Annotated in this window: 47 protein-coding genes (1 of these 47 running past the window's edge); 45 read left to right on the top strand and 2 right to left on the bottom strand. The window is 50.8% G+C overall.

All coding sequences use genetic code 11. The features are described 5' to 3' along the window. The 20 genes from rsgA to KKH67_04510 all read left to right on the top strand — a co-directional run. Positions 1-890 carry the 3' portion of a ribosome small subunit-dependent GTPase A gene (gene rsgA / locus KKH67_04605; GenBank protein MBU1318460.1) on the top strand. 31 nt of this gene lie to the left of the window's left edge, so 890 of the gene's 921 nt are visible here — the last part of the coding sequence; the start codon falls outside the window, past its left edge; the stop codon is at positions 888-890. A gap of 162 nt (positions 891-1,052) precedes the next feature. Beyond that, complete coding sequence (locus KKH67_04600; protein MBU1318459.1) at positions 1,053-2,522, top strand: cation:proton antiporter; 1,470 nt, start codon at positions 1,053-1,055, stop codon at positions 2,520-2,522. Positions 2,523-3,444: 922 nt separating this feature from the next. Next, on the top strand, positions 3,445-10,809 hold the full coding sequence (locus tag KKH67_04595; protein ID MBU1318458.1) for a T9SS type A sorting domain-containing protein: 7,365 nt from the start codon (positions 3,445-3,447) through the stop codon (positions 10,807-10,809). 69 nt (positions 10,810-10,878) lie between these two features. After that, complete coding sequence (locus KKH67_04590) at positions 10,879-11,790, top strand: PorV/PorQ family protein (protein ID MBU1318457.1); 912 nt, start codon at positions 10,879-10,881, stop codon at positions 11,788-11,790. Positions 11,791-11,972: 182 nt separating this feature from the next. Next, positions 11,973-12,566, top strand: a complete 594-nt coding sequence (locus KKH67_04585) for a hypothetical protein (protein MBU1318456.1) — start codon at positions 11,973-11,975, stop codon at positions 12,564-12,566. 275 nt (positions 12,567-12,841) lie between these two features. Next, positions 12,842-13,258 carry an Rrf2 family transcriptional regulator gene (locus KKH67_04580; protein MBU1318455.1) on the top strand — a complete coding sequence of 139 codons (417 nt, stop codon included), beginning with the start codon at positions 12,842-12,844 and terminating at the stop codon, positions 13,256-13,258. 430 nt (positions 13,259-13,688) lie between these two features. Then, positions 13,689-15,065: a chromosomal replication initiator protein DnaA gene (gene dnaA / locus KKH67_04575; protein MBU1318454.1), complete on the top strand. Its 1,377-nt coding sequence runs from the start codon at positions 13,689-13,691 to the stop codon at positions 15,063-15,065. 242 nt (positions 15,066-15,307) lie between these two features. Next, positions 15,308-16,417, top strand: coding sequence for a DNA polymerase III subunit beta (dnaN, locus tag KKH67_04570; GenBank protein MBU1318453.1), 1,110 nt, complete (start codon positions 15,308-15,310; stop codon positions 16,415-16,417). Positions 16,418-16,650: 233 nt separating this feature from the next. Next, positions 16,651-17,757, top strand: a complete 1,107-nt coding sequence (gene recF / locus KKH67_04565) for a DNA replication and repair protein RecF (protein MBU1318452.1) — start codon at positions 16,651-16,653, stop codon at positions 17,755-17,757. 99 nt (positions 17,758-17,856) lie between these two features. After that, a complete protein-coding gene (locus tag KKH67_04560; protein MBU1318451.1) occupies positions 17,857-18,141 on the top strand; it encodes a DUF721 domain-containing protein in 285 nt (94 codons plus the stop codon). 47 nt (positions 18,142-18,188) lie between these two features. Next, positions 18,189-20,129 carry a DNA topoisomerase (ATP-hydrolyzing) subunit B gene (gyrB, locus tag KKH67_04555; GenBank protein ID MBU1318450.1) on the top strand — a complete coding sequence of 647 codons (1,941 nt, stop codon included), beginning with the start codon at positions 18,189-18,191 and terminating at the stop codon, positions 20,127-20,129. Positions 20,130-20,193: 64 nt separating this feature from the next. Beyond that, positions 20,194-20,490 (top strand): GIY-YIG nuclease family protein, encoded by a 297-nt coding sequence (locus KKH67_04550; GenBank protein ID MBU1318449.1) that lies wholly within the window; start codon positions 20,194-20,196, stop codon positions 20,488-20,490. A gap of 1 nt (position 20,491) precedes the next feature. Beyond that, a complete protein-coding gene (locus KKH67_04545; protein MBU1318448.1) occupies positions 20,492-21,286 on the top strand; it encodes an autotransporter adhesin family protein in 795 nt (264 codons plus the stop codon). Continuing rightward, positions 21,286-22,101 (top strand): hypothetical protein, encoded by an 816-nt coding sequence (locus KKH67_04540; GenBank protein ID MBU1318447.1) that lies wholly within the window; start codon positions 21,286-21,288, stop codon positions 22,099-22,101. Before KKH67_04545 ends, KKH67_04540 begins: the two co-directional genes overlap by 1 nt. Before the next feature lie 28 nt (positions 22,102-22,129). Next, positions 22,130-24,679 carry a DNA gyrase subunit A gene (gene gyrA / locus KKH67_04535; protein MBU1318446.1) on the top strand — a complete coding sequence of 850 codons (2,550 nt, stop codon included), beginning with the start codon at positions 22,130-22,132 and terminating at the stop codon, positions 24,677-24,679. Between the two features lie 409 nt (positions 24,680-25,088). Then, positions 25,089-26,042 (top strand): SDR family oxidoreductase, encoded by a 954-nt coding sequence (locus KKH67_04530; GenBank protein ID MBU1318445.1) that lies wholly within the window; start codon positions 25,089-25,091, stop codon positions 26,040-26,042. 7 nt (positions 26,043-26,049) lie between these two features. Continuing rightward, complete coding sequence (locus KKH67_04525) at positions 26,050-26,922, top strand: exosortase/archaeosortase family protein (protein MBU1318444.1); 873 nt, start codon at positions 26,050-26,052, stop codon at positions 26,920-26,922. Continuing rightward, complete coding sequence (locus tag KKH67_04520) at positions 26,892-27,539, top strand: EpsI family protein (GenBank protein ID MBU1318443.1); 648 nt, start codon at positions 26,892-26,894, stop codon at positions 27,537-27,539. The genes KKH67_04525 and KKH67_04520 overlap by 31 nt, the downstream gene beginning before the upstream one ends. An 18-nt stretch (positions 27,540-27,557) precedes the next feature. After that, positions 27,558-28,436, top strand: coding sequence for a decaprenyl-phosphate phosphoribosyltransferase (locus KKH67_04515; protein ID MBU1318442.1), 879 nt, complete (start codon positions 27,558-27,560; stop codon positions 28,434-28,436). Between the two features lie 140 nt (positions 28,437-28,576). Further along, positions 28,577-30,382: a M3 family oligoendopeptidase gene (locus KKH67_04510; protein ID MBU1318441.1), complete on the top strand. Its 1,806-nt coding sequence runs from the start codon at positions 28,577-28,579 to the stop codon at positions 30,380-30,382. 220 nt (positions 30,383-30,602) lie between these two features. Here KKH67_04510 and KKH67_04505 read toward each other — a convergent pair whose 3' ends face one another. Beyond that, positions 30,603-31,421 (bottom strand): phosphodiester glycosidase family protein, encoded by an 819-nt coding sequence (locus KKH67_04505; protein MBU1318440.1) that lies wholly within the window; start codon positions 31,419-31,421, stop codon positions 30,603-30,605. Positions 31,422-31,746: 325 nt separating this feature from the next. Between KKH67_04505 and pgsA the strand changes: the two genes are divergently transcribed. From pgsA to KKH67_04440, 13 genes are all read left to right on the top strand, one after another. After that, positions 31,747-32,334, top strand: a complete 588-nt coding sequence (pgsA, locus tag KKH67_04500; protein ID MBU1318439.1) for a CDP-diacylglycerol--glycerol-3-phosphate 3-phosphatidyltransferase — start codon at positions 31,747-31,749, stop codon at positions 32,332-32,334. Continuing rightward, positions 32,334-32,786, top strand: coding sequence for a phosphatidylglycerophosphatase A (locus tag KKH67_04495; GenBank protein MBU1318438.1), 453 nt, complete (start codon positions 32,334-32,336; stop codon positions 32,784-32,786). The genes pgsA and KKH67_04495 overlap by 1 nt, the downstream gene beginning before the upstream one ends. Further along, entirely contained in the window at positions 32,783-34,021 is a 1,239-nt protein-coding gene (locus tag KKH67_04490; protein ID MBU1318437.1) for a competence/damage-inducible protein A, read from the top strand. Before KKH67_04495 ends, KKH67_04490 begins: the two co-directional genes overlap by 4 nt. 1 nt (position 34,022) lies before the next feature. After that, positions 34,023-34,583 (top strand): RNA 2',3'-cyclic phosphodiesterase, encoded by a 561-nt coding sequence (gene thpR, locus KKH67_04485; protein ID MBU1318436.1) that lies wholly within the window; start codon positions 34,023-34,025, stop codon positions 34,581-34,583. Positions 34,584-34,614: 31 nt separating this feature from the next. Continuing rightward, positions 34,615-35,643, top strand: a complete 1,029-nt coding sequence (gene recA / locus KKH67_04480) for a recombinase RecA (GenBank protein MBU1318435.1) — start codon at positions 34,615-34,617, stop codon at positions 35,641-35,643. A gap of 3 nt (positions 35,644-35,646) precedes the next feature. Further along, positions 35,647-36,309 (top strand): recombination regulator RecX, encoded by a 663-nt coding sequence (locus tag KKH67_04475; GenBank protein ID MBU1318434.1) that lies wholly within the window; start codon positions 35,647-35,649, stop codon positions 36,307-36,309. Between the two features lie 63 nt (positions 36,310-36,372). Continuing rightward, positions 36,373-37,620, top strand: coding sequence for a site-specific DNA-methyltransferase (locus KKH67_04470; protein MBU1318433.1), 1,248 nt, complete (start codon positions 36,373-36,375; stop codon positions 37,618-37,620). Between the two features lie 16 nt (positions 37,621-37,636). Continuing rightward, positions 37,637-38,305: an MjaI family restriction endonuclease gene (locus KKH67_04465; protein MBU1318432.1), complete on the top strand. Its 669-nt coding sequence runs from the start codon at positions 37,637-37,639 to the stop codon at positions 38,303-38,305. A gap of 48 nt (positions 38,306-38,353) precedes the next feature. Continuing rightward, positions 38,354-40,921, top strand: coding sequence for an alanine--tRNA ligase (gene alaS / locus KKH67_04460; GenBank protein ID MBU1318431.1), 2,568 nt, complete (start codon positions 38,354-38,356; stop codon positions 40,919-40,921). 9 nt (positions 40,922-40,930) lie between these two features. Continuing rightward, complete coding sequence (locus tag KKH67_04455; GenBank protein MBU1318430.1) at positions 40,931-41,695, top strand: geranylgeranylglyceryl/heptaprenylglyceryl phosphate synthase; 765 nt, start codon at positions 40,931-40,933, stop codon at positions 41,693-41,695. Next, positions 41,692-42,285, top strand: a complete 594-nt coding sequence (locus KKH67_04450; protein ID MBU1318429.1) for an SIS domain-containing protein — start codon at positions 41,692-41,694, stop codon at positions 42,283-42,285. The genes KKH67_04455 and KKH67_04450 overlap by 4 nt, the downstream gene beginning before the upstream one ends. A gap of 33 nt (positions 42,286-42,318) precedes the next feature. Then, entirely contained in the window at positions 42,319-43,110 is a 792-nt protein-coding gene (locus KKH67_04445) for a GNAT family N-acetyltransferase (protein ID MBU1318428.1), read from the top strand. Then, complete coding sequence (locus tag KKH67_04440; protein ID MBU1318427.1) at positions 43,103-44,320, top strand: O-antigen ligase family protein; 1,218 nt, start codon at positions 43,103-43,105, stop codon at positions 44,318-44,320. Before KKH67_04445 ends, KKH67_04440 begins: the two co-directional genes overlap by 8 nt. Before the next feature lie 18 nt (positions 44,321-44,338). Here the strand turns inward: KKH67_04440 and KKH67_04435 are convergent, their stop codons facing one another. Next, on the bottom strand, positions 44,339-44,965 hold the full coding sequence (locus tag KKH67_04435; GenBank protein ID MBU1318426.1) for a TIGR04282 family arsenosugar biosynthesis glycosyltransferase: 627 nt from the start codon (positions 44,963-44,965) through the stop codon (positions 44,339-44,341). A 208-nt stretch (positions 44,966-45,173) separates the two neighbouring features. Here KKH67_04435 and KKH67_04430 point away from each other — a divergent pair, with 208 nt between their 5' ends. The 12 genes from KKH67_04430 to KKH67_04375 all read left to right on the top strand — a co-directional run bounded on the left by KKH67_04430 (position 45,174) and on the right by KKH67_04375 (position 57,346). After that, positions 45,174-47,165 carry a S9 family peptidase gene (locus KKH67_04430; protein ID MBU1318425.1) on the top strand — a complete coding sequence of 664 codons (1,992 nt, stop codon included), beginning with the start codon at positions 45,174-45,176 and terminating at the stop codon, positions 47,163-47,165. A gap of 220 nt (positions 47,166-47,385) precedes the next feature. Further along, positions 47,386-49,110 (top strand): Flp pilus assembly complex ATPase component TadA, encoded by a 1,725-nt coding sequence (gene tadA / locus KKH67_04425; protein ID MBU1318424.1) that lies wholly within the window; start codon positions 47,386-47,388, stop codon positions 49,108-49,110. Further along, a complete protein-coding gene (locus KKH67_04420; protein MBU1318423.1) occupies positions 49,088-50,305 on the top strand; it encodes a type II secretion system F family protein in 1,218 nt (405 codons plus the stop codon). The genes tadA and KKH67_04420 overlap by 23 nt, the downstream gene beginning before the upstream one ends. 69 nt (positions 50,306-50,374) lie before the next feature. After that, positions 50,375-50,803, top strand: a complete 429-nt coding sequence (locus KKH67_04415; GenBank protein MBU1318422.1) for a prepilin-type N-terminal cleavage/methylation domain-containing protein — start codon at positions 50,375-50,377, stop codon at positions 50,801-50,803. After that, positions 50,793-51,266 (top strand): prepilin-type N-terminal cleavage/methylation domain-containing protein, encoded by a 474-nt coding sequence (locus KKH67_04410; GenBank protein MBU1318421.1) that lies wholly within the window; start codon positions 50,793-50,795, stop codon positions 51,264-51,266. Before KKH67_04415 ends, KKH67_04410 begins: the two co-directional genes overlap by 11 nt. Before the next feature lie 12 nt (positions 51,267-51,278). Further along, positions 51,279-52,430: a prepilin-type N-terminal cleavage/methylation domain-containing protein gene (locus tag KKH67_04405; protein ID MBU1318420.1), complete on the top strand. Its 1,152-nt coding sequence runs from the start codon at positions 51,279-51,281 to the stop codon at positions 52,428-52,430. A gap of 1 nt (position 52,431) precedes the next feature. Further along, complete coding sequence (locus KKH67_04400) at positions 52,432-54,057, top strand: hypothetical protein (GenBank protein ID MBU1318419.1); 1,626 nt, start codon at positions 52,432-52,434, stop codon at positions 54,055-54,057. Between the two features lie 2 nt (positions 54,058-54,059). Beyond that, positions 54,060-54,629 carry a hypothetical protein gene (locus KKH67_04395; protein ID MBU1318418.1) on the top strand — a complete coding sequence of 190 codons (570 nt, stop codon included), beginning with the start codon at positions 54,060-54,062 and terminating at the stop codon, positions 54,627-54,629. Continuing rightward, complete coding sequence (locus KKH67_04390) at positions 54,626-55,081, top strand: hypothetical protein (GenBank protein MBU1318417.1); 456 nt, start codon at positions 54,626-54,628, stop codon at positions 55,079-55,081. Before KKH67_04395 ends, KKH67_04390 begins: the two co-directional genes overlap by 4 nt. 2 nt (positions 55,082-55,083) lie before the next feature. Further along, on the top strand, positions 55,084-56,364 hold the full coding sequence (locus tag KKH67_04385) for a hypothetical protein (GenBank protein MBU1318416.1): 1,281 nt from the start codon (positions 55,084-55,086) through the stop codon (positions 56,362-56,364). A gap of 162 nt (positions 56,365-56,526) precedes the next feature. Next, entirely contained in the window at positions 56,527-57,120 is a 594-nt protein-coding gene (locus KKH67_04380) for a sigma-70 family RNA polymerase sigma factor (protein MBU1318415.1), read from the top strand. Continuing rightward, a complete protein-coding gene (locus KKH67_04375) occupies positions 57,092-57,346 on the top strand; it encodes a zf-HC2 domain-containing protein (GenBank protein MBU1318414.1) in 255 nt (84 codons plus the stop codon). Before KKH67_04380 ends, KKH67_04375 begins: the two co-directional genes overlap by 29 nt. The last annotated feature ends 325 nt before the right edge of the window (positions 57,347-57,671 follow it).

Raw genomic sequence — 57,671 nt, 5'->3', positions numbered from 1 at the left:
TGACGTTTCACGTCAAGCTTCACGATGAAATCGTATTATGCAGTGTGAGGGGGTCAGTCAAGGAGAAGGCTGAGTACGAACTGTCGCCAGTTGTCGTTGGCGATGATGTCAAAGTGATCGTTGAAGAGTTGCCGCCGTCGGAATCTGAACTGCGCAGTGGTGTCATCACAGAGGTCCTTCCGAGGCGAACGCATTTCGCGAAGAAGAAAACTACTCTCAAGAAAGAGCGCGAGCAGATCATCGCGGCGAATATCGATCAGATGATAATTGTCGCATCGGTGAAGGACCCCCCTTTCAGGATGCGACTGATCGATAGATTCGTCATTACAGCGCATCAGGGGGGCATGACGCCTGTGGTTGTGATAAACAAGATCGATCTCAAGCACACGGTGGATATTGAGCGAGCCAAAGAGATCTATCGTTCGGTTGATATCCAATTGATTTTTACGAGTGCGCCGAGTTTGCACGGCATCGAGGAATTAAGAGCTGTACTGCATGATAAGGAGTCGGTTTTCGTCGGCCAGTCTGGCGCGGGCAAATCGAGTTTGCTCAATGCGATTCAGCCGGGACTGAAATTGAGGACCGGCAAGATATCGGACAAATCGGGTAAGGGTAAGCACACGACTACTGTTGTTGAGCTGTTTCCGCTCGAGTTCGGTGGATTCGTTGTAGACACGCCGGGACTGCGCGCGCTCGGACTCGCGCAGCTTGATAAATGGAGTGTTGATCAATTTTATAGCGAGATATTCGAGGCGTCACATGGTTGCCGATTTTCCGATTGTCGCCACAAGAATGAGCCCGATTGCGCGGTCAAGAAGGCTGTGAAGGAGGGTTCGATTTTTCCGGAACGTTACAATAGTTACATGAAAATATTCGATGACATCGATTGAAGGCGATGATAGTCGAAACTATTTCCTGCGCTCCGCGCAACTCTGGATGGTTTCGGCCTGCCCTATGTCAAAAAAAACTTGCGTTTGAAAGCATATTTGGTTGTTTAGGCGAATTCTGATTGCAATAACATTGACTGACATAATACTGCAGAAAGGTCTCAGATGAAGAGAGCAATCGTCATCACACTGGTAGCCGTGACCTGCATCTTCGCAGCTGGCTGGTCAGGCGTCCTTGGATACCCGCAACAGAATGATACTTTGCATGATTCCACCGGTCACATCGGAGACTCCGCGCAAACTGCTCCACACAGCATGCCAGTCTCTGAACATACGGAACCTGCACCCGAGAAGGCGGCTGCGCACGCTGAGACGACCGAACATGGTGGACATCCGCAGTCAGTTGCAATTCCGGTGTTGTTCGCTCTCATCGTTATCCTTATCACCGCAAAACTGGGCGGCGACGTGCTTGAGAGATTTCGACAGCCCGCGGTGCTTGGCGAGTTAGTGATCGGTGTTATAATAGGCAATCTGACACTGTTCAACTTCCATGGGCTTGATTTTCTCAAAACCAACGCATCTCTTGAGGTTCTGGCAGAAATCGGGGTGATTATACTCCTATTCGAGGTAGGCCTCGAGACAAAGATCAGAGATATGCTTTCAGTCGGTACGACAGCGTTTGCGGTGGCGAGTCTCGGCGTGATAGCGCCATTCTTTCTCGGTTGGGGTGTTGCCGTATACTTCCTTCCGGAGGAGTCTATTTATACTCACGTATTTGTCGGTGCTACTCTCTGTGCAACGTCGGTCGGTATCACAGCACGTGTATTGAGCGATATCGGCAAAGTCAAGAGCAAGGAGGGGCAGATAATACTCGGGGCGGCAGTGATTGATGATATCATGGGACTGGTGGTGCTCTCGGTGGTTACCGGACTAATCAGTGCGGCCGCGTCAGGCAACGACGGCGGTGTCGGATCCGGCACGATATTGCTGGTAGTCGGGAAGGCTGTGGCATTTATCCTCGGGGCATTATTCATAGGCTCGCTTCTGGTTCCGCACATATTCAGGTTCTCACTGAGAGTGAAAGGTAAGGGAGTCCTTCTTTCGCTGGCACTCGCGATCTGCTTCTTATTGGCGTGGCTCGCAGAGCAAATAGGGCTCGCGGCAATAGTCGGAGCTTTCGCAGCGGGTCTTCTGATGGACGAGGTACATTTCAAGGGATATTCTGACCGAGGCGAGCATCACCTTGAGGATTTGATCAAGCCAATCTCCCTCTTCCTGGTACCGATATTCTTTGTAAGAATGGGTTTACTGGTCGACCTCCGTACATTCTCAGATCCAAGCATACTCGGATTTGCTGGGGTCCTGACGATTGCGGCGATAATTGGCAAGCAGGCCTGTTCGCTTGGTGTGTGGAAGAAAGGAACAAACAAGCTGGCTATCGGTCTTGGCATGATCCCTCGTGGGGAGGTCGGTCTGATATTCGCGAAGATAGGCGCTGGTTTGACCCTCGCGGGTGTGGCCATAGTATCAGCCTCGACATATTCGGCTGTGGTCATTATGGTCATAGTGACAACGCTGGTGACTCCTCCCCTTCTCAAGATATCGCTTCTTCGCAAGAAGAAGGGCGAAGAATAGCACACAGTTCGGGTTCTGGAGAGGCAGAGTGGGAAGATCAGAGTCAGATAAGGATGAAATTCCGATATTGGGCCAGATCGCGTTGCAGATTGAAACTAAATAAATGAAACAGTATGCCGATAGACTAATTGACTTTGTCGTATTGAAATAGGTCGAGCAGTATGAGGGCATTTGAAACACACCGTTTCCGCAAGCGTTCAGTTGTAAAACAAGGGGGGCCTAGTTCTGGTATCAGGCCGGATCATGTGCGGCACAAGCAGTTGATAGTCTGAAGTGTGAAGAATGCTTTAACTATGTTGTGTAACTGAAAGGTTCGCAAATTATTACTTGACAAAAATTCAACAACTTGATAGTATGCCGACGATTTAGGGCGCAAATGTATGAAATGGTGATCCGCCTTTGGAAAAAAGAACTTGATTTTTGTACAGTGTTGTTCTTTATTTGCGCCGATAAATTTGTCGGATTGTTAAGAGGCATGTTTGACATGTCCGATAATATACAGGTTGTTAGGCTTTTTGGCTATACAGAGATAGGGACAACGACCAGCGAACTCAACGTACGGGGAGTGTGAGTTACACCACCTTGCCCGGTTGAGTTATTTGCGTCTGTAAGGGATTAGACCTATCGCTCAGGGAAGAGAACCTACTGGTTCCAGTTTAATTATTATCTTCCCAAACGCGCAATGCTTATGAAGGAAATATTGTCCTCTGGTTAGGTACAGATATTGATGCCGTGGCAGCACTGCGGAAAATTGACGTCAGTGCATTCACTTTTTGTAACGAGATTGTGAAATATAGAGAAGTAAGTGTATAGTGAACCAACAAAAACAAGTGGAAAGGAGGTAGGCCCTCAGCCTATGAACGAAAACCCAAACATGGAAACAAAAACAGTAACCTTCCAACCTACTGCAGGGGGTTGTCGAATGAAACACGTTCGCAACTTATTCTTACTCCTTGTGGCCGGGTTGATGCTTACAAGCACCGCCTGGGCGCAGGGGGACCTTTCGCTCGGAGGAGGAAATGGCGACGACCTGTCGGCTGGAATAGTAGTGACTACATTCTCCGGCTCGGCAAGTACGACGGTGCAACTGATGCACCCGTACCACGTCGACACGGATCTTGACTCCGCCTATACCGATGCTATTGTCTTGGACACAATCCACACGGTGTCGGCAAGGACCAACGGAGCCAGGGCTTTCAAGTTTCACATTGCAAACCTGGAAGCTTCTCAGGATACTCTCGAAGCCATTACGATTGCCTCGTTCAATGACGAGCCGTACATGTTCGAGAACATCTATCTTTATCGCGACGCCAATGTTACACACGCTGGCGCCACGAAGATAGCGGAAATCCTGAATATAGGCGCGTCTAGCTCCTTCTCAGAAAATACACTGCTGCAATTCACCGGTCTTCATGACACGATTCCAGCAGGCGACACCGTCTACTATTACTTCTCGGTGGACATTGACTCAGCAATGGTCGATGCGACCTGGAATGACGAGTATGCCGGTTTGAAGATCTTCCAGAATGGTATCACTCTGGCAAACGCCGGAGTCGCTCCGACTGGAGTGACCGACACGTTGAGATACAATTCTGGTGGAACCTGGCCGCACACCACCGAGACCAGTACCGGCTATGTCGGTGATGGCCGCGTGCTGGTTTTCGATACGAAGCCGCCAGAGTTGACGATCAATTTCGCACTCGCTGCTGACAATGACAGTTGCGGCGGTAACGGAATAGTGAACCTTGGTGACTCGATATTCATTACCGCATGGGATACGGTAGGCGAGTTCGAGACATACAAAGCCTACGCTTCCATACAGGTGTTTGGAGGCGGGTCGGCTCAGGTATTCACCGATACACTTGTATCCGGTTCTGACTCGGCCATGACTCTCGGATGGAAACTTCCGGAGGCGTCAATAACACCCGCTTTGGATGTTGCCGCCGGATTCTGGTACCTGGTTGTCAAAGTGGAAGACATGGCAGGCAACCAGTTAACGGATTCACTTCTGGTCCCATTCGCAATCGACAACCAGAAGCCGGTATTCGATGGCGACTCGGTATGGGTCAGTTTGGTCGGAGATGGGAATGGCGACGGCATCGCTGCTGTCGGAGACACCGTTCAAATCTACGCATACATGACCGGCAACGCATACGGCGAGGTTATTACGGTTCAGGCAGATCTCACGAATTGGGGTTATGCCGGCTGGACAACTCTCGATGACGCCTCGGGCGATCGTCGATTCACTGCCCAGAAGGTACTTACCGCCGGAGCGCTTGATCTTATAGCTGACTCTTCAGGATCACGTTTCTGGGTATGGGCATGGGATAATGCGTGTAACTGGAATGTAGATTCTAATGTGGCTCACTTCGCAATTGACAATCAGCCGCCTGCGGCTCCAGTGAGCTTCACATACACTCGTAATCTTGATCTCGACTCCAACAATGTTATCAATATCGGAGACGAAGTTAAGTTTACGCTTGATGCTTCAACCACCCCGGATCTGATTGCGACCTGTGAGGTCATGTTGGATCTGTTTATGTCCGGTCTTGGCGGAAGTCAGACGCAGTGCGTGGAGGACACTCTCGTAACCGGTGAGTACTCCTACACCTGGACAGTCGCCGATGGCGGCGCGTTCGGCGTGGACACTGCGGCCAGTCTGCACACGGTCGAAGCGACTCTGGAAGATGACGCCGGTAATACCACCGTTGCTACAAGCAGCGTGATCATTTTCCCGGTCGACACCAGATCACCTCTGCCAGTAACCGCCTTGACTCCGTCGCAGGGTGCCTGCGCTATCAACCTGAGTTGGACTGCAGGCAATCCCGATGACTCGCTTTACCTGGTCTTCTGGGACGGCGGCGACGGCGTGTGGGATGCTGCTGATACGACTTCAGCAGTCGGTTCCTCCACGACCACTTCCTGGACAACCGATGGTACGGTCATTCTGACTCACGGAACGACATATCAATTCGTGGTTCGTACAATCGATGACGCTAACAACCGCGAGTGGAATTTCACGCGCGTTTCTCAGGTAGCTGATTGCGAAGCTCCAACGGCTTGCATCAACTTCCCGGCGTCAGGCGGAATGTACGGAATCACGAATCCGATGACGGTCGTGGCAGAGTCACCCGATCCTGATATTAATGGAGCGACTCTCTTCGTTCGCGATGCCGATCTTGGAACCGGCACTCCGGGCGCATGGATTTCGCTCGGCGGAATGACCCAGGTAGGTGGCGGACAGCAGTTCACCATGACTGTTACCAACGCTTTGATGCTTGGAGCATTCCCGGGTGCGACCGCTGACGATACATACGAGTTCGCAATTGCTGCGGTTGATGACGTAGGAAATGTGACAACAGCTCCTGCCGGATATATCGCGTGTGGAGCCTACAGTTTCACTTGGTTCTACACAGGTCTGCCGGTTGTGGTGCTTGACGTGAATGACACCGTGTCACCACAGAGCACCTGCGGCTATAACGTCACTCGTGACGCGAACAACGTGGTAGAGATTGACGTGACCGACTTCATCGCAGGCGAAGAGTTTATCGTCTCCGTGACCGTCGATGACACAAGCTGGGCGAACAGAGTGTTCTACGACGAGGCCGTCACTACGATGCCTTACACGTTCAACCTCGATTGCACGAACTTCCCGAAGGGCACCGAAGACGTCACCGTCAAGGTAACCCGTTCCGATGGCAAGATCGGCTGGGTAATGTTCGAAGTTTGCACACCTGATGAAGATGCAGCGTGGGGTATGATCACCGCTCCGGTCGACGGCCAGAGAGTTCGCCGCATGAACAGTGCACTACAGCCACTGTTTGTCACGGCGATGGTGAATCCGAACTCCTATGATCCTTCGTCGGTGACACGTGTCGACTTTGAGCATTCGCTCGAATACGATGCTGCCTACAGCGTGTTTGATGTCCAGACCGTTCCGGTCTCAGGCGTCTACACTGCATCGTGGGATAACCGCGCATTCGCGGGCGACGCAATTGTCTACCTGCGTGCGAAGTTCTATGATGATGTTCAGAATACTTCATACACACCGGTAATCACGGTTCAGCTCGATTCGACGGCTACGGACATTATGCTTACCTGTCCGAACGCCGCTTCGATCAACGGCGTCAGCATGTTGGCCGGAGTGGTCGACTTCTACGCTGAGATTCAGGAGAGCTACAATGACTTCGCGTCGCTTAAGCTCTATACGAAGCCGAGCTGGAATCCGGACATCTTCACGAACTGGACTTTGATCGGTACGATGGGTCCGGCGACTGATGAAGGCGTGTATGTATGGTACAACTTCAATACAGCCACTCTGTCGGATATCTACAATGATTTCCGCGTAATAGCCACCGACATAACCGGCAATGTTATGTGGGACTATGACGCAGATGGCTTCCCGGATGACAACACATTTGATGCCCTGAACGTCAACTCAGACGGCACCTGGATGGTTGACAACTCACCGGCCGACTTTGCCTTCAGGCAATTCGAGTCTGGTGGAGTCACCTTCTACACACCGTCGACGAAGTTGATGGGTGCGGGTTCGGTGTTCGCACAGGCAAGAGAGGACATGACGGTTTGGTCGCAGACCATCCCAATGGCCGACTCTTTTGAGGTCACCAGAGTTAACTACTACTGGTTGAACTCCGGCACGCTGACTCCTCTGGCTCAGGTTGGACCGGAGCCGTGGTACGAAGCCACCTTTAACCCGTACGATCTCGGCATCTACACGGACGCAAACGTCGAAAACAACTTCTACGGTGGCAGCTCTCTGGTTGTCCAGAAGGAAGACAGTCTCAACAGAGCGTTCGTAGCCGATACAATCGCAATCACGATTCTCGACGTCGATCCTAATCAGGCGCTGATTTCCAGCCTCACCTGGGAACAGTACGTATGGGGTAACGTCAGCCTGACGGCTGCCGCCCTCAACGGCTACCAGCTCAGAAAAGTCGTCTATGAATATATGGAAGACGGCGGATCTACCTGGATGCCGATCGACTCATCGAGCAGCCAAGGCACTTTCCCGATCACCTGGCCAACACTCGGCAATGTCGCCGATGGTTGGGTTTGGGTGAGAGCTGTTGCGGTTGATTCTTCATTCAATCGTGATGCAAACCCGACTGCGACCAAGATCTACATCGCGAATGCACTGCCGACAGTGACAATGACTGCTCCACAAGGCGTTGCCGACTCCGGCTTCATCGGTGCAGGTTACACATTCGGCGCGTCAGCCGACAACGGCGACATTCCGATCGACTCGATCTGGTTCCAGTACAAGAACGTACTGAGCGGATCGTGGACAACCTGGGCACGTGATTACTACCCACCATACTCGGCAACACTGGGCAGCCCGACGGACGGTGCCTATCACTTCAGAGTGAGGGCCTGGAACCGTGCAGGACGCTACACTGATTCCGACAGGTGGACATTCTACTATGATGCGGTCAACCCGGTTATTGCTGCCACACAGATCGCCGGTCAGGATGTCGAGGCTGGTAATGATCCCGCGCTCGATCTGACTGGAATGGATACGATTTGGGTGGAAGGCTCATTCTTTGATAATGGTTCCTCAACTGGGGCCAATTCAGGAATGGCCGCGGTCGCATTTGAGATCAGAAACAGCACCGGCTCCCAGATGATGTACAGCCTGATCGATCCGGCAACGGACGGCATCCACGGAGCCTGGTTCAATATCTCCGGACTCTCGACCGGAACCTACAGGTTCTATTTCTACGGTTGGGATGCTGTTGGAAATGCCGACACGGTTGGCCCGGTCAGTGGTTCTATCACTGATCAGTCCGCACCGTGGACATCAATTGTCGGTTACCATGATGGAAGACTGTACGGCTTTGACTGGTCCAGTGATGCCTCGTATGTGCTCTTCGAGTACAACAATGGCAATGGCTGGTACGGAGTTGGTACAGGCGCCGTCGCCGTAAGCGACTTCTGGTGGACTGAGTTCGATGCGAGCTCGGTTAATGGCGACCTCCAGTTCCGCATGCAGGCCACTGATGGTTCAGGCAATACCCTTCCGGGTAATGCATTGATTATCGATGCTGTCGCAGATGGCGCGGGTGGTCTGGTGTTCGAAGCCGGCGAGGAACTCTCCGGTCTCGCAACATACAAGAACTACGAGGATGACTACTTCGAATTGGTACTCCGAGTGGCGGCCGCTTCAGGTGACGCACCGGCTGCGCTGGGTGTTTACGAACAGGCAGGAAGTTTCTCGTATGAATCTATCTCGCTGAACGAAAACCTCCAGGGTGAGTATTTCCAGGAAGATGTTCATCCTGATGCGGTATACTGTGACGGTATGGCGGTGTTCATGGTTGGTGCCGCGGATGGTGCCAGTGCCCAGTACACCACTGTCAATACGTACACATTCTACGATGATCTGGGTACGAACGGTACCGTTTATGGCAACGGCGGAAGCGCTTCGGTTTACATACCGGACGGCACTTACGGTGGATGTCTGACGGTTCTCGAAACATGGCTGCCGAGATCCGGCGCTCAGCAGGATACCTGGCAACCTGTGCCGAATGAGAACGGACTCGCCCACTTCATCGGTTGTTATGAAGAGTACGATGCACCGATCAAGGGTAACGGCGGCGACCTGAGTCTGTTCACACCTTGCTGCTTCCCGGATAATCGCTATGCAGTCATCAATATGACGTTCGATTCCGATGTTCCGGCCGAGTCGCTGTTGGTTGTTCGTTGGAACGCCGACTACTCGGAATGGAACCGTAGCGGAATCTACTTCCTCAATGGCGATGCCGGATTCTACACGGTTGGTGAACAGCGGTGGGTTGAGTTCTCAACCGACTGTCTGTACGGTATCTATGCTGTAGTCGCAATCGTACCTGATGACGACCCGGGTCCGGTTACCATCGAGTTCTTCGATGCATATCCATTATGCAACGATTTCGTTGGTCCGTACAACCCGTATTACTACGGCGAGTGGGATGCCGACTGGGAGGAAACTCCGAAGTTCGTCTTCAAGGTGGTCGATGAATTCGCAGGCACTTCGGAGTCCAACTTCGACTTCGTGGTCAAACTGAACGGTACATACATCCACAGAAACGGTAGCGATTCCGAGATGTGGAATACCAATTACGACGGGGTCAGCCAGTTGTTGGGTATCTGGATGAACAACGATGCTCCTGCATTGCCATGTGGCACTAACACACTTTGGATCAGTGCCACCAACGATCAGAACAACACTGCAACGCTGACATGGACGTTCGAGGTTGATTGCACTCCTCCGACAGTGGTATTCGAGAACTACTATGTCTCGAAGAACCCGACGATCACATTCACGATCGATGACGGCGAAGGCGCCGGTGTCGATTGGGATCACGTATTCGTCGACGTCGTAGCGATTCAGACAACCAGCACGGATCCGATGAATCCGAATCAGACCGAGCAGTTGTTCTTCCTCGGCACGTTCTTCCCGGGTCAGGTAGATTACTACCGCGATGGAAACACGATCACGATCACGACTCACTACGAGCTTGAACACAAGCGCGCAATTGGTGTCGCGATCTACGACGGCACACGTAGTGACAACACTGCCTACTATAGCGAAGGTGACCCGGTCGCCTACGGCGAATGGGATGAATACTACCTGCACGGTCACGGTGTCTGGGATTGCGTGGACAACGTAACCGATCCGTGGTTCCAGATTCTGGCTGTCGACTACTTCGGCCCGTCTGTCTTCGCTCAGGGCGAAAGCGAGTCGAATCTGTTCGATGCGCTTCCGAAGACGTGTCCGGTCATGATCCAGGTCGTAGATGACGGCGCCGGTATCGAGAGCATCGAGGTACTCGAGGATGGCGTCGCAATCGATGAGGTCGCAGGCGATCTCGAAGCTGGTCAGTACAGCTTCGACGAGGAATCCGGCTACATCTCGTACTGTCCGACAGCGGGAGTACAGACGACAATCATCGCTTACGATGATACCGGCAACAAGACCGTTCGTACATGGTCGGCCTTCGGTCCGGGTGATTACACCGACGCCGGAGATGCGTACAACTTCCCGAACCCGTTTGACCCGAGTGCTGGAGAAGAGACGACGATCGTCACGGGCTTCAACGGCAACGGGATCACGATCAAGATCTACGATTTTGGTGGTGAGCTTGTACGGTCACTACTGGCTGGTCAGACCACCTGGAAAGGTCGTACCGATGACGGTGAGCTCGTTGCGAATGGTGTCTATTTCGCATACGTCCAAACCGCCGACGGCAATCACAAGACCGTGAAGATTGCCGTTATAGAAAAGTAACTCACCTGCAGGTCCCGGGGGTAATACCCCGGGACTTGTGGACACCTTATAAGAAGGGATGATACAGAAATGACGAGAAACTCAAGAAAGACGTTAGCTTTAAGCTTAGCGCTTTTCATCCTGATGGTGGTGGGTTGCTCAGAGGTTGCTGTAGCCAAGGACTACAACCATGCAATGCCATTTCTGCGCATGGGTGTGGGGGCGCGTGCTCTTGGTATGGGTGGTGCCTACGTAGCCGTGGCAGATGACGCTACGGCGGGCTACTGGAACCCGGCAGGCCTATCACATGTTGGAAAATTCTCCTTCTCCAGCATGATTGCTGCGAATATGGGAGTGGATCGGAAGTACAACTATCTGTCAATCGCAGGTGGGGGCTTCCGTTTCGGTACGATCGGCTTCTCCTGGCTCAATGCCGGGACTTCGGACATCGCGTCATATACGTCTAACGGAGTTCGTGAAGCTGATTTCAACGCTAACGATCATGCGTTCCTGTTCTCGTGGGGCAACAACATGGCTACAGATCTGGCGTTGGGTGTGACTGCAAAGGTCGTCTATCAGAAGATTGACGACTACACGAAGACGGGCGTAGGCTTCGATGTCGGCGTTCTGTACAACATCAGCAGTACTGCCCAATTGGGTATCACTGCTGCCGATCTCGGTACGAAAGTCGGTGACTATGTTCCGATGACGTTCCGTGTCGGAGCGGTTGTCTTCCCGACCACAGGCTTCACCATTCCGATCGAGATTGAGAAGGTTCAGCATCGTTCTGAGATCAAGCTCAGAGCAGGTGCTGAATATGCCACTCAGTTCGGAACGAACTACTGGGGAGCGGTCCGCGGTGGTGTCAATGATGGTGATTTCACTATCGGTGCCGGTCTGAAGATCGCCGGAAGATACAGCATTGATTATGCTTACATCACTGAAGCTAGCGATGCGTTCGGAGAAAACCACAGGATAAGTCTCACGGTCGACATTCCATAGTTGACTGTGTTTTCTTTGACATTAACCGCCTCCGCAATATGCGGGGGCGGTTTTGTTGTGGATATACTCATCCGCCAGTCCACTTTGACAATATCCCTGCAGATTCTACGAGAATCGATGGCTGGAACCGGATTATTCACAAAAGTGTTGGTGCCTTGTGCCGATACTGATAGTGAAGCACTATGGATACGCATATCTTAGAAACGTACGGAGCCCCAAGAACCATACGGTACCTTGTTACGTCGATTGACGACTTGCGTGAAGCTGCCGAGACAGTCCGCTTCATACTACAGCAGGGCTGCAACCATGATGATCTCGGCGCGATCATGAAATCAGTGCTGGTCTCTGCTCTCCCGCTTCCAAAGTCTCTTTCGAGTTTCATCATCGGATTTGATGTCCCGAGCAAGTCACTGGAGGCCGTCTCTGCATCGAAGTCAATCATACCGTCGCGCAGCGAACGCCTCGATGGTAATTCGCAGCATCCAGATCTTCTGGGACTCAGCTACGACGAACCTGAAATCACCGTGGCCAATAACAGAAGCAATTTCGGATTCACGATATTATGCCTGACTGATTTGATAGAGGCCCTGGCGTGTACCCTGCAACTTCTTTATTCGAAGTCCAAACGGTTCGAGTTTGTCAACCTCAAACGGAGAACCAGAATGAAAGTGCTTCCTCTTGATGAAAAGTCCAAAGGTTTGCAACTGCTGTTTCAAGTCCCCGGAGTGCTGCAAGAGCAGCAGATTCCAGGAATAGACGTTGACGCCATTCCATGATTCCAGAAGCCCGTGCGGACTACTTCCACGCTGCTGAACGAACGGCAAACAGCCGAACATAGAAGAAGGAGCACCCAACAGTAACCTCGATCAATCACTGGAGAAGATCACCACGGAGAGATCCTAAGCTACGGAAGGACAGTGACTGCTTAATTGCCCGAACGACGCCCCTATCCTGTCGTCAGGCCCTCAGAAACCGATTGACATCGCGACTCAATGCTGTATTATTGGGACTGCGAATATGCTATCGTGGATTGTCTTAAGACAAATTAGTCATGATATCCAACAGAACAGAATATGCAATAAGGGCGTTGTGGGAGCTCGCGAAATCCGGAGATCTCTGCAAGTCTGAAGACATAGCACTGAATCAGAAGATCCCCCCAAAATTCCTCGCACACATACTAAGCGACCTCTCTCGGGCAGGACTCGTCAAGACCGCTAGAGGATATGGGGGTGGAATCACCCTGAATCACTCACCTAAATTAATCACACTGAAGACAATAATCGAGGCTGTGCAGGGGCCAATCGTAACATACGGCTGCCTCACCAGCCCTGATCAGTGCGAATTTGTGAAGAATTGCTCTTTGAAAGGCGTATGGAGAAACATCCAATCGTCGATCGAGGATATCATCCAATCGACGACCCTCGAGGATATCATCAGCCAGAACGACTCACGAGTTCAGCGATTGTAGATGAGGTGATCTGCAGCCGCTATTGGAGAAGTCATCCCGCAGCACTTCAATAACCGGTTAATAGACCGACGCCTACGGTCGGGGTGTATCTACTGTGGAGAACACAGAGATCTTCCCTGTCAATCATTGCCCATAATTGCTTGTGCATCACACCATTACAATACGGCTATTTTATACCTTGCGAAACTTGACAAGTCCTCGTTTTTTGACAACATTTGCTTTCGGAACTTGTTGGTTATTAATGTGTTAACAACATGTTGATAACGTCATGATTCGGCGAAATGGTCTCCAGTTCTCACATTCACTTGGTCATTTCAAGCTGTTGAATGTGGATAAGTGGCTCATACTGGGATGCAAAGTAGCGACAAATGCATGACAACCCTGGAGTTGTAGTTGTCCACAATTGTTAAGAAAGTCTGCGGAGAAATAGATGGAACTCAATCAGAATCAGATCTGGGATGAATGCCTCTCTTTCATGTCAAGGAGAGTGAACAAGCAGAGCTTCTTCACGTGGCTGAAGCCCACCACCGCTCTCAGCGGGGATGACGCCAAGTTTCATATTGGCGTACCGAACAAGTTTGTTGCTGACTGGCTTGACGAACATTACGGCGACTTAATAGGTGATGCGCTCAGATCAGTGACCAACAAGGAATGCGCTTTCGAGTTGGTTATCAGCTCGCAGTTATCCCAACGTCAGACTGACATATTCGATATGGCCGCAGCAACGCCAGTCCCAATCGTGACAGTCACAGCGCCTCAGACCAGCAAGCGAGCCGTTGCAAGCACAGCCCTGTCGCACAGGTACGATTTCGATACATTTGTGGTCGGGGATTCCAACGAGTTTGCTTATGCAGCAAGCCTCGCAGTCGCCGAATCACCGGGAAGGACCAAATATAACCCTCTGTTTATCTACGGCGGTGTCGGTTTAGGCAAGACTCACCTCGCTCAGGCGATCGGCAATCACATTCTGCTGAACGGAGATGGTCACGCGAGGATTATCTACGTGACATCGGAGAAGTTCACCAACGAGTTCATTACCTCTATCACCAGTAAGTCAGTTGCAGATTTCTCCAATCACTATCGGTCCGCGGATGTCTTGATAATCGACGACATTCAGTTCTTCACCGGCAAAGAATCGACCCAGGAGCAATTCTTCCATACATTCAATACGCTTCACCAAAACAGCAAACAGGTCGTGCTTACTTCTGACAGACCACCCCGGGATATCAAGGGACTCGAGGAGCGTCTCCTCTCGCGATTTTCCTGGGGACTCGTAACCGACATTCAGCCGCCATCACTCGAAACGCGCATTGCTATTCTTCAGAAGAAATCCGAGTCGGAGGGATGCAGTGTGCCCGTCGAGGTTCTCACATTTATCGCCGACTCGGTCTCGACGAATATAAGGGATCTCGAGGGCTGCCTGACGCGCTTGTTGGCCTATGCATCTCTTCGGGGCAGAGAAATAAACGTGGACTTGGCTCAGCTTGTATTAAAGGATACAATTCCGCATTCCAAACAACAGGTGACTATCGAGCAGATCCAGAAACGTGTCGCGGAATCCTGCAACTTGAGCCCTGAGCTGATGCTAGCTAAGAAAAAGACGGCCGATGTTGCGTTGGCACGGCATATTGCGATGTATCTTTGTAGGACGCTTACCAGCAACTCACTGAAAGCAATCGGTGTCGCTTTCGGCGGAAGAGATCACTCGACGGTTATTCATGCTCACAAGACGATTCTCAATATGATGAAAAAAGACGTGAATCTGAAGCTACGTATAGACCAGTTGATCAATTCTCTCTATATTTAGGGCGTGTGTGAAAGTCTGTTGAATTATGTTGATATTGTCAATCCAATATGGTATATGTTTGCAAAGCGGGTACAGTGTTAGTAACCGCTCATCCTGTCAACACCTGTTGTGGGCTTGAACCGAATGCACACAAACAGGTTACTAGGGTACTTCATGTTTGTTAACGTACTTATTGTTGTTATTTATGTTATATAGTGTAAAAGGAATTACTAATCAGAATGTGAATGGTTCAGGAGAGAGCAATGAAATTTCAGATAGCGTCTTCAAAACTGCTTGAATATTTGCAGATAGTACTCGGAGCGGTTCCCGGCAAGACAGCTCTGCCGATTCTTGGAAATGTGCTGATGGAAGCAGGAGACACCGGCATCATGCTCGCTGCAACAGATCTGGAAATCTCCATTTCGAGCATCATTGAAATAAAGCCGGAGAAGAAGGGTTCTCTCACGGTGCCGGCAAAAACGTTTGCAGAGATAATTCGTGAGTTGCCTGAAACAGAAGTTTCCATTTCGTCGGAAAATAACAGAATGGAAATTTCTACCAAGAGCGGTCAATACAAGATATCCGGAATAGCTGCCGATGAATTCCCGAGAATACCGGAGTATGCCTCTGCGAAAGAGATACGCATAGCGGGTGAAGAGTTTGTTCGGATGGTCAGAAAGACAGCGTTTGCTGTATCGGCAGATGAATCGCGACCTGCTCTCAATGGCGTGCTGTGGCAAACTTCCGGCGAGAAGATGGTTATGGTAGCCACAGATGGTCACAGACTCGCAAAAATCTCTCTTGAAAATACGAAGCTGCGCGGAATAGCCGAAGACTTGATCATCCCACCGAAAGCCCTGAACGCTGTTGTAAAACTGATCGGTGATCAGAAAAAAGAAATCGGTGTGGTGTTCGGCGAGAAGAATATCATGTTTAGGGTTGGCTCGACAATCATCTCCTCGAAGCTTTTCGAAGGACCGTATCCGAATTTTGATCAAGTGATTCCAACCGACAATGACAAGCGCTTAATCCTCTCCAAGAATGATCTGGCCGCTGCGGTCAGACGTGTTTCCATTCTTTCGAATTCACTGACTCACCAGGTGAAATTCGGGCTTGATCGCAATAAGCTGCTCCTGTCGGCGACAAATATCGATCTCGGCGGTGAAGCGAAAGAAGAGCTTGTATGCGAGTACAAGCATGACAAGATGGAGCTTGGATATAACGCCACTTATGTCGAAGAGATCCTCCGGCAGATGGACAGCGAGGAAGTTGTGTTCGAACTGTCATCGCCTGTGTCGGCGGGAGTCATTTATGCCGCAGATCGTACCGATGACTATCTCTGTCTAATTATGCCGCTTCGTCTGGCGGATTGATATTGCACGATTATCGCATTAAGAAATCTGACATTTCCAATAAGTAAGTGCAGTTGCCATGGCTCTGCGTGTTGCTTTGCGTCTAAAGATAGAAACAAGCCACCTGTAACCGCGTCAACTAAGAGATCACCAAGTCACCTCGTAACTCGCGATGATATCGTATTCGTTTCATTCAGTGTTTGTGATTAACCCTTAGCTATATATATTCTACCATGCATATCGAACGGCTAAGTATGTCCGGGTTCAGGAATTTTGACTCAGAGACAGTTGAGCTCTCTCCAGGTGCAAACCTCCTGTTTGGACCTAACGGCTCCGGGAAATCCAACCTTCTGGAAGGCATATTCTACCTCTGTACGGCGAAGTCATTTCGTGGTGCCACAGATGATGTTCTCCTGAGAGATAAATCGGAGTTCTTCAGGTTGGTGGGAGAAGGTTCTCTCAACGACAGTCCTCTGAAGATTGAAATCGCATATAAGCCGCGCGAGAAGAAACGTATCAAGATCAATGATGTGCCTGAGACCAAACTGTCGACCCTTTACGAATACCTGAAGGTAGTCTCGTTCGGACCTGATGATGTGGAGCTGGTGTACGGACCACCTACAGTCAGGAGGCGCTTCCTCGATATATCGATAGCCCAGCTTGATCGTGGATACATTTCGCTTCTGTGGGAATATCGAAAGGTTCTGGCTCAGAGAAATGCGTTGCTGCGAGAACTTGGAGAGGCCTACGATTCGCTCGGTGCGGTCGACGGAGACGAGTTGCTGGGTGTGTGGGATGAGAGGCTGATCGAGTTTGGTCTGGCGATCCATCGTGCGCGAGCACGGTTCATTCAAAGGGTCTCCGAGCTCGCGGGAGACTTCCACAGCAAGCTTGTAAACACAGACTCCAGGTTTGACATAAAGTACACTGCATCACCGCGTCTCGAAGAACAGACCGAGGCGGCATTCAAGGAGAAGCTGGCATCAAGACGTCGCAGGGAGCTCGTTATGAAACAGTCGATGTACGGTCCTCATCGCGATGATCTACAGTTCCTGCTGTCCGATGTCGACTGCAGGAGCTTTGCCTCACGAGGACAGGTTAAGACTGCGGTGTTGGCGATCAAACTCGCTGTCTTCGAACATATCAAGGCTCTTTGCGGCGAGACGCCGATTCTCCTCTTAGATGAGATCTACTCCGATCTGGATCGGAACCGTCTCGATTCCCTATCTTTGCTGCTTCCCGGCCTGTCTCAGGTGTTGGTTACCACTTCTAAGTTAGAGGAGGTGAGGGACTTAGATGCATTTGAGAATTCACTCAGCATTATCGAAGGACGTGTCAACAAACACAAGTCGCAAATGTAACTCATTAAATGATAGCTTCTTGCAGTTGCAAAAACCTCAAAAATCACTTGCAAATCGATTTAATTTCCGTTATGATAAGGGGTTAGGGGAACTTTGCCCATGACCAAGCCGGTCAAAATCAAGGACGCTTTAGGTGGTCTGTTCAAGTCTCTTAAGATCGATAAGCGTGTCAGAGAGGCTGGCGCCGCGCATGTCTGGGCTGAGATAGTTGGAGATGACATTGATCGGGTGACGCAAGTTGCAGGTGTTGAGAATGGATTATTGAAAGTCATTGTCAGGGACTCTGTCTGGCGACAGGAACTTGTGATGATGAAATGGGAAATAATCCGGAAACTGAATGAGCGACTCGGCGAAAAGATCATCACTGACATTCGATTTCGTTAGCGTGACGACACGGGCTGTGTAACGTCTAATCAACCGAGGATCAAGATATGAGCAACACTGATGCCATCAAGAATAATGGCGTGAGCGGCAGTTATGATGCCAAAGCGATTACGGTTCTAAAGGGGCTCGACGCTGTGCGCAAGCGCCCGGCGATGTATATCGGAGATACCGGTACCAGAGGGCTGCACCATCTTGTGTATGAAGTTGTCGATAACTCGGTCGACGAGGCTCTCGCTGATTTCTGCGATTCGATTGGAGTGACGATCAATACGGATGGCAGTGTAACGGTTGAGGATAATGGCCGCGGGATTCCAGTTGATGAACATCCGACTGAGAAGAGGCCCGCACTCGAAGTGGTGATGACCAAGCTTCATGCCGGTGGCAAGTTCGATCATGCGTCCTACAAAGTCTCCGGCGGTCTTCACGGAGTTGGAGTGTCGGTGGTCAACGCCCTTTCCGAGTGGTGCGAGGTTGAAATATGCCGCGATGGCAATGTCTATTATCAGAAATACAACAGAGGCAAGCCAGAGAAGGACCTTCGTAAGATAGGTCAGCGCAAGCAGACAGGCACCAAGACGACATTTATGCCTGATAGCAAGATATTCCCCCAGATAGTGTTCAAGTATGACGTGCTTGCAGCGCGAATGCGCGAACTGGCATTCCTGAATAAGGGACTCAAGATTCAGATCACAGATGCCGCGAAGGACAAATCGGAGTTCTTCTTCGCCAAGGGAGGGATTACGACATTTGTCGAGTGGCTCAATCAGAACAAAACGCCTCTATACAAAAAGCCGATATTTTTCTCTGCCTCTCGCGAAGGTGTAGAGATGGAGTTCGCCCTGCAGCATAATGATTCCTATGTCGAGAATATTTTCTCGTATGTAAACAACATCAACACGATCGAGGGTGGAACTCATCTGATTGGATTTAAGACGGCTTTCACGCGCACCATAAACAACTACGCCGCAAAGAACAACCTGCTCAAGAATGGAAAGAACAGCAATGGTGGCCTTCAAGGTGAAGATGTCAGGGAGGGACTGACTGCCGTTATTTCGATCAAGGTGCCCGAGCCACAGTTTGAAGGGCAGACGAAGACCAAGCTCGGCAATTCCGAAATAAAAGGATTAGTCGAGCAGGTGGTCGGCGAGGAACTAGCGTATTTTCTCGACGAGAATTCGCCGGTGGCGAAAAGGATCATCGACAAGGGGTCAAGCGCAGCCTCGGCTCGTAATGCCGCACGTAAGGCAAAAGAGCTCGCTCGCAGAAAGACCGCTCTTGAATCGGGGTCATTGCCGGGCAAGCTTGCGGATTGTTCGCTGCGCGATCCCGAACTCACCGAGATATATCTTGTAGAGGGTGATTCAGCGGGTGGCACTGCCAAACAGGGCAGGGACCGCAGGTTCCAGGCTATTCTTCCGTTGCGCGGCAAGATTCTCAATGTGGAGAAAGCGCGGCTCGATAAGATACTATCCAACGTCGAGATTCGGACTATGATCAGCGCGCTCGGCACCGGCATCGGTGGTGAGGAGTTCGATCTTGAGAAGCTGCGCTACGGCAAGGTCATCATCATGACCGACGCCGATGTTGATGGTTCGCATATTCGCACGCTCATACTGACGTTTCTGTTCAGGTACATGACCGACCTTGTTCGTCATGGTCATGTTTATGTCGCTCAGCCGCCGTTGTATCTGGTCAAGAAGGGAAAGCAGGAGACGTATGCTTACAGCGATGAGGAGCGCGATCGGGTGCTCGAGCGGGTGGGGCGTCAGGGAGTACATCTGCAGCGATACAAAGGTCTCGGTGAGATGAATGCCGACCAGCTCTGGAAGACGACGATGGACCCGGAGACGCGGACATTGCTGAAGGTGACGATTGGTGTGGCTGCGGAGGCTGACGAGGTGTTCACCACGCTGATGGGGGATGCTGTCGAACCACGCCGGCAGTTTATCCAGGAGAACGCCCGGTATGTCAGGAATCTGGATGTGTGATGGAGTTTTGGACAGTCCGACAGGGACTGTCATTCCGATGCAAATCGGAATCCAGTGATGGGAAATGGCGCAGTATTATGTCTATATCATGGCCAATAAGAGAAACGGAACTCTCTATACTGGAGTCACGGGCGATCTCATAAAGCGTGTATATGAGCACAAGCAGAAGATGGGTTCTTTGTTCACCAGTAAGTATGGTATCGACAAGCTGGTCTTTTACGAAGTGCATGAAGACATCCAGCAGGCGATTCTGAGGGAGAAGCGCATCAAAGAATGGAAGAGACAGTGGAAGTTGGAGCTCATAGAGAAGATGAACCCAGAGTGGAGGGATTTGTATCCTGAAATCTGTGGAGAAAGCTGAGATGTCATTTCAAACTGTCCTCGAATTTGTCATACCGATGAAAATCGGAATCCAGTCTTGCTCCGAGGGAGTCCTTCTGGATACCGACTTTCGTCGGCATGACAGCGTTGCGCGCTGCAGTATGAAGAAACGACCTGTGGCACTTGGCACTCTTGAGAACAGCCCCGCAGGGGCTGTCATTCCGGTGGAAACCGGAATCCAGTCTTGCTCTGAGGCACGCCTTCTGGATACCGACTTTCGTCGGCATGACAGCACTGTGCGCTGTCTGATGAAGAAGCAGTCTCCAACGTGTGGCGGAATTGAGAACAGCCGCGCAGGGGCTGTCATTCCGGTGGCAACCGGAATCCAGTCTTGCTCTGAGGCACGCCTTCTGGATACCGACTTTCGTCGGTATGACAGCGCTACGCGCTGTCTGATGAAGAGGAAGTCGCTGACGTGTGGCGATATCAATGACAACAGCGCTTTGCGCTGCAGTATGGTTGGGAAGCATGTCTCATGTGACATGATAGAAGGCAGCCCCGCAGGGACTGTCATTCCGGTGAAAACCGCAATCCAGTCTCGCTCTGAGGCAGACCTTCTGGATACCGACTTTCGTCGGCATGACAACGCCTGCGGCGTTGTAGGGGCGAAGGGACACTCATCAGTGTACGGTGGTCATGAAGGCAGCCCCGCAGGGACTGTCATTGCGGTGAAAACCGCAATCCAGTCTTGCTCTGAGGCACGCCTTCTGGATACCGACTTTCGTCGGCATGACAACGCTGCGCGCTGTACTAGGTATGAAAGGGGAAAGATGTGATGCTTAAGGGTGGCTGGATATGCGCTGCGGTGATGGTCGCGCTGATTGCGGTTGCGCCGTCGGTTGTGATTGGGCAGGATGAGGGAGGCACGCCGTCTGTAATCAAAGAAGCTTCGTCCTTGCCATCACTGACAGCTGGGCAGGGAAGAACTGACACTTTATGGGTAGCGGATTCGCTATCTGATCATGCGATGCGGGAGCTGTGGGAACAGCGGCTCGCGGATGATCGGGTTCACCATGGCGAAACTCTGAATTCGATGAGTTCTCAGCTCAGCACTGTGGCGATCATTGTCGGAATCGTAAACATTGCCTTGATCTTTGGCGTAATTCAGATTTTCAATAGACTCCACAAATTGCAGGTACAGAAAGCGATCGACTCGCTCAAGACACAAGTAGATTCCGGGCTCGACACGGTAATGAAGATTTCGGAAGTTCTAGTATCAGCCAGTCACCACAGCATGGAAGCGACGATCGCGATGAGTCATTACGTTAGCTCAAGGGTTGGAGAACAGCCCAGAGTAGACTTGGTAAGTCGCGCCGCCGAGTCGGCTATTCTCTGCCTATCCACAGTAATGCAGGTGAGAAAGGGCAGAACTCAACCTCCTTGGCTATACTTGATCCGTAGTGCCCTCGATACGCTTTCAAATTGTGCCCGTATAGTACCCAAATCATCGCTGACGGAAAGCGTCGCGGCCGTACTCCCCGATGCATTGGAACAGATTCGACAGGACAGCGAACTGGCAGTTAGCTCCGAGATTTCGACCTCGGTTGAGGAAGTCAGTAAGTGGTTGTCCGAAGGATCGCAATTGAACTAGAAAACGGATCATATCTGAGGTATAGATTATGGTTACTGATCGGCAGAATATTGTTGATATCTATCTTGAAGACGAGATGAAGTCGAGTTATCTCGACTATTCGATGTCTGTCATTACCGCGAGAGCATTGCCCGATATCCGCGACGGACTGAAGCCATCCAACCGGCGGGTCCTGATCGCGATGAACGATCTTAACCTCGTGCCGGGACGGCCATATCGTAAATGCGCAAAGATCGCCGGCGATACCTCCGGCAACTACCATCCTCATGGCGAGCAGGTAGTCTATCCGACTCTTGTCCGAATGGCGCAGGATTTCAGCATGCGGTATCCGCTCGTCGACGGACAGGGGAACTTCGGGTCGATAGATGGTGACAACGCCGCCGCGATGCGATACACCGAGGCGCGGCTGACCCCAATTGCGGTCGAGATGCTCGAGGATATCAAGAAGAATACGGTCAATTTCGTTCCAAACTATGACGAAACTCGTGAAGAGCCGGTTGTGCTGCCGGGCAGATTCCCGAATCTCCTCTGCAATGGATCATCCGGTATCGCAGTCGGCATGGCGACGAATATCCCACCGCACAATATAACCGAGGTTATCGATGCGCTTTGCAAGATAATCGATGATCCCGAATGCGATGAAGAGGACATTCTCGGGATCGTGACCGGACCCGATTTCCCGACCGGCGGGATAATTTATGGCCGCGACGGCATTCGGACAGCCTACCTGACCGGTCAGGGACATGTGCTCGTTCGCGCTAAGGTTAACACGGAAATTCAGAAAAATGGTAGAGAATTCATTATCGTTACAGAGATTCCGTATCAGGTCAATAAAACCAATCTCCTCGAAAAGATAGCCGATCTTGTGCGCGACAAGAAGCTGGAGGGAATCGCCGACCTTCGCGATGAATCTGACCGCGACGGCATGCGCATCGTCGTCGAGCTCAAGCGGGACGCTCAGGCGACGGTTGTTCTCAATCAGCTCTTCAAGCATACTCAGATGCAGACGACATTCGGTGTCAACATGCTCTCGCTGATCGACGGTATTCCGCGCCAGACAGGAATCCGGATTATGCTGGAGCAATTCCTGAAGCACCGCCACGAGGTGATTACACGCCGGACCAAGTTCGAACTCGATGAGGCGGAGCGGCGGGCGCATATATTGGAAGGTTTGAAGATCGCGCTCGACAATATCGATGCTGTTATCACGTTGATCAGGGCCTCAAAGACACCGGCCGATGCCAAAGAGGGTTTGATGAAGACGTTCAAGCTCTCCGAAATTCAGGCACAGGCAATTCTTGACATGCGGCTGCAGCGGTTGACCGGTCTCGAACGTGAGAAGATCGAGCAGGAGTATCTCGAACTGATTCAGACGATTGAACGGCTGAAAGGCATCCTCGCCTCATACCCGAAGAGAATGGGGTTGATCCGTGAGGAATTGATCGAACTGAAAGACAGATTTGGCGACGAGCGCCGGACTCTGATCACCGATGAGGAAGAGGAACTAACTCTTGAGGATCTGATCGCCGAAGAGGACATGGTCATTACGATCACTCACGGCGGCTACATAAAGAGGCTCTCGATATCATCCTACCGCAAGCAGAACCGCGGAGGTCGCGGTGTAATCGGCATGGAGAAGAAAGAGGATGATTTCATCCAGCACTTGTTCATAGCCTCGACCCATGACTATATCATGTTCTTCACCACACACGGCAAGTGCTTCTGGATTAAAGTGCATGAGATTCCGGTGGGGGGAAGGCTCGCTAAGGGACGTCATGCGACAAACATGATTAAGCTTGCTGAGAATGAAACCATCTGTGCGTTCCAGCCAGTACGGCGGTTCGATCCCGGTTTCTATGTCGTTATGGCGACAAAGAACGGAATCGTGAAGAAGACAGACCTGACGGCGTTCTCGAATCCGCGTCGGGACGGCATCAAAGCGATAAACATCACACCGGGTGAAGATGAGCTGATTGACGCGGCGATCACCGACGGTACCAATGATATCGTGCTGGCATCGAATGACGGCAAGGCGATCCGCTTCCCAGAGAATAAGGTGAGGCCCATGGGCCGTACTGCATACGGCGTTAAGGGTATCAATATCGCTGAAGGCGATTTCATCGTCTCGATGGTCGTCATCAAGCGGCAGTCGTGGCTGATGACGGTTACTGAAAACGGCTACGGAAAGCGTTCATCGATAGATGACTACAGAATCACAAATCGAGGCGGTAAGGGTATCATCAATATCAAGACATCCGAGCGCAACGGGCGGGTAGTGGCAGTGAAAGAGGTTGTCGAGGATGATGAATTGATGATCATAACTCAAAACGGAATTATAATCAGAACTGCTATCAGGGCGATACGTTCACTCAGCAGGGCAACTCAGGGAGTGACGCTCATAAGTCTCGATAAAGGCGATTCTGTGGTCGATGTTGCCAGACTCGTTCCCGACAGCGGAGTCTCGATCGGAGATGGAGATGCGAATGGCATCTCCGATCAAGATGAGGAAGCGGAAGAAGCTGAGGAAGCTGAGGAAGCCGAGGAAGCCGAGGAGGCACCGCCCGAAGAGGACGATTAGACCGGCCGATCCGGGGATATGATTGCTCGCGCGTGAAGATTCACAGCCTTGGGCTTGTCGTATAGATCATGATAGACTTCGACCTCGTAATCATGAGGAGCGAAGTGTTGCAACGATCCGGCAGCAGTACACATAGAAGGTTCAAACCTCTGAATACAGCGTCTTAGGGCGCAATTGTCTCATTTTCATGAAGTTAAGGGACAAATTCGTGGCTCGGGCGATTGAGAGGGAACCAACTGCATCTGTATGTGTTGTAGAAACTCAATAGCGGAATGTGTAATCGGAGATTGCTGACAACTTCATATTGTTGATCGGCTTTGCGAGGGCAAATCATCGAAAACTTCCACTCGGCTCAACATGTCGGGATCATGGTCGATATAATTAGAGAAGTCGATTATCAGGAGGTTAGATGCACTATTTGATCACGGGTGGGGCTGGATTCGTCGGCTCGAATATTGCGACCAGATTAGTCTCGATGGGCGAAACGGTTACTGTCCTCGACAACTTCTCAAGTGGAAAAATCTCTAATCTCGAAGCGGTTCGTAAAGATATTAGGCTGATTGAAGGTGATATCCGAGACTTCGAAACCGTCGCCAAGGCGATGAAGAATGTCGATTATGTGCTTCACCAGGCGGCGATTGCGTCGGTCGAACTTTCGGTCAAGGACCCCGTGGGATCAACAGAGGTGAACATTGGCGGGACTCTGAATGTGCTCGAGGCATCGAAACGAGCTGGTATAGAGCGCCTTGTGTTCGCATCATCAGCGGCTGTCTATGGCGATCTGCCTGATCTGCCGAAATCGGAATGCTCTCTGCTCAAAGTGCTGTCACCCTATGCCGCTGCCAAGCTGGCTGGTGAGCATTACTGCCGGATATACAGTGAACTTTTCGGTCTCGAAACCGTTTGCCTGAGATATTTCAATATCTTTGGCCCGTACCAGGATCCGAACAGCGACTATTCTGCCGTAATTCCGAAGTTTATCGAGTGTTTGCTGTCAGGCAATCAGCTGCGGATCTTCGGTGATGGCGAGCAGTCGCGCGATTTCCTATATATCGACAATGTAGTCTCCGCAAACCTCCTTGCCACGAAGTCGAATGATGCTGTCGGCGAATCAATCAACATTGCAGCCGGTAAGCGTTTTAATTTGCTTGAACTCCTCGACATTTTGAAGGATATTACGGCCGTCGATGCTGAGCCACTCTTTGAGGCAGAGAAACCGGGTGACATCAAACATTCGGTCGCGGATATCTCCAAGGCGAAGAAGCTATTACGCTTTGATGTAGATGTTGACTTCAGAGAGGGGCTGGCTCGAACTGTTGAGCATTTCAGAACCAAGACCCCGGCTCGCACGCGGGCGAATTAGGAAGCGGATGGCCAAGGCAGCCGAAACGTCAAAATCCAAGACCAACATCAGGATCGATCCGAAGATTTTATTCTTAGTGATGCTGGTGATTCTTATCTACCTGCCGGTTCTTGCAGATTTGGGGCTGGACTGGTACGAGGACCCGAATTATTCGCACGGATTTCTAATCATACCTGTTGCAATCTGGTTTGTCTGGCATCAGCGGGAAGAACTGGCTTCGACCCCCATCTCCACGAACATGTGGGGATTTGTTGGTGTCCTTGTATCGCTGGCGATATTCATTGTGGGGACGGCAGGGGCGGAGTATTTCAGCGTTCGCTTCTCATTTGTGCTGTTGCTGGCATCGCTGGCGCTCTATCTGCTTGGAACACAGATCTTCCGCAAAATCTGGTTCGCATTTTTTTTCATGTTGTTCATGATCCCGATTCCATACGTGATATACTATTCGCTGACATTCCCGATGCAGTTGTTCGCATCGAAGATAGCGTCATTCGCACTCGGCTTCATCGGGCTGCCGCTGGTGCGTCTAGGCAATGTGCTCTATATCCCGGGTGGTCAGGCGCTGGAAGTCGCTGAAGCCTGCAGCGGGCTGAGATCGATTGTATCGCTGCTGGCACTTGGAGCGCTGCTCGCATATTTCACACAAGAGACCAGGATCAAAGCACTGATACTGTTTGCATCAACCATACCGATAGCGATTCTTGGGAATGTTGTGCGGATCACATTCACGACTGTCGGAACTTACGCGATAAGCGAGGACTTCGTTGATGGCATTTTGCATGAGATGTCTGGAATGTTGGTATTTCTTTTTTCGATGATAATGTTGTTTATTGTGAGTTCAATACTTAGATGGAAAAAATCACCGGTAAATACTCTTTAATCGTAGCGCTCTTGATTCTGTCGGGTGCGCTGGCGCTTGTACTCAGGTTCTATCGAGTGAGCCCCGATAGACCATCCGACTTCAGCAAAATACCGCTGGATGCGGGTGGATGGATCGGCAAGGAATATCCTCTTTCCGATTTCACTCTCGAGGTGCTGCAAGCGACCAATACGACCGGCCGGAGTTACAAAGATTCCAAACGCAATTTGACAACGCTCTTCATCGGATATTTCGAGGATCAGAAGTACGGTTCTCAGATTCACTCGCCTCGGCATTGCCTCCCTGGAGGTGGCTGGGGACTGCTCGAGATGCATCCGGTCGAAATCGATATCAACGGGACGAAAATGTCGGTCAATCGTGTCCTGATCGGAAATAAGAGGATGCGTCAAGTTGTCTACTACTGGTTTCGCACACGATCAGGTGTGCTTACCAATGAGTATGTATTGAAGCTTGATCTTATGGTGAATTCCCTCCGGTTCAGGCCGACCGATGCCGCGTTGATCAGGATTGTCGCTGAGGCGCCGAACGGAGATGAGTCCGCCGCAGACGGAATCCTCCGGGATTTCCTGAGTACGTTCCACGACTCGATAGAAAACAGCTTGCCGTTTGGAACATAACAAGAGTATTTTGGATCTATGAATCTCGCTAAAGGGCTGATCCGGTCTCTCAGACCGGAACAATGGATCAAAAACCTGATCGTCTTTGGCGCACTGGTTTTCTCGAAGAACTTCTTCGATATCCCGATGATCGAGAAGACGTTCGTGATGTTCGCGTTATTCTGCATGGTATCGTCTTCGATTTATCTCTTCAACGACGTCATCGACTACGAGAAGGACCGGGTTCATCCCCGCAAATCGAAACGCCCCATCGCATCGGGAGTCGTCTCGCGGAAGAATGCGCTCGTTCTCGCTGCAATTCTGCTCATTGTCACGATCGCTGTCTCATGGTTCGTCATGAATGAGCTGACGCTGGTGATCTTGTTGTCATATACCGTACTCAACGTACTCTATTCACTTGTGTTGAAGCATATTGTGATCCTCGATGTAATGACTATTGCGGCGGGATTCGTGCTACGAGCTGTCGGCGGCGGTATTGCGATATCGGTACCGATATCGGCGTGGCTGGTTGTCTGCACGATACTCCTGGCGCTGTTCCTCGGGTTCGGGAAACGCCGGCATGAGCTCAGTTCGCTCGAAGGTGTGGCAGTCGAGCACCGCAAGATACTTGAGCACTACTCTACATATTTCCTGGATCAGATGATTTCGGTCGTAACCGCCTCGACGGTCATGGCGTATACGTTCTACACACTGTCTCCGGAAGTCGAGCAGAAACTTGGCGTGGAGCATCTCGAGATCAGTGTGCCATTCGTATTATATGGTATATTTCGGTATCTGTATCTCATCCACAAGAAAGACGAGGGGGGCTCGCCATCAAGGCTGATGCTGACCGACCTTCCACTTCTGATCAATGTCCTCCTCTGGTTCGTGACGGTTTTAGTGCTGATGGTCGTGTAGCCTCTCTGTATCCATCTCCAGAACTGGCTTGATATTTCGCGCTTTCTCTGTTATATACTTATCACACTGGCACTATCGGAATCAGCCCTGTTCGGCAATCGATTCCTGCACATATTGCTGCGACGATCAAGGAGAATGAAATGAGTAATACAGCTGTCAAGTTGAACATGAAATGGGATCTCGATTCAATATTTCCGGGCGGATCAGACTCGACAGAATACAAAGAATTCCGTAACAAACTGAAACAGGACCTCGCCGCCGCAAGCAAGTCGTTTGCTGCTCTGCCGGACAAACTCGATGATTCGAGCAGAGAGCAGTATAAGATTGCGATTCTGGAATTTCAGCGGCTATCCGAGAATCTTGGGCTTGCCTATTCGCTCGCATTGTGTCTGACCGCTCAGGATGTGGATGACAAGCCGGCGCTGCAGATACTTCAGGAGACCGATGTTCTCATCTCAGAATGGCGCAATCTCGAGACGAGGCTCGAATCTCTTGCTCGCAAGCAGGATGATGCAAGTTGGATCGCGCTTCTTGAAGATTCGTCGCTTTCGACAATCAAGTTCTCCCTGACCGAACTCCGCGACAATGCGAAGCACAAGATGGCTGAGGAGTTCGAGTCGTTTGCAAATGAGCTTGCGGTTAACGGTTTTCATGCCTGGAACCGGCTATACGACAAGATGTCCGGTGATCTTAGGGTCCAGTTTACCGAAAATGGCAAGGCTGAGACAGTCTCTCTCGGCCAGCTTGCGAGCAAAATGGACAGTCCCGATCGGTCGATCCGTCAGCAGGCATTCGAGAAGCTTGAGGAATCATGGGAGACTCGTGCCGACTATGCCGCAATGTGCCTGAATTCACTCGGCGGGTTCCGTCTGTCGATCTACAAACATCGTAACTGGGAATCACCGCTGTATGAGCCGCTGGTGATGGGTCGATTGAAAGAGGATACCCTCAATGCGATGTGGACTGCTGTTGCCAATGGAGTTCCGAAACTTGTGCCGTATATCGAAGCGAAGAAGAAACTTCTCGGCATGGATAAGTTCATGTGGTACGATCAGACTGCAGCGGTTGGGAAATCGGAATCGAAGATGACGTACGATGATGCGCACGATTTTATCTTCAAGCATCTTTCCGGCTTCTCCGATGAGATGTCCGAGTTTTCACAGATGGCGTTCGAGAAGCGATGGATCGAGGCTGAGAATCGGACCGGCAAGGCGGGAGGTGGGTTTTGCACCGGATTTGGCCCGAAGAAGCAGAGCCGAATATTTATGACGTACCTTGATACATTTGGCGATATGTCGACACTCGCCCATGAGCTTGGACATGCATATCACAGTTGGGTGCTGAAGGACAAGCCACCATTCGCGAGAGAATATCCCGCCAACCTTGCGGAGACAGCCTCGATATTCAATGAGCTGCTTGTGACAGATGCTGCGTTCAAAGTCGCCGCCGGAGCCGATGAGCAGTTGATGCTGCTCGATCAGAAGCTCCAGCGGGCGCAGGTGCTGTTCTGCAACCTTTACGCGCGATTCCTGTTCGACAAGGCGTTCTATGCTGAGCGCAAGAATGGTGTCATTTCGCGGCAACGGCTCGATGAGTTGATGGTGCAGTCACAGAAAGAGGCGTTTGGTGATACGCTCGATCCTGATGGATGCCATCCGTTGTTCTGGGCATCGAAGCTGCATTTCTATCTGACAGGATTGCCGTTCTATAATTTCCCATATACTTTCGGGTTCCTCTTTGCGGGTGGTGTCTATGATCGCGCGCAGAAAGAGGGGAAGGCGTTCGCATCGAAATATCGCGATCTGTTGCTCGACACGGGGAGCATGACGACCGAGGATCTTGGTCGCAAGCATCTCGGTGTCGATCTAACTAAGCCTGACTTCTGGAATGATGCAGTCAACCGCGTGCTGGAAGACGTCGAGCCGTTTGTGAAACTGGTGGGATAGAGATCGCCACGTCGCTCCGCTCCTCGCGAAGGATGCGATAGCGTTTCACAGAGTCGTCAGGAAAGGGTTCCTGACGACGCTTACGCTACAATGCGATATATCGTGGCCGTGATCTATGATCGCGGCCGAATGCAACCAGAGACAACGCCAATGGCGTTGGCATAATGACGAAAGTCGGTATCCAGATGTTGCGGACTGTCGAAGATATCGCACGGAGAACTTACTTCTTCTTCGTGATACCGATGATGTTTGGGATGGGCCAGGCCTGGAGATTATTGTCGTTTTCTGCGTACCCGGTTTCGAAGCTTCCGCACAGGTCAATCTCGGTTTTGTTGTGCCTAATGTAAAGCTGCGCTTCGGGGCCGCCCTCGAGATGCTGCGCGCAGATGAGATCGATCGGGAGCGAGAGGAGTATTTCATTGAGGTCGTACATCGAATAGGGTGAGCGGCATATGATGAACAGAATGCGTCCGGTGCTGTCCTCACCCAAGGCTGCCTCGCTCCATTTCTTCTCCTGCTGCTGCCATCGATTCTCACCGGGTCGTTTTATCAGCCTGAGGTTTTGCACATGAGTTGCATACGTTCGAGTGATTGAATCAACGCTGCACTCATCAAGATCAAACATCCGGAATCGTGGCAAGTCGGGCATTAGCGGATCGAACGCCGCTACAGATTTGTACTGATTGACCAGCGAGTCGTGAACGAAATCCCTCGTCTTCAAGTATCCCACATGTCTGACATAGTCCTGATGAAACATGCCGGCATTGATTGCGGCTGTCAGATTGAGCTTCTCGCACCATTCTTTCGCAGTGAGGTTAAAACGTTCTTCTGACTGCGCTCTCGTGATAAGCTTCATATCCCAGAGAGCAGGGTTGATGCGCAGGACTGTGATGTCGGGATTCACCAATGCAGCCGGTGACTTGAAACGGGACACCTCGATGCCCTTATCGATCTCCTGCCAGACTGTGTCCTGCGATAGACATGGGCGACTGCAAATGAGCAGGAGCAGCAGAATACTGATCGAAAGTTTAGCAGCCATTTCGAATCGTTTTATCATCTCTGTAATCAATACTGTTTCTTTCTTATCGCAAATATAAAGAGACCGCTGGAAGGTGCAAGCGCAATCGAACCCGGGCGGGCCGGCAGGTCTGCGGCTCACGCATTAGAGTCCGTCAGGAAGGGATTCCTGACGGCGCATTTGCATAGCTCCGTATCTATCCGTATCGACCGCTCTCTCCGCATGTCCTTGAGCTACGCCTTGCCTCATATCAGGATGTTACCGAGGGTTTGGTATGAGGCCATTCTCACAAACCAATTGACATGGACTCTGTTTTGGGGTAGCTTAACGATTTTCAGATGCTATTATGAACTGGCCCAATCGTCTAACATTGATCAGGGTGTTTCTTGCCCCTGTATTCGTATTTCTCTTCCTGATCGACAATGTTTACACCAGGTTTACGGCTCTGATCATATTCATTTTGGCGGCGCTTACCGATCTGGTTGATGGCTGGCTGGCCCGGAAGTACAATATCACCACCGGGTTCGGGAAATTCATGGACCCACTTGCTGACAAGATTCTGATCTCATCAGCTCTGATAGCATTTATCGCGCTCGGGTATGCCAAACTCTGGATGGTGCTGCCGATAATCGTGCGCGATTTCTTCATCACCGGCCTGCGATCTCTGGCGGCATACAAGGGTGTTCTGATTGTCACAAGCGGATTTGCAAAAGTGAAGACTTTTCTGCAGATGATTGCGGTCGGTGTGATCCTCGTATTTATAAATCTGAAGACATTTCTTCCCATCTGGGGCGCGAATTGGGGAATATTCACAGATCCAATGGTCATCACGGCTTTTGACACCATGCTGTTTGTCACGATGGCGGTGACAGTCTGGACCGGCGTAGACTATCTTGTAAAGAACTTCTATCTCTTGAAAGGTACACTCTGGTAATGAAGAGTATCATAAGATTCTTGGCGACAGGATGTTACACGGGTGAGATGCCGATAATCCCCGGCACTTGGGGGACTCTTCCCGGTCTTGCATTGGCTATTTTCGTATTTGGAGTCGATGTTCAATTTCAGATCCTGATAACAGCCGGTGTAATTGCGATTTCAGTAGTTGTGGCATCGCTTGCTGAGAAAGAATTTGGTCATGATGCAAAGCCGATTGTGATCGATGAGGTCGCCGGAATGCTGGTAACTCTTGTTTTTGTGCCGCGAGTTTGGTATTATTATCTATTGGGATTCGTGTTGTTTCGCGCTATGGATGTTCTGAAACTTTATCCTGCGCGGAAATTCGAATCATTGCCGTCTGGCTGGGGAGTGACCGCAGATGACGTTGCCGCGGGGGTTTATGCGAATATTCTCTTGCAGGTTGTAGTCCACTTTACTAAGACCTTATGAATGCGATAATCATAACAATCGGTGACGAAATTCTTTCTGGCGCCACTATCGATACCAACGCTGCTTACATCGCGAAGGGGCTCATGTTTATCGGCATTGATGTCACGAAGCGCTGCTCGGTAGGTGACGAACGATCGGACATAAAGCGCGAGATCACACAGGCACTCGAGGACTGCGATGTAGTCATCACAACGGGTGGTCTTGGACCAACGGATGACGACATCACCAAGGAAGTCATCTGTGAGGTATTTGGTGAGCGGTTGGTCGAGCACAAGGAGACGCTTGCGGCGCTCAAGGAGCGCTACAGGCAACTCGGAGCTGCTATGTCTCACACCGGCAAAAGGCTTTGCATGCAGCCTCGAGGTGCGACATTGTTGTACAATCCGCTTGGGACAGCTCCGGGTATTCTATATGATCGCGACGGAAAGGTCTTCTGCGCCATGGCGGGGGTTCCCTCAGAGATGGAAGCCATACTTGTCCATTCCCTGATTCCTTATCTGGAGAAAAGGGGTACGGGACGTGTGATCCGCTTCAAGAACATCTCAACAATCAGCATACCCGAGTCGAGGCTCGCTGAGAAGCTGAGCGAGGGCGGGTTCGTTCCTGAGAATGTCAGGTTGGCATTTCTCCCCTCGTATGCGGGTGTGGTATTGCGGCTGCGTGCCGATGGCGAGGATCGAGCAGCGGTTGAATCCGTATTAAATGAGAACTTCAAGAGGCTATACGAAATTGTCAAAGAGCATGTCTTCTCGACAGAGAACGAGAGCCTGCTTGAGAATGTGACCTCTCTTCTGAAGAAGAAGAAGGCCACGATTGCGGTCGCCGAGTCATTCACAGGTGGAATGATGGCCAAAATGCTGACCGATATCCCGGGAAGTTCGGAGTACTTCATGGAGGGTGTCGTTACCTACTCCAATGAGGCAAAGATCAAGTATCTCGGAGTGAAAGAAACGAGCATAGAGCAGTATGGGGCGGTATCGGAGCCGGTTTGCCGTGAAATGGCTGCCGGAATGCGTGATGCGGCCGGAACCGATTATGCACTGGCATCGACCGGTACTGCCGGTCCCGGGGGCGGCACAGAGGGCAAGCCGGTAGGGCTGGTTTACCTGGCGGTGGCTGACATAAATGGTACGACTGTGCAACGACGATCATTCTCAGGCGACCGGGATATAATCCGAACGAGATCAACTTCCGTCCTATTGAACATGCTTCGGCTAAAACTCCTTGGAAAATGATATGATTCGGGCGTTTGTTGCCGTAAATATATCCGATGACCAGCGTGCCGAGGTCGGGAAAGTGATCGGCAAGTTGAGAGATTATGATGTTCGGATTAAGTGGGTCGAAGTCAGCAATTTGCATGTGACCCTCAAGTTTCTCGGAGATACCGACGAGAAGGCCCTGCCGGACATGTACGCTGCGATCGCCGATGCAGTGAGCGGAATTCAGCCGTTTGATCTGTCACTCAGAAATCTCGGCTGCTTTCCAAATGTGCAAAGGCCTCGTGTGATCTGGGTCGGGATCGATGATGGTTACGACGGTCTCAGAGATCTTTCGAGGGACGTCGAGAGGGCAGTCGAACCGTTCGGTTTCGCTCCCGAAAAGAGGAAATTTTCGGGGCATCTGACCATCGGAAGGGTCAAGGATAACAGAAACGTGGAGACATTGACAAGAGATCTATCGAAAATCGACTTCGCGTCCTCGTCGGCGAAAGTGTCGGGTTTTGTGCTCCATCAGAGCGTGCTTCGCCCACAGGGACCTGTCTATACTCCATTGAAAATATTTGAACTCACGCCTTAGAATGGGAGGGATCAAAATGGGGAGTTCGGCAATGCCGGATAAGAAGAAAGCACTGGATCAGGCATTAGTGCAAATCGAGCGACAGTTCGGTAAAGGCTCGATCATGCTACTCGGCTCGGACCAGCGCGTAGAGGGGCTGCAGGTGATCCCAACCGGCTCAATCGGGCTGGATTTCGCGCTCGGAGTCGGTGGAATACCGCGAGGAAGGGTTATTGAAATCTACGGTCCTGAGGCCTCCGGCAAGACCACTCTTGCGCTGCACATTATCGCGGAGGCTCAGAAAACGGGAGGTATTGCAGCGTTCATTGATGCCGAGCATGCGCTTGATGCGGCCTACTCCAAAGCTCTCGGTGTCGACACGAACAATCTTCTGATTTCACAGCCTGATAACGGAGAGCAAGCGCTCGAAATAGCCGATACGCTTGTCAGATCGGGTGCGGTCGATCTTGTGGTGATCGATTCGGTCGCGGCTCTTGTTCCGAGAGCGGAAATAGAGGGAGAAATGGGAGACGCGCACATGGGACTGCAGGCGCGGCTGATGTCTCAGGCTCTTAGGAAATTGACCGGCACTGTATCGAAATCGCGCACCAGCCTGCTGTTCATCAATCAGATCAGAATGAAGATCGGTGTGATGTTCGGAAATCCGGAGACCACGACAGGCGGCAATGCTCTCAAGTTCTACTCGTCTGTACGGCTCGATATTCGACGAATCGCCGCTCTCAAGGATGGCGATCAAGTGATCGGTTCGCGCACGAGGGTTCGTGTCGTCAAGAATAAGGTGGCACCCCCGTTCCGTGATACCGAATTCGATATCATTTATGGTCATGGGATATCACTTGAAGGCGAGCTTGTCGACATTGGAGCGAAGCACAACATTATCGACAAATCAGGTGCATGGTACTCGTTTGGTGGCGACAGACTCGGACAGGGCCGTGAAAATGTGAAGGCTTTCTTGGCGGAGAACATCGAGTTGAGAGATAAGATAGCTGCTCAGGTGCGTGAAGCCATGTTCAGTACTCCTGCAACTACGAGCGGTCCGGACGACAATGGTGACGAATAGCCGGTGTCCGAATCAAGCCATGTAGTAACGTCGATCAAGCCTTCGAAGAGAGTTCAGGGCAGATACTCCGTCTACGTGGACGGAAAATTTCTCGTCTCTCTTACCGCAGATCTGATCGCCAACTTCGGACTTCAGCAGGGGAGAAAGCTCTCGTCATCCGAATATGAGAGTCTTGCGGCTGCCCTTGACGAACGCAAGCTGCGTGACACTGCGTACAGACTCCTCTCCCGCAGGCCACATTCTGTGAAGGAACTTGCGGACAAACTGAGGCAGAGAGGGTTTTCCCGATCAGATATTGAGGCATTGGTCAAGGAATTTTGTGGTAAAGACCTGCTCGGCGACCGGAAATTCGCGGAGAGCTGGGTTGAGACCAGGCTTAGGCTCAAACCTCGCAGCGGGCGACTTCTCGTGATAGAGCTTCGATCCAAAGGCGTTGACAAAGAGACGGCCGAAGCGGTTGTGCGTGAGAAACTCGATGGAACGGACGAAGCGGAGCTCGCGTTCAAGCTGCTATTAGGCCGCAGGCAGAGGCTAATGCAGGAGAATTGGGTTGACACACAACGGAAAATTCACAATTTTCTGCGGTACCGAGGCTTTAACTCGGATGTTATCCTGCGTGTAGCCGAGAGATTTGAGCGGGAAGAGCGCGGCGACACAACAGAATAGCTATCGCAATGGAGGCAGGAGTTGAGAACCACACACAGAATAGTCGATGGCGATAGTAGGCAAATGAATCTGCTATCAGACGAATCTGTCCATCTGATAATCACATCACCGCCGTACTGGCAATTGAAAGACTATGGAGTGGTGAACCAGATCGGCTATTACGAGTCTTATGAGAGCTACATAAACAACATGAATCTCGTCTGGAACGAATGTCATAGGGTATTGCATCCCGGCTGTCGGCTTTGCATAAATGTCGGAGACCAATTCGCTCGATCAGTCTATTATGGACGATATAAGGTAATCCCAATTCGCACCGAGATAATCAAATTCTGTGAGATCATTGGTTTCGATTACATGGGAGCAATAATCTGGCAGAAAGTTACAACAACTAATACCACAGGTGGTGCGACTATCATGGGGAGTTTCCCTTATCCGAGAAACGGGATTCTAAAGCTTGACTATGAATTTATTCTCCTCTTCAAGAAGCAGGGCAAACCCCCGAAGCCAACAAAAGAACAAAAGGAACTTTCCGCAATGACCAAGGAAGAGTGGAATACTTACTTCTCCGGCCACTGGTATTTTGCGGGCGCAAAACAGGATGGTCATATCGCAATGTTTCCAGAGGAATTGCCGTCGCGGTTGATCAAGATGTTTGCTTTTATTGGTGATACAGTACTGGACCCGTTCCTCGGTAGTGGGACTACATCGCTGGCGGCCCATAATCTTGGTCGCAATTCCGTCGGGTATGAAATAAACCCTGAATTCATTCCGATTATAGAAAGAAAGCTGAATATATCACAGACCGATATAGCGGGAACCGAGTTTGTATTTCTGAAAGACAGTGTGAGCTCCGACTTGTCGGGAGAGATTGAAGGACTACCTTATCTCTTCAAAGATCCACATAGTCTCGACAAGAAGATTGATCCTAAGAAACTCCAATTCGGATCGAGAATTGACAAGGACGGCGGAGATCCAGAGAAGTACTTTTCCATCAAAGAAGTAATCAGCCCCGAGATGCTAAAACTCGACAACGGCTTGCTTGTTCGGTTACTCGGTATTAGGGAGAAGAAATCAGTTCATGGACAGGCTGTACAATTCCTGATTGAGAGAACAACCGGACAGAAGGTCTTCTTGAAGTTTGATGCCTGTAAGTATCATGGCGATGGCAATTTGCAGTGTTATTTGTATTTGAAAAATAGGACTTTTATCAATGCCCACCTAATCAAAGCAGGACTGGTAGATGTGGACAACAATATGGATTACAAGTTCAAAAACAGGTTTCAGAAAATGGCGGAAGAAGCAAATGGATAATACGCGGAAGTACTCAATGGAGTTTGGCAAGAAAGAGAAAGTTCTGAACTATGCTTGTCAAACTTATCAATTATCGCGACCCAACAAAGTTGGTACTGTGATGGCCCTTATAAGAGACTGTCAACCAGGGACGATTGAGGAATGGGAAGAGTGGTATTTCGAAAAGGCATACACAGCAGCCAAAACGCCAACCAAAGTAACCCGTGAGAGCCTGCGGGAGTTGGGCGAGAGATTATATGAAAAGATAACAGCAGTAGTGATTCCCGAGTGGCAAGCAGCGTTCCGACACTTGACGCGTCAGGACTGCGATGACTATATTTACAATCTTACTATTAATAGAACCTTTGACGGTTTTCTGCGGGAGAAGTCGGTGGTCAACGATGGATTGGCAAAGCTCTTCCCAGATGTGATTTTTCAAGAGAGTGATGCAGAGTTGGATCACGCCGGTGATATTGATTATTTGGCAAGAATAGGTGATAGAGCATTCGGCATTCAGATTAAGCCAGTCACAGCGAAATTCAGTTTTGCTAATTATTCACCATCTGAGAGGATGAAGGCCAGCTTCGCTGACTTCGAAGCTGAATATGGGGGTAAAGTATTCGTAGTGTTTAGTCAAAAAGAAGAAATCAGTAACAAAGAAGTGGTTGAACAAATCCGTCAGGAGATTGAGCGACTCAAGAGGTAGATGTGCGTGTCCGCTCCTGATAGAGTGACAGCTGGCAATGGGTTAGACATGAACAGCAAAGATGTCAGGAAATCATTTCTTCAATATTTCGAAGAACGCAGTCACAGGATCGTGCCGTCGTCGTCATTGATTCCAATCGATGATCCAACGCTTCTTTTCACTAATGCCGGCATGAACCAGTTTAAGCTGGTATTCACCGGCGGGGAGAAGAGACCGTATAAACGAGCGGCATCGAGCCAGAAATGTATCCGCGCCGGCGGAAAGCACAACGACCTCGAGAATGTAGGTCAGACCGCGCGGCATCAGACATTTTTCGAAATGCTGGGGAATTTCTCGTTCGGCGACTATTTCAAAGCCGAAGCGATCGAATATGCCTGGGAGTTTCTGACAAAAGTCGTCATGCTGCCGGAAGAGCGGCTCTGGGCGTCTATATATCTCGATGATGATGAGGCTTTCGGACTGTTCGAGAAGATCGTCCCGGAACTGAAAGGGAAAATTCTACGATTCGACGAGAAGGAGAACTACTGGTCGATGGGAGATACGGGGCCATGCGGTCCGTGCGCGGAAATCCATTTCGACCGAGGCGAGAAATATGGTACAGGACCGGAAGACGTCGTCAATGGTGAGAGTGAGAGATTCGTCGAAATATGGAATCTCGTGTTTATGCAGTTCGAGAAGGATGAGCAGGGGATAGTCACTCCGCTCCCGAAACCATCGATAGATACCGGCCTGGGGCTGGAGCGGATTGTCTGTGTTCTACAGGAATGCGATACCAATTATGAGACGGATCTTTTTGTACCGATCATCAAGGCAGTCGAAAGTCTGTGCGGCAGAAAATGCGTGGCCGGGCCGGAGGGAATCTCATTCAGGGTGATAGCCGATCATATCAGGGCGCTGACATTTGCATTTGCCGACGGTGCGGTGCCGTCGAGTGGTAAACGGGGAAGCGTGTTACGAAAAATTCTGAATCGCGCAGCGCGGCATGGAAGACTTCTCGGTATGCGTGAGTCGTTTCTGTATAAGCTCCCTCCGGTGGTACGGGATATCATGGGAGACACGTATCCCGAGTTGAAATTGCGTGAGGTGCACATAACGGAGTTGATTCGCGCTGAAGAGGAGCGCTTCGAGGAAACCTACGACAACGGTCTCGATTACTTTGATCGCCTCGCGAATAAGGTGACATCGTCTGGCGGGATGACAATTTCGGGCGATGAGGTCTTCAAGCTGCATGACACTTATGGATTCGACTCTGATCTGACCCTGCTCTCGGCTCGCGAGCGCGGTCTTGATGTTGATATGGATGGGTTTGAGAGAGCTTTGAGAGACCAACAGCAGCGTAGCAGACAGGCACGCGGGGCAGTCCCCTTTGTGATCAAAGTTGTAAACCCACTGAAGACTGAATTCTGCGGGTATGACGATCATTTCATGCATGAAACGATAGTCATAGATGTCAAGCCTCTCAAGGACGATCTCCTCGCTGTGATTCTGGAACGAACACCTTTCTATGCCGAATCGGGTGGCCAGGTTGGTGACAAAGGCATCTTGCAGGCAGAAGGTCTCGAATTCAAGGTTGTCAACACGCTTAAAGAAGGTAACACCTTTGTTCATGTCGGACAGAATGTGAAAGGTGATATCTCTGAATACATCGGCAAGAGCGTCACAGCGGCAGTGGACAAAGAGCGTCAGAAAGCGACTCAGCGTAATCACACCGCTACGCACCTGCTGCAAACGGCGCTTCGGGAGGTTCTTGGAGAGCATGTTCAACAGGCGAGTTCACTCGTAAAGCCAGAGGGTCTGCGGTTCGACTTCTCGCATTTCAAGGCCGTGACGCCTGAAGAGCTCAGGGAGATCGAACGGCGCGTCAATGAGCAGATACTCCGCGATCTGCCGGTCCGTTGGCAGGTCATGCCGATCGAGAAAGCCAAAGCTGCCGGAGCGATGGCGCTGTTCGACGAGAAATATGGCGACAATGTGCGAATGGTCGAGGTCGAGGGGTTCTCCCGTGAACTATGCGGTGGGACGCACGTGTCTCGAACCGGGGAAATCGGGTTGTTTCTGATCACTCAGGAGACGGCGATTGCAGCGGGAATGCGGCGCATGGAGGCGGTGACTGGTGACGGCGCATATCGGCTAGCATCGGAGAATCGCGACAATTTGGAAGGCGTTGCGAGGATGCTGAAGGTCGCGTCATCAGAAGTTGGCGAGCGCGTCGCGACTCTTGCGAAGAAGGTCAAAGAGCTTCAGAAGCAACTGGATCAGTTTAGCCAGGCGCAGGGCGATGAGCAGATCAAGTCGAATCTGAGCGATGTAAAACAGAAGGGCGACGTCAGTTATCTTGTCGCAGATATCGCAGATCGCAAAGAGGCCCAGCAATATCTCGATAATGTGAAAAACGACAAGCGCAAAGTTGTAGTGGTACTGAAGCAGGAATCGAACTATTTTATTGTCGTATCGAAAGCGGCTGCTGATAACGGGCTGTCAGCCAAGAAGGTGATTGCTCATCTCAATGACGCGTTTGATGGGCGTGGCGGCGGTAAGGATACATTTGCACAGGGTGGATCCAAGCAGGATTTCAGCCTGAACGATCTCTCTCGCGTTCTCGAAAGCGCAATCTGAGGATTTGAATTGATAGTCTACGATTATCTGTTGAAGACGGCGACGATTAAGCAGGCTGGATTTTTGATGCTGCTTGATCCGGATCGTATCGATCCGAACAGGGTTCCATCACTGGCGGCAGCATCAGCCGAGGCGGGTGTCGATGCATTTCTCATTGGGACGTCCCTGCTGATGTCGGATCATACGTCGGACGTAATCAAAGCAATCAAGAAGACCACCAAAATTCCTGCGATCCTATTTCCTGGAAACTGGCTGCAGATAACGCCTGAGGCTGACGCGATTCTGTTTCTTTCGCTGATATCGGGTAGAAACCCGGACTATCTTATAACAGAGCAGGTCAGAGGCGCGCCACTTGTTAAGTCTCACGGTATCGAACCGATTCCCACCGGTTATATTCTCGTCGAATCGGGCAAACAGACTTCGGTCGAGTATATTTCAGACACTCACCCGGTTCCGCGCGATAAGTATGATATTGCGAAGGCACATGCTCTTGCTGGCGAGTATCTTGGGATGAAATTGATCTATCTGGAAGCAGGCTCCGGCGCGATGGAATCTGTTCCGGATGAAATGGTTGCTGAAGTGAGCGAATATATTTCGAGGCCTGTTATTGTCGGTGGTGGGATTGTCTCACCCGAGGAAGCGAATCGGAAAGTCATGGCTGGAGCGTCGTTTGTCGTGATCGGCAATCACTTCGAAAAAGAGCAGTCCCGTTCATTGATTTCCGAGTTCGCTGATGCGATTCACGTTCGTACTGCTTCGGAGGTGCTACCATGAGCGATTCTGAGCGCGAACTGACTCTTGCCGCGCTGGCGGAAAAAGAGAAACTATTACTCTCGGCGGGGAATGACTATCCGGACAAGATAGCAGCTTTGGCGAAAATGATTGCTGATGTGATTTTGGCGGGTGGGAAGGTCCTTGTGTGCGGGAATGGCGGGTCGGCAGCCGAAAGCCAGCATTTTGCCGCTGAGATGGTTGTGCGACTCACCGAGAAGACAGAACGCGCAGCTCTTCCCGTGATCGCCCTTTCCACTGACACATCCGTCATCACCGCATGCGCGAACGACTACGGGTTCGAACGTGTGTTTGCGCGGCAGGTCGAAGCTCTCGGCCGCAAGGGTGACATGCTACTTACGCTCTCCACCTCTGGGAATTCACCAAACGTGAATGCCGCCGCTGCAACCGCAAAAGACCATCAGATGACAACGGCAGCGCTTCTGGGCAAAGGAGGGGGAGAACTTGCGAAGATGGCGGATTATTCGATAGTCGTGCCGTCACAATCGGTTCTCAGAATTCAGGAAGAGCATTTGTTTTTGCTCCATCAGCTTGTCGAGAGCATCCAGATTATCCTTTCGCCGGAAGTCTAATCATCCCATGACGGGCCTGGTGACTTTCATCGAATGAAATTGCAGCGCGTATCTGATAAGAAGATGATCGAAAGAGAACTTTCGTCAGATCGAGTTCGAGCTCTCTATCATCTTGGCGACCTCGACGATTACTACTTCAAAACATGCGAATGGTACTTCGTTTCGGATGCTGAGAAAGTTGCCTCGGTTATTCTTCTTTACAAAACATGGGGAACAACCCTGCTGCCTCTGGGGACTCCTGGAGGATTGCGTTTCTTTCTTGAGGAGCACTCGGATGTGCTGCCAAATGAGTTCTATTCAGTCTGGATGCCGGAACATGAAAGCGTGATGGCGGAGTTGCTCGAACTACCGGGTAGAAGGCCCATGTTCAGAATGGCAGTAGCAGCGGACACATTTTTACTCTGCAAATCTCAACGTGAAGTTGTCAATCTTGATATGTCACACATAGATGGCATTCGAGAGCTGCTCAGATCATATCCGGCCAACTTCTTCGAGGAATACCAGTTGAACACAGGTTACTATCGGGGTATATTCGATGAAGGATCGCTAATTGCGATGGCTGGAGTGCACACGATAAATCGCAATACGGGAGTTGTAGCCATAGGCAATGTTGTTACGGACGAGACATATCGTGGAAGAGGACTCGCCCGACAGGTGACCTCCAGACTGGTAGCCGATCTGCTGGTCGATCACAGACTAATCGGTCTGAATGTCAGTGCCGAGAACGAACCGGCGATTCGTGTGTACCGCAAGCTCGGCTTTGACGTTCGACTCGAATTTTTCGAGGGGGATTGTTCTAAGATGAAGCAGACAACTGATGATTAACGCCGACAACACAGTCAAGTTCTGGATCAGTCCTGCGTTGTATGGCGTTGTGGCATTCCTTCCATTTTCGATTGCCTTCTCGGAAATGTGTATTCTAATAACACTACTTGGCGTGCTGGCTCACATTGCAATCACCCATTCATTCGGTGAATTCAAGTCCTCGCTGCTGTATGCCGTGGCTGCATACATTCTGATCTCGCTCGCGTCGGCTTTGCTGTGCAAGATCAATCCGAAATCTCTGAACGAAGTTGGGCACATGTTGCTCTACATCTTTCTCTTTGCCTCGATATATTTGGGCAGGAAGGGAATATTCACAAAGGGGCATCTCTATGTTCTGATCGCCGCCCTCGCATTCGGAGCGCTTAACGGGATCGTGCAGTATTTCAACGACACGGGTATTCTGGGCCGTCGAGCACCACACAATCCCGGTATACCACCAAGGATACGGGGCACCTTTTCGAACAGCATGACCTATTCAGGCTTTTACGGAATGGCTCTGTTCTTCCTGATGCCATTGCTCAAGACTCGGATTAGATGGTTGAAGATGTTTGTTGCTGCAGCTGTTCTGCTGCTTCTGGCGGCGGTTGTGCTTTCGTACGCAAGAGGAGCGCTTCTGGCGACGATAGTCACCTCGTTTGTGCTGGTGGTCCGACAACGGAAATACTTGCTGCATTTTCTGGGAGCTGTGGTGGTTATCGCGATCGTGAGTTACTTCCTCCTGCCGGAATTAGTGTCCAGAATGCAGTATGCATTTAGCGGCGATGCCGGATTCAGCACGTACAAATTACGGTTGCTCTATGCAGAGGCGGCGTGGGATTTCTTCACTGCCAATCCATTCTTTGGAATCGGACCCGGAGCATTCACTGCAGCTTATGAGGTTTGGAAACCATCTGCCGATTTCCTCCCGGCAGCCCATGCCCACAATGAATACCTCGAAGCACTGTCGACTAGGGGGATATTCGGACTCCTGGCATTTCTGACAATTCTTGCTGTCATACTTCGGAAACTCGGCAGTTCGATACGAAAACTCGGAGAAAATGAAGCGCATCCGTTGGTGAGAGGCACTTTCTATGGTCTACTATTCCTCTGCATAGCATCGCTGTTCGAATGCCATTTTGCTGACGAAGAAATTTTCAATTTCTTCAGTCTCGTCGTAGGACTTGGGTTGGGGTTATCGGGAAAAGCGCTCGCAGAGTTCGATTCAGCGTGACAGAATGTCGCCGCCGTATTACAGGATCGTCGAGAATCGATCCTTGAAGTAGTTGAGATCGTCGATTGTATCCAGGTCCCGCAACTCCGGCAAAAGCCCCACGTTCAGCTTTTTCTTGCCGGCAGTTTCCATAGTCGCGTTAAGGACATCGTTTGATCTCCAGTCGATATTGAAAAAGAGATCGGGTACGACCTTTCGCATCCCTATCAAATAATACCCGCCGTTGACGCACGGCCCAAGTACGAGGTCGTGCGAGCCGAGCAGATTGTTGGCATCTTTGATAATATCTGCCGTCAGTTCCGGTGCATCCGAACCGATCAGCATAGCCTTTCTTGCGCCTTCCTGCTCAATCAGCGTCGAAAGAGCGGTGGCCATCCTTTCACCCAGATCTTCACCATCCTGACGGAAGTACCTGTCGAACCCAGGATATTGCCCGGAGAAATTCTCGATCAAACCGCCTGCTCCGATGAATGCCGCCCGCAGGAATTCGCTGCTGTCCAACGAGCAGGTGACATTGACTGCACCTTGCAGAAGCATTGTGAAGACTTCGAGCGACTTCTCATCTCCTATATGTGCTGCAAGCCGGGCTTTAACTTTGCCGAGCAGAGGATATTTCGTCATGAGACCCACGGAGGAACTGAGCATAACTTTCTCCTGATGAAAGGACAGCAAAATAGCTGAATCCAAAGGCAAATGTAATAAGAAATGGAATGGAAGGCAAGTGCCGATCAGAGCTGTCTGCTGAATCTCCCCGTTCCGGTACAGGCATGTTTTGGATTCATTTGTTGCTTTTGGTGATCCAAATTAGTAGCATTGTCGACGGGAATGCACTCATGAACAGGAGTATGTCGATATGAAAAATCCGAAAGTGATGGCCGAGGATATTCAGAAGCTTAAGTTTATCGGATCCGTTGTTCTCTCCCCGGATGAATCGAAAGTAATGTTCACCGTTTCAACCGTATCGGAGGACAAGAAGAAATACTACTCGCACATATACATGGTGAATGTCGACGGGAGTGACCAGAGACAGTATACGTTCGGCGAGGTATCTGATTCGTCGCCCATGTTCACTCCGGACGGTAAATGGATAGTATTTGTGTCCAAACGGGGTGAGAAAAAAGGTATCTACAAAATGCCGACACATGGAGGCGAGGCAGAACTCCTCATCGATTCCGATGGTTCATATTCACATCTCAGCTTCTCACCCGATGGCAAGAAGATATTATGCGTGTTCACAAAGGCTGACGATGTCCCTAAGGACAAGAATGGAAAGAAAGAGGAACCGGTGTTTCGTCATGTTACCCGCCTGTTCTACAAGCTCGACAACAGTGGCTTTCTCCCCAGGGATCGAGGCCACGTGTATGTCTTCGATATGGAAACCGGCGAAGGGCGACGTATCGTCAACATGAAGAATGGTGAGAGAGCGCCGGTCTGGTTCCCCAGCGGGAGGCAGATCGCATTTGTATCGAATATTCAGCGCGATGCCGATGCGCATGCACTGCGTGATGACATATTCGTAGTGAATCTCGCCGGAGGCAAGCCTCGTAAGCTGTCAAAACCGAGCGGTCCTGTGGAAGCGCTGTCGGTTTCGCCCGATGGCAAGTTTCTGGCATTCATCGGTCATGACGAGCCGGAAGATGCATGGGGTGTCGCGAATAACCATGTGTGGAAATTGCCGGTGGCCGGTGGTACCGCAGTTGATATAACGCCGAAACTTGATCGGCAGGCGGTTGATCTGACGATTTCGGATATGTCGGAATCGCATGCCCTTCTGAGTCCGCACTGGTCACCGGATGGCCGGCAGATACATTTCATGGTCTCTGAATCGGGCGCAACGCAAATTTACAGAGTCACCGCTTCAGGGCGAAATATGGGTAAGGTGATCGGTGGCAAGCGTCACGTGTCCGGGGCATCATTCGGAGCGAGCAACAAGTCAGTAGCGTTGGTAATCTCTAATTCGGCAACCCCTGCGGAGATATATATATCGGGAACTGGATTGGATGAGAATCCCACACGGTTGACATCGATCAGTATGGAATCAACCGGGAATCTCGATATCCAGAAGCCGAAAGAAGTCATTGTTCGCGGTCATGATGGTTACCCGATACATGGCTGGATTCTTACACCTCCCGGATTCTTCCCGAAGAGAAAGTACCCGTCGATCATGCAGATTCATGGTGGACCACGCGTGCAATACGGCTACACGTTCTTCCACGAGATGCAGTTCCTGGCTGCTCAGGGATATGTTGTATACTACTGCAATCCTCGTGGTGGTCAGGGTTATGGTCGCGCGCACGCCGAGTGTGTTGTCAACGGTTGGGGGGGTGTCGATTACGAAGACTGCATGTCTATGGCGCACTACATGGCAAGCCAGAAGTATATCGACTCGCGGAAGATGGGGGTGACCGGTGGTAGCTATGGCGGCTATATGACTAACTGGATCGTTGGTCATACGAATATGTTCAAGGCTGCTGTCACGCAGCGGTCGGTCACGAATTTCATATCGATGTACGGATCGTCAGACATCGGATTTGATCTTCCCCGCGAAATTTCGGGATCACCGTACGCCAACACCGATAGCTGGTGGGAGATGTCACCGATCAAGCATGTGCGAAATATCAAGACGCCGCTGCTCATTATCCACTCTGAGAATGATCTCCGCTGCCCGATTGAGCAGGGGGAGCAGATGTATATCGCTCTGCGCAAGTTGAATCGCAAAGTCGAGATGGTGCGATTCCCCGGCGAACCGCATGGTTTGTCGCGATGCGGTCGCCCGGACCGTAGGGTCGCGCGCCTCGAGTGGATCCTCAAGTGGTTTGATAAGTACTTGAAGGGGAAGAAGTAGGTATCGTCTGATGTGCCGTCAGGATCCCTGACGGCGCATAACCTGCAATGTCGAATCCGCAAGGTATTCGACCTGCAAATCTGCGTATTCTTACCCAATTAGCTGCTTAACAATAAGGTATTCAACCAACTGTCCGATAAGATTAGTGTTGGCGGGGCATTCCCTCTGGTGGGGCAATTATGTGTTGTATACAGACATATCCGTCAGCATGGAGTCTTGAATGAATCAACGAATCGGCGACATCCTGATTGAAAAGGGCGTCATTACAGAGGAAATCCTTCAGCAGACACTCACTATCCAGACAAAAACCGGCAAGAAGCTTGGTGAAGTGCTCGTTGATGAGAAATTCATTACCGAAAACGATCTCGCGGAGGCGATCTCCGAACGTCTTGGTGTTCCAAAACTATCGCTGGAGAATATCTCAATTGATCCGGATTTGGTCAAACTGATCGGCTACGAAATCGCTAAGAAACCCCGGCTTGTGCCGGTATTCAAGCTCGGTAACACCCTCACTGTCGCAATGGCTGATCCGCTCGATGTGGTCGCTATGGACGAATTGCGATATCTGACCAAGCTTCGTATAAACCGCGTCGTATCAACAAATTCCAGCGTTATGGCAGCGATCGAGGAGCATTATTCGATGAAAGACTCGCTCGATAAAGCTCTCGAAGATGCGATCCGTCAGAAGGAAGCCGACCTGCTGGAGGCAGATCCTGATCAGAGAGACGAAGCCCTCGCGGGAGAGGCACCTGTCATCAAGTATGTCAATCTGCTTGTTGTGCAAGCGATTAAGAATAAGGCGTCTGATATCCATATCGAACCGGACGAGAATAGTGTGAGGGTCCGCTATCGCGTGAGCGGGTTGCTTCGTCAGGAGGGAAGTCCTCCCAAGGCGGTGCAGTCGGCGCTCATAACAAGACTGAAAATCATGGCTGATGTTGATGTTTCCGAGAAACGTGTCCCGCAGGATGGTCGGTTCACATTCAAGTGGGGCAATCAGAAGGTCGATGTTCGTCTCTCGACACTTCCGACGATTCATGGCGAGAAGATAGTGATGCGTCTGCTTGACAGGCGCAACCTGCTGAGTGGAATGGGAAGTCTCGGATTCGATGATAATATGCTGGAGCAGTTCCGGAAAATCGCTCACAAGCCTGAAGGGTTGATTCTGATCTCGGGACCTACCGGTTCGGGCAAGACATCGACGCTCTACGCACTGCTTGATGAGATCAATACCATTGAGAAAAACATTATCACTATTGAAGATCCGGTCGAATACAATCTGCTTGGGATAAACCAGGTACAGACGAACGAAAAGGCGGGACTGACGTTCGCAAGCTGCTTACGTTCTATATTGAGACAGAACCCTGATGTCATCATGGTCGGTGAAATCAGAGATGCGGAAACAGCCGCGATAGCTGTTCGTTCCGCTATGACCGGTCATTTGGTTCTATCGACGATCCATACCAACGACGCCCCCGGAGCTGTGAGCAGACTATTGGATATGGGAGTCGAGGGCTATCTGCTGGCATCGTCACTCCTCGGAGTCCTTGCGCAGAGATTGGTGCGTGTGATCTGCCCGACCTGTACGGTCGAAGATGAGGTTCCTTCGCCGCTTTTGCGCGAACTGGAATTGGGCCCTCATTCTGATGCGAAGTTCTTCCAGGGAGCTGGTTGCGAGGATTGTCATAATACCGGTTACCGGGGCCAGATGGGTGTCTATGAATTCCTCGAGGTCACAGACAGAATCAAAGAAATGATTCTCACCAATGCATCGTCGAGCCGGATCAAAGCTGCTGCGATTGCAGATGGCATGGTCACCTTGCACAATGATGCGCTCAGTAAAGCACTTGAGGGCAGAACGACCTATCGTGAGGTTTTGAGAGTCAGCCAGCGCAACGAAGAAAAGAAGCGGAGTGAAGTAGATGCCAGAACTGTTCAGGTATAGGGTTCGCGATCATTCGGGAGAGCTTGTGACGGGGACGGTCCGCGGCGAAAATGCCCTTGCGGTCGAAACGTACCTTGAATCGCTCGACTTCATTCCGATAAGAGTCTGGCAGCAGCGAGATCATTCATTAGGCAAATTACTGCATCTCGGCGGCAGGAAACCGAGGCGAGAAGATATGATTCTTGTTACCAGGAATCTATCGACTCTTTACCGTGCCGGCATTCCCATATTACGTTCACTCGAGATCATTTCCGAGCAATATGAAGACAACAGCCTCGGTAAGATTCTTCTGGCAATCAGAGATGACATGGAACGCGGTGAACATCTCTCCGACAGTCTGGCCAAGCATCCGATAGTGTTCTCAACCATATATGTATCCAGTGTCAGAGCAGCGGAGGCGTCGGGTAAATTGGATATCGTTCTGGACAAGCTTGCTGAATCGGCTGAGCAGGAGATGGTGACTCGCGAGGAGGTGCGAAAGGCACTGCGATATCCGATCACTGTACTCGGGGCGATAGTAGCCGCATTTGTGGTTCTGACGACTTTTGTTGTTCCGAAATTCGCGCAGTTCTACGGATCGTATGGTACGGACTTGCCGATGCCGACTCAGATATTGATGTTTCTTGGTGATGTGATGTCGCGGCTCTGGTATGTGATATTTCCATGCATGCTCGCTGGTGTGTACGGTATGATCCGCGTTCTAAAACATCCGAAGCTGCAAAGGCCTATTGACTCGATTTTGCTGAAACTTCCGGTTGTCGGAGATATGTTGACCAAGACGGCTCTTTCGCGCTTTTCCCACATTTTATCGGTTCTGATCGCATCCGGCACTCCGCTGATTCAGAGCCTCGAGATTGTGAAGGATGCTGTCGGAAATGCGGTGATAGGTGGCGAAGTAGGCAAATTGAGTGAGGGGATGAGGCAGGGTCGCAGTCTTGCCGAAACAAGACATCAAATGCAGCACTTTCCAAAACTCGCACTATCGCTGATAAATATTGGCTTGGAGTCAGGAACGCTCGATCTGACTCTAAAAGAGATATGTAGATTCTTCGACAGGGAGGTTCAGTACACTTCAAGCAGACTGACCAGTCTCCTTGAACCGTTCATAATAACTATCGTCGCCGTGATGGTGCTCTTCCTTGCGCTGGCGATATTTCTGCCGATGTGGAACTTGATATCTGTGTTCAGACATTGAACATTCAGGACTGAAGATGTCCTGTCGATAATCCGAAGCAGAAGGTATTGCAACATATAGGGAGGTGCTATGTCACGAATCGCGGGCAAGTTAGGGAACAGTGGTTTCACACTGATCGAGCTAGTGATCATTATCGTTGTCCTGGGGATAATTGCAGCAATCGCGGTTCCGAAGTATCAGAATATCGCCATAGAAGCGAAAGAGTCATCCTGCAAGGGTGCTTTAGGTGCTCTGAGAAGTGGTATCAATATCTGGTACGCCAATCAAGCTGCGATGGGCAATACTCCGACCTATCCATCGATCGACTCACTTAGCACAATTGGTGTAGTAATGGAGCAGGCATTGCCGACCAATCCGTATCAGTCAAATGCAGCCGACAGCATTGTGACCGGTGTTACAAAAGCTACGATCGTCGGCACGCGCGGTGGATGGGCATACAAGGCGGCAACTGGTGAAGTCTGGCCCAATACTAATACAGTCGGTGAGAATGTCTGGTAAGAAAGCGAATGCTCTTGATTCTCTGATCTCCGGCTCCAGCGGATTCACGCTGATTGAACTGGTGATAATTATCGCCGTGCTCACGATTTTGGCGGTGTCAGCGATACCGCGGATCGGAAATCTGATCGAGACGTCGAAAATCAATGCTACCGAGTCTGAACTTTCGGAATTGAAGAGAGCCATTGTTGGCACTCCGCAGGTTACCGGTGGCAACAATTACACCAGCCGGGGCTTCGAAAACGACGTCGGATTCGTACCGTCCCGCCTGGAAGATCTGGTTGCAAAGCCGGGTTCTGTATCTGTATACAACAGGATCACCGGCATGGGATGGAATGGTCCGTACATTGACAGCACTGATGGTGAGTATCTTCGGGACGCTTGGGACTCCGTATATGTCTATGCGGCCGCAGGAAGAACCATCACCAGTGCCGGCTCGGGGGCAAGTATATCGGTAAGTTTTTGATTTATGGAAGTTATGAAAAACAGAAATGGGTTCACGCTGATGGAGCTAATTGCCGTGATTGTCATTCTCGGCATTGTGGCATCCGTGGCGATGAGGACCATAGACAAGTCGCTGGACAATGCTCGGTTCGATAATACGCGCATTGAGATGGACCAGCTTGTGTACGCTATTTCCGGCAATCCCGATTTATTCGCAAATGGAATGCGAACTGATTTCGGATATGTCGGAGATGTCGGAGCGATGCCGTCGAGCCTTAATGATTTGGTGACCGACCCAGGCTATTCCACGTGGGATGGTCCTTACGTGTCCAGCGATTTCGCCCAGGCAGCGGATGATTATAAGCGTGATGCGTGGGGAGAACTCTACACCTACAATGTGACGAATATCGAGTCAAGCGGCGGCAGCGGAGGCACTCTGACAAGATCAGTTTGTTCTTCAGTGGCCGACCTGACACAGAACAGTGTGCTGGGTTCGATCACGGATGCCGCTGGGAATCCACCGGGGGACAGCTCTACTCAGTTATCGGTAATTCTGCAGTTTCCCGACGGAGCAGGAGCTCTCAAGGACTCTATCGTCTCGGTCTCCTCCGGCGGTGCATTCTCCTACAGCAATTCTATACCGATAGGCAATCACAAGATCACAGCTGTCTATCTGCCGACTAATGATACGGTTTACACCTATATCTCGGTCCTTCCTAGCGGCGAATCATACGCCAGCCTCAGATTCCCCGGCGCGCTCTGGGCAGCATCATCCGGAGGCGGCGGAGGCGGACCGAGCGGAAATATCACATACGTGAGCGGCTCCGCTAATGTAGACGGAGGTTCGAATCGGAATGTCAATTTCCAGATTACGAACGGTGGTTCGTCGCAGCTCACGATTACATGGCTTATAGCGACATACACTCACTCTCCAACCCCCTACTATGAGCGAGTTCGATGGGGAGGTAGTACGGTGTTTGATTCGAGCAGCCCGAGAGCGGCCAGCGCGGATACTGTGACGTTCAGTTCCCCCAAGACGATTAATGTTGGAGCCACACAGACAGTCCAATTACAGAGATTCCGCGATTCACAGACTGGAGGCGGTTCATGGGTGAATATGGCAAATATCGATTTCACAGTCGAATTCAGTGACGGCTCGGTCGTAACGTTTAACTCAGGTACATGAGATGACAGAGAGTCTCCCGGACATCCTCCCCGCTGAGTCTTCGATAGAACCGACTGTTGATTATAAGGATTTGTCTGTCGGTTTGCCGAGGTCGAATCGCTCGCTTCTTTTGACATTCGAGTTGTGCGAAAACATGGTCTTCTGGACCGCGGTTCGCAGGAAGCAGAAGAAGGGCGAGCATATGTACAGGGGATCAGTCGAACTCGGCTATGAAGATATAGACGAGTTGGCAGTCTGGTTCGAGCATTTCTGGAAAGCGGTCGGCGACAAGAGACACGAGATTCACATTCAAGTATCAGGACCTGAGCTTCAGCAGAGATCGTTCATGATACCGGTTGTTCCGAAGTCCGAGCTGAACGCTGTTGTTCGAAGTGAGGCTAAGAGAGTTTTTCCGCTTGAAATAGACAAAGGGCTCTTTGGCTGGAAAGTGATTGGAAAAGTCGATTGGGCCGGCGGAATGAAATATCATGTCTATTCACTGCTGTTGGGTGAGAACTGGATTCTCTGGCTAACGAAGCTGTTCGGAGAACATCTTCACGGTATTGCACTGGTCACCGCAAACGGCCAGATGTATGAATGCAACTTGAATCACAAGGCCGATAATTTTGCTGCTGAAGACTCTTACCTCACTCGCCTTAAGCTGAATGTAGTCGAGACAGCCTTTTTCCACGAAGGGCGTCTGGAGTTTTATCGCGAGGTACCGGTTGATAGCCTGACCGATGGAGGGACTGTCGGCGACCTTAAGAGGATCGTCGGAATGGAGTCAAATGATGCTTCACCGAATCATGGTCTTGTTAGCAGTGAGCTGAAGACCATAATGCGTGATGCCATCGACTACTACCAAGGTCAGTTCGGACAGCGCTCAATTAAGACGGCATATATCAGCATGCCATCTCACCTTTCAGAGGAGATAGGGAAGTTTGTAACGACAGTAATTGGCGGCAAGGTCGTCGATTTGAGCGAAAGATCGAGTGTCCGGGAATACTGCAGGCGTTTGAAAATAGCAGATGATATCTCCGATTGCTCGCAATGGATGTCTATCTATCCTTGCAGAAAAATCAACTCGTCAATAGTGAACCTCGTGCCCAAATTCATAATGAAGGCCAGGCAGGAGTCTCGCATTTTCAAGTACAGTCTTGTATGGTGTTTGATGGTCCTGCTGTCAGTTGCTGCACTCACCATATTCAAGTACACGAGCATCGTGAGTATTGAGAAACATCTCATTGAACAGCAGTCACTCGTCGAGCACGTAGAATCAGCTCCGGTATTGCAACATCTGTCCGGATTCGAAGCAAAAACGGTCGATTTGCAGGGTCACTTAGCTACGTTAGGCAGCAGTCGCCAATCACGTTTCAGGGCGGCTCTGGTTCTCCTGTCAAGCTTATCGCGTGAGAGTGTCCGGCTGAACACGGTCAATGTCAGCGACCGGGGTACAGGGGGATCGGTTATCGGCTTGACCGGCGAAGTGGTCGGTCCAAATGAAAAGCAAGAGGCAGAACTGTATATGTACGTTTCAGGCCTGAGAGATCATCCGATGGTCGAAGATATCAAGATTGGTAGCAAGAGAACAAGTTCGCAATTAGCTGTCAAGAGGACGCTATTCAGCATGGAGGTTGTAACCAGGTAATTATGCTCAGCAAAAGAATATACATATCGCTGGCAGCTTCGCTGATTCTATTGATCGGCTGGTACTTCATGTTATACCAGAAGCAATCTTCAAAGATGAGCGTACTGAAGAGCGAACAGGAGTCTATCGGCAGCAGGCTCTCTGTTGCAGAAGCTCATCTCAAGCAGGCGGGTGTGATCAAGACTACGATGGAAGAATCCAGCGACAAGTGGGACAGTCTGCGCTGCAGTCTGGTGGGGCCGGATAGTGTGGAATTGATTCTGGGTCATCTGATGCAACTGGCTGCAAGCGAAGAGTTGACCATTCTAAATATGGACATTTCTTTCGATCCGCTATTGGATAAGCTCGATAAGGGCGAAGAGAGCCATCATATCGATAGAATCGATGTCGATATTGCAGGTCGAGGACGTTTCTTTGACGTAGGTGATTTCGTAGCCCTGCTCGAGAAAGATGTCATTGTCGCCGATATCGACAATATTGAGCTGGTATATCAGCAGACAGTCGATCCGGAGATATACTTCGATTTACAGTTGGAGGTTCTCATTGTGCCGGGAAGGGAAACTGTGCTGTGACGGAGAAGAGAAGGAAATATATAGTATATGGAATCCTCGTAGTGGCGGTAATCTGGGGAATTTGGAACAACCCATTCACGGCTGAAAAGAAGAACAAGCCAGGCATGTCCGAACAGGCACCACCACCGAGTGGTCCAGCCGATATGGTAGCGACAATCGCACCGGCAGACATCGGTAGTGTCGGTCTCACCGATACACAGGATTGGAAAGATGACCCATTCGTTCGCAGAAAGGCGCCGCAACGGCAGGGCGCTCAAGTGTCTGAGGCACCGGTGCAATTTAAGTTGTCTGCGATATCGAGTTCGGGTGGTGGTACAATGGCGATAATCGACGGGCAGATTGTGAAACAGGGCGGTGCAATCGACGGCTGGACTGTCGCGAGTATCGATGGCAATTCAGTCTTGCTCAAGAAGGGTTCCGAGAATGTTAAGCTGAACCTGAGACGGAGATAAATATGCTGATTACTGACAGATATTGGTGGCTGGGACTTGTAACTGCGACATGCGTGATAATAGCGTGCTGCTCTGTCCCATTGTATGCAGATCTTAATCGTGGCGATCTGGAGGGTCGGTCTGTGACCTTTGCGGTCGACGATGGCAGAGTAGTCGATATCTTGAAATTGCTGGCCGCTCAGAATGACCTGAATCTTTCGATATCTGATCAGGTTGAGGGCATGGTGACTCTGGCGCTTGTTGATGTTACGCTTGCCGATGCGCTAGATGTCATCACTTCCTCGGTGTCAGCTTCATGGTATATCGCAGGCAATATAGTCGTCGTCAAGCCAATAGAACAAGTCGATCTCCGTGAATTCCAGACAAGACTGTTTCGATTGCAGTATGTCCCTGCCGCAGAGGCGAGACTTGTGGCGGAGCCATTGCTCCCGGAAGGCAGCAAGATGGAGATTCTCTCCAGACAGGGAAGTGGCGAAGGCGGTGGATGGGATGAAGTCCTCGAAGTCTCTACCTACTCCACAGCCCTGAATCGTATCGAGAGATTGATCGAAGAGATCGATCAGCCCCGGCCGCTGGTGGAGATTGAGGTCAAGATTATCGAAACCTCGATTCGCAATGAGAAGAAGCTTGGATTCGACTTTCCCGATAATTACTCTCTCACGCTTGGCAATCTCGAAGATGACAGTGGTGTCGAGGGGGTTGGGACCCGGCCGATCGAGGCTGGAGACTGGAGCTGGGGGCGCATGACTATCGGCGAAGTGACTCTGCTTCTCGATTTGTTGATACAGAACGGCAATTCCGATCTGGTCTCTAATCCGCGAGTGACGACTCTTTCGAATAAACAGGCCGAGATAGAAGTTTCGACCACGATTCCGGTACAGACATTGAATCGGTTTTCCGAAGCCGGTGTGGTTCAGGACATTGTCAGTTTCCAGGACCTGGATGTGACACTAAGTCTGCAGGTGACACCGAGAGTCGGTGCTGACTCCATGATAACGCTCGACGTATCTTCTGTTGTCGAGGAGATCACGGGATACACCGGCCCGTCAGATAATCAACGCCCGATAACATCGAAGCGGTCGGTGACATCATCGGTGACGGTCAAGGCGGGCGAATCGCTCGGACTCGGTGGGCTGATGAAAGAGATCGAACACAAAACTGTCGAGAAACTCCCGTTGCTTGGCTCTATACCGCTGATCGGGAGACTGTTCCAGCATCACTCGACGAGTATCGAGAAAACAGATTTGATTATCCTGATCACGCCGAGGATAATTGCGGATTGATGACCGGCAGAATCTGCCCGTTACAGTAACCCGTTAGGTCCGGCAGTGGCTGCACGCCTGCTGTCCTTCACATACTTCCACATACTTCATTCACGCAATATCACTTTACTGGAAGATTTTCTGAATCATTTTGGTTATATTGACACTCAAATGAATGAGTCAATGCTAGTCAAGAAGGCGCAAGCTGGTGATTTTGATGCCTTCGTGAAGCTCGTGGATGGTTACAAGGGACGAATCTTTGCCCTTGGGCGGAAGATGACCGGAAATGAGCAGGATGCGGAAGATATAGTGCAGGAGACACTGTTGAAAGCTATCGATAATATAGATCAGTTTCGTGGAGATGCTGCATTCGGGAGCTGGCTCTATGCCATTGCGCTCAATCAGGCGAGGCAGTTTCTCGGCAAGCAGAAGCATGTCGACCTGAAGCCGATCGAGGAGTATCTTCCGAGTCGAAATGCCGATGATATGCATGATGCGCACGCCCTTTTCGATTGGAAAGACCCGCATTCGCTGCTTGAAAGCGAGGAGCTGCGCAAGATTATCGATGATGCGATATCTGAGCTGCCTGTCAAGTATCGTGAGGCATTTCTGCTTCGGTACTTTGAGGAATTGTCAGTCAAAGAAGTGGCTGCCATAATAGAGGAGAGCGAAGCCGCGACAAAGTCTCGCATTCTTCGCGCAAGGCTTGCGCTCCGGGACAAACTCACATCTGTATTCGAGGTTCGATATGGGAAAGAGTTGCCGGGATTACATTAAGGGACTGAGCGACTATCTTGATGGCGAAGTAGAACCTGAGCTTTGCGCCGAGATAGAGAAGCATATTGGCGAGTGCCAGAACTGCCGAATAATGATCGATAGTCTAAGACAGACTGTCACCCTCTGTCGCGACGGTCGGTCAGAAAGACTCCCCGAATCGCTCGAGAACAAGTTATCATCCCTTCTGAAAGACCGCTGGAATAAGAAGTTCCCGAAAGAGAAATAGCATCTCGCTTTCAACAACTTCAGGAGTACAGCTCCTGCGAGCACCGATTTCAATCAACATAGAGATTGCCGCGTCGTTTCGCTCCTCGTGATGACGCCGATCTGAAGCTGGGGTGTCGAAACCACGCTCTGCACTACGCGCCTGTTCTGTACGGGCAGGAACCCTGCTCGCTCCAATTGGCTGCCAGTTCCTATGTTATGATTCGGTATTGGTGCAGATAGGTGTTTGAAATCAATGAGGCTACCTTTAGTTTTGGTTAAAAACTGATAGAACCCGTGGTCGCGAAGCGCCACAAACTAACAGGAGGTAGCCTCATGCGCAAGAT

The sequence above is a fragment of the Candidatus Zixiibacteriota bacterium genome (assembly GCA_018820315.1).
Lineage (GTDB): Bacteria > Zixibacteria > MSB-5A5 > JAABVY01 > JAHJOQ01 > JAHJOQ01.
The sequence above is the reverse complement of the archived record's forward strand: the minus strand, read 5'-3'. Positions and strand labels throughout refer to the sequence as shown.

Bases quoted from the DNA above. Each gene is read 5' to 3' on its own strand.
- KKH67_04600 (MBU1318459.1), top strand. From the start codon at position 1,053: ATGAAGAGAGCAATCGTCATCACACTGGTAGCCGTGACCTGCATCTTC.
- KKH67_04595 (MBU1318458.1), top strand. From the start codon at position 3,445: ATGAAACACGTTCGCAACTTATTCTTACTCCTTGTGGCCGGGTTGATG.
- KKH67_04590 (MBU1318457.1), top strand. From the start codon at position 10,879: ATGACGAGAAACTCAAGAAAGACGTTAGCTTTAAGCTTAGCGCTTTTC.
- KKH67_04585 (MBU1318456.1), top strand. From the start codon at position 11,973: ATGGATACGCATATCTTAGAAACGTACGGAGCCCCAAGAACCATACGG.
- KKH67_04580 (MBU1318455.1), top strand. From the start codon at position 12,842: ATGATATCCAACAGAACAGAATATGCAATAAGGGCGTTGTGGGAGCTC.
- dnaA (MBU1318454.1), top strand. From the start codon at position 13,689: ATGGAACTCAATCAGAATCAGATCTGGGATGAATGCCTCTCTTTCATG.
- dnaN (MBU1318453.1), top strand. From the start codon at position 15,308: ATGAAATTTCAGATAGCGTCTTCAAAACTGCTTGAATATTTGCAGATA.
- recF (MBU1318452.1), top strand. From the start codon at position 16,651: ATGTCCGGGTTCAGGAATTTTGACTCAGAGACAGTTGAGCTCTCTCCA.
- KKH67_04560 (MBU1318451.1), top strand. From the start codon at position 17,857: ATGACCAAGCCGGTCAAAATCAAGGACGCTTTAGGTGGTCTGTTCAAG.
- gyrB (MBU1318450.1), top strand. From the start codon at position 18,189: ATGAGCAACACTGATGCCATCAAGAATAATGGCGTGAGCGGCAGTTAT.
- KKH67_04550 (MBU1318449.1), top strand. From the start codon at position 20,194: ATGGCGCAGTATTATGTCTATATCATGGCCAATAAGAGAAACGGAACT.
- KKH67_04545 (MBU1318448.1), top strand. From the start codon at position 20,492: ATGTCATTTCAAACTGTCCTCGAATTTGTCATACCGATGAAAATCGGA.
- KKH67_04540 (MBU1318447.1), top strand. From the start codon at position 21,286: ATGCTTAAGGGTGGCTGGATATGCGCTGCGGTGATGGTCGCGCTGATT.
- gyrA (MBU1318446.1), top strand. From the start codon at position 22,130: ATGGTTACTGATCGGCAGAATATTGTTGATATCTATCTTGAAGACGAG.
- KKH67_04530 (MBU1318445.1), top strand. From the start codon at position 25,089: ATGCACTATTTGATCACGGGTGGGGCTGGATTCGTCGGCTCGAATATT.
- KKH67_04525 (MBU1318444.1), top strand. From the start codon at position 26,050: ATGGCCAAGGCAGCCGAAACGTCAAAATCCAAGACCAACATCAGGATC.
- KKH67_04520 (MBU1318443.1), top strand. From the start codon at position 26,892: ATGGAAAAAATCACCGGTAAATACTCTTTAATCGTAGCGCTCTTGATT.
- KKH67_04515 (MBU1318442.1), top strand. From the start codon at position 27,558: ATGAATCTCGCTAAAGGGCTGATCCGGTCTCTCAGACCGGAACAATGG.
- KKH67_04510 (MBU1318441.1), top strand. From the start codon at position 28,577: ATGAGTAATACAGCTGTCAAGTTGAACATGAAATGGGATCTCGATTCA.
- KKH67_04505 (MBU1318440.1), bottom strand. From the start codon at position 31,421: ATGGCTGCTAAACTTTCGATCAGTATTCTGCTGCTCCTGCTCATTTGC.
- pgsA (MBU1318439.1), top strand. From the start codon at position 31,747: ATGAACTGGCCCAATCGTCTAACATTGATCAGGGTGTTTCTTGCCCCT.
- KKH67_04495 (MBU1318438.1), top strand. From the start codon at position 32,334: ATGAAGAGTATCATAAGATTCTTGGCGACAGGATGTTACACGGGTGAG.
- KKH67_04490 (MBU1318437.1), top strand. From the start codon at position 32,783: ATGAATGCGATAATCATAACAATCGGTGACGAAATTCTTTCTGGCGCC.
- thpR (MBU1318436.1), top strand. From the start codon at position 34,023: ATGATTCGGGCGTTTGTTGCCGTAAATATATCCGATGACCAGCGTGCC.
- recA (MBU1318435.1), top strand. From the start codon at position 34,615: ATGCCGGATAAGAAGAAAGCACTGGATCAGGCATTAGTGCAAATCGAG.
- KKH67_04470 (MBU1318433.1), top strand. From the start codon at position 36,373: ATGAATCTGCTATCAGACGAATCTGTCCATCTGATAATCACATCACCG.
- KKH67_04465 (MBU1318432.1), top strand. From the start codon at position 37,637: ATGGAGTTTGGCAAGAAAGAGAAAGTTCTGAACTATGCTTGTCAAACT.
- alaS (MBU1318431.1), top strand. From the start codon at position 38,354: ATGAACAGCAAAGATGTCAGGAAATCATTTCTTCAATATTTCGAAGAA.
- KKH67_04450 (MBU1318429.1), top strand. From the start codon at position 41,692: ATGAGCGATTCTGAGCGCGAACTGACTCTTGCCGCGCTGGCGGAAAAA.
- KKH67_04445 (MBU1318428.1), top strand. From the start codon at position 42,319: ATGAAATTGCAGCGCGTATCTGATAAGAAGATGATCGAAAGAGAACTT.
- KKH67_04440 (MBU1318427.1), top strand. From the start codon at position 43,103: ATGATTAACGCCGACAACACAGTCAAGTTCTGGATCAGTCCTGCGTTG.
- KKH67_04435 (MBU1318426.1), bottom strand. From the start codon at position 44,965: ATGCTCAGTTCCTCCGTGGGTCTCATGACGAAATATCCTCTGCTCGGC.
- KKH67_04430 (MBU1318425.1), top strand. From the start codon at position 45,174: ATGAAAAATCCGAAAGTGATGGCCGAGGATATTCAGAAGCTTAAGTTT.
- tadA (MBU1318424.1), top strand. From the start codon at position 47,386: ATGAATCAACGAATCGGCGACATCCTGATTGAAAAGGGCGTCATTACA.
- KKH67_04420 (MBU1318423.1), top strand. From the start codon at position 49,088: ATGCCAGAACTGTTCAGGTATAGGGTTCGCGATCATTCGGGAGAGCTT.
- KKH67_04415 (MBU1318422.1), top strand. From the start codon at position 50,375: ATGTCACGAATCGCGGGCAAGTTAGGGAACAGTGGTTTCACACTGATC.
- KKH67_04410 (MBU1318421.1), top strand. From the start codon at position 50,793: ATGTCTGGTAAGAAAGCGAATGCTCTTGATTCTCTGATCTCCGGCTCC.
- KKH67_04405 (MBU1318420.1), top strand. From the start codon at position 51,279: ATGAAAAACAGAAATGGGTTCACGCTGATGGAGCTAATTGCCGTGATT.
- KKH67_04400 (MBU1318419.1), top strand. From the start codon at position 52,432: ATGACAGAGAGTCTCCCGGACATCCTCCCCGCTGAGTCTTCGATAGAA.
- KKH67_04395 (MBU1318418.1), top strand. From the start codon at position 54,060: ATGCTCAGCAAAAGAATATACATATCGCTGGCAGCTTCGCTGATTCTA.
- KKH67_04385 (MBU1318416.1), top strand. From the start codon at position 55,084: ATGCTGATTACTGACAGATATTGGTGGCTGGGACTTGTAACTGCGACA.
- KKH67_04380 (MBU1318415.1), top strand. From the start codon at position 56,527: ATGCTAGTCAAGAAGGCGCAAGCTGGTGATTTTGATGCCTTCGTGAAG.
- KKH67_04375 (MBU1318414.1), top strand. From the start codon at position 57,092: ATGGGAAAGAGTTGCCGGGATTACATTAAGGGACTGAGCGACTATCTT.